Below are 57,671 nucleotides of genomic sequence, written 5' to 3'. Positions count from 1 at the left end.
GGACCTTATGAAGGCCGTCCGTGAGCCTGCCGCGTGCCTCCTCGTCGGGAATCCGGTTGATCTCGATGGACATCCACGATTCGATCGAGGAGGCCCCGGGGATCAGGTGGGAGATGTCGGGAAGCGCGGCCGTGTCTCCGCTCGAGGAGCCGGCACTGGAGGGGACGCGCTGGAGACCGTTCAGGGCGTGAGACGCTTCTTCGCGTGCCGCCACGAAGGTGGGATGAACCACTAAGCGGATGGCGCAGCCCTGCCGGACCAGTTCCGCGGTGACCGAATCGACCAGGAAGGGCATGTCATCGGTGACAATGGCAACGACGCTCGCTTCGCCCTGGTCGAAGACATCGACCACCGGCTCTCCGGCGGCGCGCACCTCGGCATTCCGGCGGTGGGTGAGCGCGCGGTCACGCAGCGCTGAACCGCTGTAGGCTTCGGCGTCCTCCCCTGCGAGGTGTTCATAGTAGTGCTCAATGAAGTCCTCAAGCGACGTGTCTGAACTGGACTGATCCGTGACGCTGGATCCAGACGACATGAAAAACGCCTCCGTAACGAGATGAAAGACCGCTCCCTTGCGGCCCCTTACCTTGGAAGCCTAACGGGCATCCACGAAAACTTCACTTCGTTGGAGCTCCATCCAATACGGCGGCGTTGGCGTTGTTCAACCGTCACATCGACAAGTCCCGCAATCGCTTTCCGCAGGGCCGAAGACGGGGCGGTTTCGGCGAGCACCGAGCCTGCCAGCAGCGCCTCGTCCGCGGCCGGAAAATCGGCAGGGAGGAAGGCCGAAATGGCCGTGCCGGGCCCGAACCGCTCCCAGGCTTCGCTCAGCTGGTCCTCCGGCGAGCGCCCGACGGAACCGGCGCGGACCTTGTTGAGCACCACCCTCGGTTCGGCCGAGGGCACCGCCTCGGCGAGGACGGCCAGCGAGCGCACGAGGCGCGGGACGCCGACGGCGTCGGCGGCACCTACCGCGAGAACGGAGTCGGCCAGCTCAAGGCAGCGCAGTGCCGCCCCGTTGCGGCGGGGAGCGGCGGTGTCGAAGCTGAGCTCCTCGTCCGCTTCGAGGCAGAACCCGCAGTCGACGATGGTCACGGCGGCGCACGCACGGGCGCACTCGAGGACCCGGGCGAGGGATGCGGGACGCACCTCGGGCCACCGGTCCGGCCGGGTCAGGCCGGTGAGGACGCTCAGCCTGCCGCCGCCCACGGCGACGGTTGAGGCCACCCGGCGGAGCCCGTCCGGGTCGAGCGCCCCCTGATCGGCGAGCCGGCAGGCCTGGGCAAGTCCGGCGGCCTCATCGAGCAGCCCCAGGAACGCTGCCGCGCTGGCCCCGTAGGTGTCGGCATCCACCAGCAGGACGGTGGACCCGGCCGCGGCCAGTTCCGCCGCCATATTCACGGCCACGGTGGTGCGCCCCGGGGCCCCTGTCGGCCCCCATACCGCGGTGACGGTGCCGCCGCCGGGCTCGTCCGAGGGCGGCGGCGCGGCGTTCCCGGGGGGCGGCAGGGCGGCGGCCGGGTCGGCGTAGGCGCTGGTGCCCGTATGGCCCCCCGGACTCCGTTCGGCCCCGGACAGGCTTTCGACGGCCGCCGCGACGAGTTCGGCCAGCGGGCCCGGCTCGATGCCGGGAGGGGCCCGGAGCACCCCGGGTGCCCCGTCCCCGGCGGCCGGTTCGTCCTCTCCTGCGAGCACCACGACGGCGATCCCGGTGTCGCGCAGCCGCTCCAGGAGTGACACCGTCAGCTCTCCCGTTCCGGGTGAGAGGATGGCCGCGCGGGCCAGTCCGGCCTGGCCGGCTGCCAGCAGTTCGGGCACCCCCTCACAGCGGCGCACCACGGTCACCGGACCGTGGAGCTTTTCCAGGCCGGGAACGTACTCCCCAGCTGCCGGTCCGACGGTGACGACGGGGATGACCGGCCCGCTCACGGACCACCCCTCGGGTTCAGCACCACGGCGATCTTCGCACCGTTCGACAGGGCGTTCAGCAGGGCCGGCATTGTCTCGTCGGCCACCAGTACGTAGACCCGGGATGGGGAGTCCGTTCCCAGGGCCGATTCGCTGACCGCTATTTCGGAGACCTCGGCGCCCTCAAGCAGGAGCCGGGGCTGCTCGAACCGGGTGCCCTGCCCGGTGGCGGCCTCCGGCAGGGCGACCCAGACATCAACCCGCACCCCGGGTTCCGTGCCGGCTGGGAGGGGATCCTCGATGGGAAGCCCGACCGGTTTCCGGTCCAGCTCGTCCGGTCGGCCGACGGCGGCGGCGGGAACCAGTTCGCCCGGGCGGACGAGCCGGGTCACCACCGCGTTCTTCGGAAGGCCGGAGGTGGCCCGAAGGTACTTCTCCTCAGAGCCGCCCAACCGGACGGCGACGGTGGTGAGGTCACCGGACTCAAGGCGGGCGCCGACGGGCAGCTCGGTACGGGCGGCAAGGACATCGGTGGTCCGGTCGAGGCTGCCGACCAGGGCCGTGACCCCTGCGGTGGAGGCCAGCACGAGCAGGAGGCCAATGATGAGCCGTGGGTCCCGCCAGGACGGCCTGCCGATCCGAGGCGCGGTGGGGTTCCGGTCCGTCCGGCTGGCGTTACCGCTCATGGAGCTTCCTCCGCACGCTTCGGAGCACTCTTCGGCACCGGCGGATGGGCACCGGCGCTCCTGCCATTGTTGTGCAGGCGGCACACAAAATAAACAGAAGGTTTCCGGCGCGCCCGAATCTGTGGACAACCGGCACCTCCGGGGCCGCAGAGTGACAGAATTGAGGCAGGTCCAGCCGGGTGCCCAGGGTTGGAACGAAAGCGTTCGTGGAGGCAAGGCCACGGCTGAGGAAGAGGTGTTCGTGTGGCTGAGAAGCGGTTCCTGACCCTCGCCGACGTTGCGGAGGTGCTCAATATCAGCTCCTCCCAGACCTACGCCCTGGTTCGGTCCGGGGAGCTTCCTGCCATCCAGGTGGGCGGACGCGGTCAGTGGCGCGTTGAGGCACGGGTCCTCGAGGACTACATCGCCGATGCCTATCGCAGGTCAGCAGCCTCCCTGCGCGGAAGCGCCGACCCGGTCAACAACGTCTGAGCGTCCACGGTGTCAGGGGTGGGAGGCCACCGCGGCCACCGCGGCGAAGGGCAGCGCCACCACAGCCCGGACATTGGCCGCCCTGCGGTGCTCACCCGGGGGAACCAGGGCCACCTCGAGGAAATCGGCTCCGACCCGATCCAGCGTGCCCTCGGAAACCGTTGCCGGTGACCCTGCATAGACGCTGACCTGCGCCCGGTCGCGGGCCAGCGCACGGTAGGCCGAGGCGAGGCCCAGGCGGGCGTGGATCCCCGCCGGGCGCGGGGCGACGGCACGCCCAAGGCCTTCGATGCTCAGGATCGCGGCAAAGGGCACCAGGACGGACCGCTGCCCCTCCGCGAGCACGAGCCACTCGGCGCCGACGTAGGCCAGCCTGCCGGAAAACCCCTGCCCATTCCCGGTCCGGACCTTCAGCCCCTGCGCGACGGAGCCCGCCAGCCGGTCCGCGAAGGCCACCCGTGCCTGCTCCATCCTGAGAAGGTCTGCCGCCGCCGCTTCGTCCGACGCCGCCCGCGCAGCCGCCAGCTGGGCCTCGAGATCACCGAACAGGGCTTCCCACCGCATGGTCCAACGGTAGGCAGGCGGGTGGAGGGGGTCAACGAATTCGAGTAGCCGCAAACGTATACAAACTCCATCAAACGCGTTCAAATTGATGCAAATGCGAGGGAGTGCACCATGGAAAGGCATTCGGAGGTTCTCTACCCGGCGGTCCTCCTCGGCCTCGGGGCGGTCCTCGTCCTCTCGGGGCTGGGGCTTACCTCCGGTGGCTTGCGGGCACCAGAGGCCGGTATCGGCGCTGCCATAGCCGTCGCCGGCCTGGGCGTCCTGCTCTGGTGGACCGGAGCCCTGGCGCTCGCGCTCAGCGCGGAGTTCCTCGAACGCAGGGGCCGCGCCGCCACCGCCCGCAGGATGGCGGCCCTCACGCCGGGCTTCATGCGCCGACTGGCCGCCGTGCTGCTCGGGGCGAACATCCTGGCCGCGCCGTGCGCAGCCTCGGCGCCGTCTGGGGCCCCGATAACACCCGCGGTCCCGGTACCCGCCGTCGCTGTGCCAGCGGTCGCGGCGCCTGCGCTCGCGGCGCCTCCGGGATCGCTGCCCGCGGTCGCGGCGCTGACAGTTCCAGCCGACCGCGGCGAGGACGCTCAGTCCGGCCAGTCCAGCCCCTCCGGCCGGGAGCCGCCGGTCAGCCCGGACTGGAAACCGCTGCCGCTCCCCTGCGATCCGGGTCTGCTGGCCCGGGCGCCGCGCCAGCAGGGCCCCGCACTGGACGGAGCCCGCGCCGTTGGGGATCGCGCAGGGGTGGTTGTCCGCAGGGGTGACTCGCTGTGGTCGATTGCCGCGGCACGGCTCGGTCCCCTCGCCTCGGACGCCGAGGTCGCGGCGAGCTGGCCGCACTGGTACGCAAGGAACGCCTCAAGAATCGGCCCGGATCCGGACCTGCTGACACCTGGCCAGACACTGGCTGCTCCGGACCCCCCTTGAGCGTCCCAACCGGCAGCAGAACCACCCATCCCCACGCAGTGAAAGGACCATCATGGCCACCCTGACCCAGCAACGCCTCCAGCAGCACCCGGCCCGTGCCGCCGCGCCGTGGGCCCTCCCGTCCTGCACGGACCCACCGGAGCAGCCGCCGGAGGCACTGCTGCCGGACGCGGAGCAGCGCGTCGGCGGCATCGCGCGGGCCGTGGCGCAGGGAGCCGTCGAGGTCCTCGGGGGCAGCCGCCCCGCCTCTCAGATGTCCCGATGGCTCGATCCGGCCAGCTACGAGAAGCTGCACCTGCGCGCCTGCCTCATGCAGAAGGTCGCGGCCTCCGAAGCCACCGGCTCCTGCCCGGGCGGCGCTCTGCTTGACCGGCGGGCCTACCGCTGCGTGACGGTCCGCAGCGCGCGGCTCTGCCGCGTCTCGGAAACCGCCTTCGAGGCCGCACTGGTCGTCCTGGACCGCAGGCGGGCCCGCGCCGTCGCCCTGCGGGTCGAACACCGCCGCGGGGACTGGAAGGTCACCGCCCTGGAGATCGGCTGAGCTGCTTCTTGGTTACTTCTTCGGCCGCTTGGAGCCGTTCCGCTCGGCCCGTGCCTTCGTTTCGGCGACGGCCGTCTTGAGCCGCTCCACGTGCGTCTCGACCTCGCCCTGCGCGTTGGGCGCGGAGAAGTTCAGGCTGGCCGGGCGCTGCGGTGCCTCAAGGCCCGCCGCCCGGATCGAGGGAACCTGGACGAGTCCGCGGCCGTCCTGGACGCCCAGGCCGTTCGACGCCGGCGCCGCGGGGGCGACCTCGACCTCAAGGTTGAACAGGTAGCCGATGGTCTCCTCGCGGATGGCCTCCATCATGGCCTGGAAGAGGATGAAGCCCTCACGCTGGTACTCCACGAGGGGGTCGCGCTGGGCCATCGCCCGCAGCCCGATGCCCTCCTTGAGGTAGTCCATCTCGTAGAGGTGCTCCTGCCACTTCCGGCCGATCACCGACAGGACCACGCGGCGCTCGAGTTCGCGCATGGTCTGCTCGCCGAGGGCATCCTCCCGCGCCTGGTAGGCGAGCGTGGCGTCGGAAAGGATCTCCGAGTGGAGGAAGTCGCGGGTGATCTTCGACTTCCCGCCGGCTTCCTCGATGACCTCGTCGATGGTGAGGGTGATCGGGTACAGCGTCTTGAGGTTGGTCCAGAGCAGCTCGTAGTCCCAGTCGTCGCCGTGGCCCTGGGCGGTGGCCTCGTCGACCATGGCCGTCACCACGTCCTCGAGGAAGTAGCCGACCTTTTCCTTCAGGTCGCCGCCTTCGAGGATGCGCCTGCGGTCGCCGTAGATGGCCTCGCGCTGGCGGTTCAGGACGTCGTCGTACTTCAGGACGTTCTTGCGCTGTTCGGCGTTGCGCCCCTCGACCTGGCCCTGGGCGTTCTCGATGGCCTTGGAGACGAGCCGCGACTCGAGGGCGACATCGTCGGGCATGCTCGAGCTGTTCATGATCCGCTCTGCGCCGCCGGAGTTGAACAGGCGCATGAGGTCGTCGGTCAGCGAGAGGTAGAACCGCGAGCGGCCCGGGTCGCCCTGGCGGCCGGAGCGGCCGCGCAGCTGGTTGTCGATGCGGCGCGATTCATGGCGCTCGGTGCCCAGCACGTACAGCCCGCCGAGTTCGCGGACCTCGTCCTGCTCGGCCTCCACGGCCTTCTTGGCGGCCTCGAGGGCCGCGGGCCACTGGGCCTCGTACTCCTCGGGGTTCTTCGCCGGGTCGAGTCCGCGCTTCTCGAGTGCGGCGACGGCGTTGAACTCGGCGTTGCCGCCGAGCATGATGTCGGTTCCGCGGCCTGCCATGTTGGTGGCCACCGTGACGGCGCCCTTGCGTCCGGCCTGGGCGACAATGGCGGCTTCGCGGGCGTGGTTCTTGGCGTTGAGGACCTCGTGGCGGACCCCGGCCTTGGCCAGCTGCTTGGAGAGGTATTCGCTCTTCTCGACGCTGGTGGTGCCGACCAGGACCGGCTGGCCGGTCTCGTGGCGTTCGACGATGTCCTTCACGACGGCGTCGAACTTCGCCACCTCGTTCTTGTAAATCAGGTCGGCGAGGTCCTTGCGGGCCATCTCCTTGTTGGTGGGGATGGGCACCACGCCGAGCTTGTAGGTCGACATGAACTCCGCGGCCTCGGTCTCGGCGGTGCCGGTCATGCCGGAGAGCTTCTCGTAGAGCCGGAAGTAGTTCTGCAGCGTGACGGTGGCCAGCGTCTGGTTCTCCGCCTTGATTTCGACGCCTTCCTTGGCCTCGATCGCCTGGTGCATGCCTTCGTTGTACCGGCGGCCGGCGAGGATGCGTCCGGTGTGCTCGTCGACGATCATGACCTCGCCGTTGAGCACGACGTAGTCCTTGTCGCGCTTGAACAGTTCCTTGGCCTTGATGGCGTTGTTGAGGAAGCCGATCAGCGGGGTGTTCGCGGATTCGTAGAGGTTGGAGATGCCGAGGTAGTCCTCGACCTTCTCGATGCCGGACTCGAGCACGCCGACGGTGCGCTTCTTCTCGTCGACCTCGTAGTCGGTGTCGACGGAGAGCTTCTTCACGACTTTCGCGAACTCGTTGTACCAGCGGTTGACGTCGCCGGAGGCCTGGCCGGAGATGATCAGCGGGGTCCGGGCCTCGTCGATGAGGATGGAGTCGACCTCGTCGACGATGGCGAAGTTGTGCCCGCGCTGGACGAGCTCGGACGCGCTCCAGGCCATATTGTCGCGCAGGTAGTCGAAGCCGAATTCGTTGTTCGTACCGTAGGTGATGTCCGCGGCGTACTGTTCGCGGCGCGTCGCAGGGTCCTGCTTGGACAGGATGCACCCGCTGGTCATGCCCAGGAACCTGAACACGCGACCCATGAGGTCCGACTGGTATTCGGCGAGGTAGTCGTTGACCGTGACGATGTGGACGCCCTTGCCGCTGAGGGCGTTGAGGTAGGCCGGGGCCGTTGCCACGAGGGTCTTGCCCTCGCCGGTCTTCATCTCGGCGATATTGCCGAGGTGCAGCGCGGCCCCGCCCATAAGCTGGACGTCGAAGTGGCGCAGGCCCAGGGTGCGGCGGGAGGCCTCCCTCACCGCGGCGAAGGCCTCGGGCAGGAGGTCGTCAAGGCTCTCGCCGTCCGCGTGGCGCTTTTTCAGCTTGTCGGTCTCCCCACGCAGCTCAGCGTCGGACATTGCACGGAAGTCGTCCTCGATGATGTTGATCGCATCGGCGTAGTTCCGGAGTTTCTTCAGTGTCTTCTTATCGCCGGTGCGGAGAACTCGTTCAAGAAGTGATGGCACTGGTATCTGCTCCCAATCTAAGGCTGCCGAAAGATGGCGTGATCAGTCTACGGGAAGACGCCTGGTCTCCCGCTTTAGTTCCCGAACGGCTCAACGCCGCCCCAGCGCCGCGGAAAGCGGCGCCGCGAGGTCTCCCACGGGTTCGACGACGACCTGCTGCAGGCCGAGCCATCCGGCCATGGTACCCAGTTCAGCTGCGAGTTCGTCGGCGGTGCCCGCGGGCGCGCCCGGTTCGGCATAGCTTCCGCGCACCAGCAGACGCCCGGTTGTCCGGTCGGCCTTGAGGTCCACCCGGGCCGCCATCGACTCTCCGAGCAGGAAGGGCAGGACGTAATACCCGTAACGACGTGCCGCCGCCGGAGTGTAGATTTCCAGCCGGTAGTGGAAGCCAAAGAGTTCCTCGAGCCGCGGGCGGTCAAAGACGAGGGAGTCGAAGGGGCTCAGCAGCGCCCGCCCGGCGGCGCGGCGCGGAATTGTGGCGTCGCGGTGGAGGTAGGCCGGCCGGGCCCAGGAGCCCACCTGGGCGCCGGTGAGGACCCCCCTCGCCTCGAGGATCCGCACCGCCTCCGCGGTGTCGCGGACGGGGGTGCGGAAGTAGTCGGCGAAACTGCGCACCGTTCCGATGCCCAGCGCGGCGGCGGCGCGTTCGGTCAGGACGAGGATGGCCTCGCGCGGGTCGGCCTCCTGGGCTGCGAGGTCGGAGGTGGGCAGCACCCGGGCCGAGGGGGCGTACCGGCGTTCGAAGGAGGAGGTCCGGCCGGCCGAGCTGATTTCCCCGCGGGCGAAGAGGTCCTCGAGGACCCGTTTGACGGCGCTCCAGTTCCATCCCCAGTTGTCGGTGCTGCGCTGCTCCGAGTGGCCGAGGCGTTCCTGCACCTGTCCGGCGGTCAGCGCCCGGCTTGAGGCAAGGAGCGTGAGGATCCGTTCCTCAAGGGATAAGCGGAGCACCGGATCCATCCCCGACGCTCCGCTCCAGGTGCGCCGCTGCCAGGGGCGCAGGTGCGGGAACAGGGCAGGGTCGATGAAGCTGGCCTCGTGCGCCCAGTACTCGGTCAGCCGGCGCGGATGCCTGGCGGCGAACCTGTCGAGGACCGCGGGGTCGTAGGCCCCCAGCCGCGAGAAGACGGGAAGGTAGTGGGAGCGCACCAGGACGTTGACCGAGTCGATCTGGAGCAGCTGGAGCTTATCGAGGATCCGGCCCACGGACCGCGCAGTGGGCGGGGCCGTGGGCCGGGTCTTGGCGAGTCCCTGGGCCAGCAGGGCCGCCCTGCGGGCCTGGGACAGGGTAAGGCGAACTGTCATGGCCCTGCCGGGGGCAGGGGGTGGGCCGACGACGGGGCCCCGGACGCGCCCTCATCGGCGCGGGTCCGGGGCCCGGAAGTGGGATGGGGTGTCACTGGTTGCAGCGGCTTCCTTCGCCCGGTACGCCAGGAGCTCCTCCTGGGGGTCCTGCGTCCCTTCGGCGCACTTCGAATCGAGGGTGATGACGCCGTAGGTCCAGCCCTGGCGCCGGTAGACGACAGAGGGGGCACCGGTGGCCGAATCGACGAAGAGGTAGAAGTCGTGGCCGACCAGTTCCATGTTGTCGACGGCGTCGTCGAGGGTGATCGGCTCTCCGGAGAAGACCTTCCGCCGGATGAGGACCGGTGAGTCCCCTGCCGGGACGTCGTCGGGCGACTCGTAAGGGTCGGTCGAGTCTGCTGGCGCCGTCGTTCCGTTGGAGGAATCGTCAGCGAGAGCGGCATAGATCGGCTGGGAGGTGCTGACCGGTTCGAGCCCGGCGGTGGCAGCGCCGACCGCGACGGGGGTGTGCCGTCCGTGGTGGACCTTGCGGCGGTCCCGCGCCCTGCGGAGGCGTTCGAGGAGCTTGTTGTAGGCGAGGTCGAAAGCGGCGAACTTGTCCGCTGCCGAGGCCTCGGCCCGGATGACCGGCCCGCGAGCCACCACCGTCAGTTCGACGGTGAGGGCCGTGTCGGCGTCCCTGGCACTTGTTTCCTTGGTGATCTTGGCATCCACCCGCTGGACCTTATCGCCGAGCTGTTCGATCTTGTCGATCTTCTCTGCGGCGTACTCGCGGAACCGGTCCGATACTGCAAGGTTCCGGCCGTTAATCACAAATTCCATGGTGCCCTCCAAATCGCTTAGGTGACACAACAGCGGCCGGTCAGGCTGCCCCGGGCCGCTGCCGATGGGTGCTTGTCTGCTTTCTAACACCCATACCTCACGGTAGATCACGGCACCCCGTAATTCATCCCTCCCCGCGCCGATTTCTCCGGAATTCGCTGTAAGCCAACTCGGTGCCGGAGGGCGGCGGCGTGGCCGCCAGGACGACGGCGCCGGCCACCGCGGCGCCCTCGGCCCGAAGCGCCCGGACGGCCTCCGCGAGGGTCGCTCCGGTGGTCAGGACGTCGTCCACGACGAGGCACTGCACGCCCTGGAGTCGGCCGCGGTACCGCCGCCGGACCCGCATCGAACCGGCGACGTTTTCCTGCCGGCCGCGCCGCCCGAGCCCCTTCTGCCCACCCCGCCGCGCCGCGGCAAACCAGGGGATGCCGGCGGACCGGCCGCCCGCACGCATCCCCGGATGCCGGTGCCCAACGGGCCGTGCAAGGCGGGACCCGGCAGGGAGCTCTCCGCGCCGGCGGAGCCCGTCCAGCAGCAGGCCCAACGGGTCGTAGCCGCGCCGGCGCAGGGACCGGCCGCGGGTGGGGACGGGCACCAGCAGGCAGGGACCTGCCGGCAGGCCCGCACGGGCGGCGAGCAGGGCACCGCCGAGGGCCGCCGCGAGGGGGCGGGCCAGGTCGGTGTGGCCGGCGTTCTTGAACGCCAGCAGGGCCCGGGCCACCACTCCCCCGTAGATTCCCGCGGCGACCACCGGCAGGGGTTCAAACCCGCCTCCGGCGTCGCCCGCGCCCGGTGGAGCACCGGTGCGGGTTTCCAGTGCGGCGGGATCGCGCAGCGGGAGGGACCCGGCGCCGGCCTCGGCGCGGAAGGGACGCACCGTGGCGCGCCGAAACGCCCGACGGCACGGCCGGCACAGGGAGGTATCCTGGCGGCCGCATCCCACGCAGGAGGTCGGCAGGATCAGTGCCCAAAAGCCCCGAAGGGCACGGCCGGCCGCGGCCGGGACGCCTCCGCTACTGCCGCCGGGCGCCCCGCCGGCGTCCGGGAGTGCGCGGACCGGGTGGGCCATGCCTTCAGGATGCCGTGGAGGCTGGGGATCCCGGGGCGCCCGGGGTGCGATGTGGATAAGACCGGGCGGGCGCGGAGCATCCAGCCGGGCGGGCGGCGCCGCCCGCCCCGCCCGGCGTCGCGCGGTCCGGCGCGCAACGACGGGTGCGGCCGTCCCGGCATCACCCGGGGAAGGCCGGGTCCCGCACCCCTTCGACGCTTCGGATCCAGCTCTGTCCCACCCTGGCGAAGAGGGCCTCGGCGGTCTGGATGTAGAAGTCCTCCTGCGGATCGCTTCCGGCGCTGATGTTCAGCACGCCCTTGTGCGGCTTGAGGGCCTCGGTCTCCCCGCTGAGCTGGACGATCAGGGGCGTCACCTCGGCCGTCGCCGAGACCGGGGAGGCGACGATGGTGCTCTCCCCCGCCCACTTGGCGGTGCCGATGTTCGCGCCCGCGTTGAGGGCGATGGGGTCCCCCAGGCTCTGCGGGATGCCCTGGGCGCTGCGCGTGATGCCGGCGAGCAGCACCTCGGAGGTCCCAGCCTCATCGACGACGAGCAGGGCGCGGGCGCCGTCCCGGGAGACCCGGAGCTCCCTGACCGTCCGGTCGGCAAGCCACGACGCGGAGACGACGACGGCGTTGCGCGTCATCCCGCCAGGAGGCACCGCAACCACCTCGGTGCCGCGGCCGCTCGGGCCCCCCTCGACGCTGCGTGCGGTCCACACCCAGTTGCTGGTGTCGAAGCTGGGGGCGGTGAGGCCGGTGCCCTCGACGGCGGTGCGGACCTCGCTGCCCGGGGCGGTGGCCAGCAGCGCCGTGGACCGGCCGTTGAGGAACGCGAAGTTGCTCCCCTCGAGGGACCGCGCCGGGTCCTTGGGATTGTAGGCGGCCACCGAGGGCAGCCCCTCGACCGGGAGCACACTGAGGTTCTTGACGATGCGCACCTCGTTGTCCGCGATGACCACCTGCTCATTGCCCACCGGGGGGTTGAAATCGGGAATCACGAGGGCCGGGTCGGGGCTGCCTAGGTCGATCGGCTGGCCTGCGCTCATCTCCACGGAGGTGACGTCGTTGAGCGTGGTGAGATTCACCCGCAGCTGCTGCTCCATCTGCTGGAGGCGGAGGTCCGTTGCGTCCTGGAGGACATCGGCCGAAAGTTCGACGGAGGCCACCCCGGAGGCGATCGGCACCGATTCCTGTGCGAGGGTGACCCCCTCGGGGAAGGCGCTCGTGACAGCACCCTGGAGGTAGGGGGCGGGGCCGGCGAGCAGGGCCTGCACCACCCGGGCGGCGATGCCGGGGCGGCGGACGAACCAGCGGACGTCGGGCACCCAGTACCGGTACCCACTGCTGTAGAAGTAGAGGTGGTGCGCGGTGGCCAGCAGGGAGGCATTGCTTTCGGTGACCATGATCCCGTTGGGGATTTCACTGATGCGCCACTGCCCGTTGATCTTCACCATTTCGGCGCGGACGCTTTCGGTGGTCGGGGTGGGCGGGTCGGTGCGGATGCCCCGGGCGTCAATGATTCCGGTGATTTCGAGCTGCACCTGCAGTGCGCCCTCGGCTTCCCGCTGGATGATCCTCGGATCGGCCCGGAAGATTACGATCCGTTCCTCGGGCTGCCACGTCCGTGCCAGCTCCGGGGTCAGGAATTCCCGGGCCACCTTGTACCCGTCGGCCGCCCCGGTGCCCGCCGTAATGAACTCCTGAAGCAGCACCTCGGGAGGCGCACCCGGCTGCGGGCCTTCGGGCGAGAAGACCTGGGACACGGTGTCCTCATCGACCGCCGGCGCGGGAATGGTGGCCACCGGACCGCTCCGGGGAATGGAGGAGCAGCCGGACAGGATCAGGAGCAGGGCAACGACCGCGGCGATGAAGGAGCCCCACGTTCCGGCGGGCCTACTGGATTTCACTTTTCTCCTTCAGCTGCGGGTCGGGGGTGCCGTCCCCGGCCGCGGGCGGGACGTCGGCGGGCACAGTGCCCGAAGGGCCGGCGGCGGACGGCGCATCGGCGGGCGCGGCGCCCGAAGAGTCAGCAGGCGCGGGGGCGGCGGGCGCGGCGCCCGAAGAGTCAGCAGGCGCGGGGGCGGCGGGCGCGGCGCCCGAAGAGTCAGCAGGCGCGGGGGCGGCGGGCGCGGCGGGCGCGGCGCCGGAGGGCCCTGCGGCGAGCGACAGTGGCAGCCGGCCCCGCGGCGGCAGGGGCAGCGGGGAGACCAACAGACTCCCGCCGCGCTGCTTGGGCAGGGTGAGCCGGAAGCAGGATCCGTTCCCCGCCTCGCCCCAGGCCTGGAGCCAGGCCGAGTGCAGGCGTGCGTCCTCGACGGCGATGGACAGCCCCAGCCCGCTTCCGCCCGTGGTGCGGGCGCGGGCGGGATCCGCGCGCCAGAAGCGGTCGAAGACCCTTGAGGCCTCATCCTCGGTCATGCCGATGCCGTAGTCGCGCACCGCGACCGCGACTGCGTCGGGGTTTGAGGCGATATAGATGTGGACGGGTTTTCCCTTGCCGTGCTCGAGCGCATTGACCACCAGGTTGCGCAGGATCCGCCCAATCCGCCGGGGGTCGGCGTCGACGATGCAGCTGCTCTCGGACGAGACGATGCGCAGGTCCGAGCCGAAGTTGTCGGCCAGCGGCTGGGCCCCGTCGACGACGTGCTTCACCACCTGGAAGAGGTCGGTGGGCTCGGACTCGAGCACCGCCGCGCCGGCGTCGAAGCGGGAGATTTCGAGAAGGTCCGCCAGCAGCGACTGGAACCGTTCCACCTGGTCGTAGAGGATCTCCGCGGAGCGCTTGTTCACGGGGTCGAAGTCTGTCCGTGCGTCGTGAAGCACCTCGGCGGCCATACGGACCGTCGTCAGCGGGGTCCGCAGCTCGTGGGAGACGTCGGAGACGAACCGCTGCTGCATCTGCGACAGCTGCGCCAGCTGGGTGATCTGGTCCTGGAGGCTTGTGGCCATGTGGTTGAAGGACGCCCCGAGCCGGGCCACCTCGTCCTCGCCGCGGACCTCCATCCGCTCCTGCAGCTCGCCGGCGGCCAGCTTCTCCGAGACAAGGGCGGCATGGCTGACGGGCCGGACGACGCTGCGCGTCACGAACCAGGCGATCGCCCCGATGATCCCCAGCAGCACCGTTCCGGCGAGCCACAGCACGCGGTGGATGTAGTCGAGGGTCAGCTGCATCGAGGAGAGGTCGTAGATGATGTAGACGGCGTAGGTGGTGCTGTCCGGAGGCAGGGTGACCTTGGTGGCGAAGGCGACCCCCGGCGCCTGCAGGCCGCCGGTCGCTTCGGAGCGCGGAATCGTGATCGGGGCCCAGTACTGGTCCTCGCCCTCCGCGACGGCGGCGCTGAGCTCGGGCGGGATGAGGGCCGACTCCGTCATCGCCTTGTGGCTGGCCAGAGCCGGAACCCAGTAGCCCTGCTGGCCGGGCAGCGGGCTGAGCAGCCACTGCCGTGGGGCGTCGGCGCCGGGGGCCCCGAGCCGGTCGAGGGTGTCACGGGCCAGCCGGTCCGTTGAGTCACGGTCGGCGGCCGTGGTGTCCCGAAAGATTTCCTTGATGTCGCGCAGGCCGTTGCTCGCCTCGCTCTGGAACTGCCCGAACCGCTCCTTGTACAGGCCATTGGCGATCTGGTTGGACAGGAAACCCCCCACCGCCACGAGGGCGAGGGAGGTCAGCAGCAGCGTCGCGACGACCGTGCGGAACTGCAGGGAACGGCGCCAGCGGCCGGCGATAAAGGACGCCGCCCGGCGGGCCTGCCGCAGCCCCCGTCCGGCGCCCTGGATCGCCGATTCGACGGCTCGGGCTGCCCGGGTGTTCACCTCAGCCTTGACCTGCCTTATATCCGACGCCGCGGACCGTCAGGATAATCTCGGGTGCCTCGGGGTCGCGTTCGATCTTCGAGCGCAGCCGCTGCACATGGACGTTGACCAGCCGGGTGTCAGCGGCGTGGCGGTAGCCCCAGACCTGCTCAAGGAGCAGTTCTCGGGTGAAGACCTGCCACGGCTTGCGCGCCAGGGCCACGAGCAGGTCAAATTCGAGCGGAGTCAGCGAGACCTTCTCATTGCCGCGGGTCACCGAGTGTCCGGCCACGTCGATGGAGACCTCGCCGATCCTCAGCGTCTCCGGCGCCCGCGTGTCTCCCGGCCGCAGCCTGGCGCGCACGCGCGCTACCAGTTCGGCCGGCTTGAAGGGCTTGGGCACGTAGTCATCGGCGCCGGATTCGAGGCCGCGTACGACGTCGGAGGTGTCGGACTTGGCTGTCAGCATCACGATGGGGACATCGGATTCGGCCCGGATCTGCCGGCACACCTCGATGCCGTCGAGGCCCGGCAGCATGAGGTCGAGCAGCACGAGGTCCGGCTGGGCCGACCGGAACACCCCGAGCGCCGCGGCGCCGTCTGCGCAGAACACCGGGTCGAACCCGTCATTGCGCAGCACAATGCCGATCATCTCGGAAAGGGCTTCGTCGTCGTCAATCACCAGGATGCGTGCCTTCATGCCTCAATAGTCTCCCATCCGGTCTCCAATGTCCCATTGGGCACTTCCTCCGCGTGCCGCAGCAGATCGCGCGGCATCGGCGGGAGGTGCTGTGGAGGTGCGGCGGGACGTTTCGCGCTCCGCCGGGCCCCCGGAAACACCAGTGTGTCCGCCTACTGCCCTCGGAAGGCACCGGTGATTATAGTTCAACGTGAACAGGCCGTACCGGCGCCCGCTTCGAGAAGGACAGCATGAGCAACGATCCATCCGACGGGTCCCGCCGGGACCCCGCCTGGCACCCTCCCACGGGGCCGGCGCCCGAGCAGTACCCGGGCTACCCTCCGCCCTCCGGCGCGGCGCCGGACCAACCGTTCCGCCCGCCGGGCCAGCAGGACCCGGGGGTTGCCGGACCCGGCCCCGGGGGCTCCGGCCAGAACAGCTGGGGCCAGAGCTGGGGCGGCGGGTACGGGCCGGACGCGGCCGCCCCCAACCCGCAGGCTCCTCAGGGCTGGGGTTCCCTCCCGCCGCAGGCCTACGCCGCTCCCCCCAAACCGGGGGTGATTCCGCTGCGCCCGCTGGGCCTCGGCGAGATCCTCGACGGCGCCTTCCAGGCCTGCCGCCGGAACCCGCTGGCCACCTTCGGCACGGCCATCCTCTTCCAGACCATCGTGGCTCTGGTGACCGTCCTGATGTCGGCCGGGGTGCTCAGCAGCCTCGACCAGCTGGCGATGGGCACCGTCTCCCCCGACCAGCTGGGCGGCACCGTGGCCTCGGTGGTCTCCTTCGCCTCGGTGGTGACCATCATCTCGGGCGGGGCGCTGCTCATCCTCCAGGGTGTTCTTGTGATTCCGGTGGCCCGTGCGGTGCTGAACCAGAAGACCGGCTTCGCCCAGCTGTGGAAGCTCTCGGCCCGCCGCATCCTCCCCCTGCTGGGGCTGGGGCTGATGCTCACCCTCGCGGTGGTCGTGGGCCTCGGCCTGTTCGTGCTGATCGCCATCGGGCTGGCCGCGGCGCTTGAGGACGCCTCACTGTTCATCATCATCCCGCTGATCTTCGCCGTCTTCGCGGTCCTCACCTGGTTCAGCATCAAACTGGTCCTCGCACCGGCGGCCCTCATGCTCGAAGGGACCGGACCGATGGCATCGGCGCGCCGGTCCTGGGTGCTGACCGGGCGCAACTGGTGGCGGACCTTCGGCATCGTCCTGCTGACGAGCCTCATGGTCTCGATCATCACCTCGGTGGTGGCCGCACCCATCAGCTTTATCGTGACCGCGCTGTTCAGTTTCTCCGACGCCCCGGCGGCCGGGTCGGCGGATGCGCTCGATTCCCTCCCGGTGCTGTTCCTGACCCAGGTCATCTCCGCCTTCTTCGCCGCCATCGGCTACGCCTTCCAGTCCGGCGTGACCTCCCTGCTGTACATCGACCTGCGTATCCGCAGGGAAGGCTTCGACGTGGTTCTCCTCGCCGAGACCGAACGGGCCGCTGGCCAGGGCGGCCCCGGGTACCGGCCGGGACCGCTGGAGGGCCTCCGGTGACTTTCTCCGCCCCGGCGCCCCGCCCCCGGGCGTTCCTCCGGTGATGGGGGAAACGCCGGTCGGCCCCGACGAGGCCCGGGAGCTGCTTCAGGACGAACTGGCCAAACCGGCCTATCAGGAAGCCCAACCCTCCCTGCTTGAACGCGCGGTCCAGGCCGCCCTCGACTGGATTCTGGAGGCACTGTCGGGCATCCGGTCGGTGGGGGCCGGACCGGGCACGCTCCTGCTGGCCGCAGGAGCCGTGCTCATCATCGTCGTGGCCGTCCTGCTGATCCGGCCCCGCCTCAACGCCCGGGCGGACCGCACCCAGCGGGCGGTGTTCTCCACCGGAGCCGCCCTTCCGGCCGCGGAGCACCGCCGCCGGGCGGCGGCCGCCGCCGGAGCGGGCCGGTGGAGTGAGGCCCTGGCCGAACGCCTGCGCGCGGTCGTCCGGGATGCCGAGGAACGCGGACTCCTCGAGGAGCGGCTCAGCCGCACCGCCACCGAGGCGGCCGCCGGCCTCGCACCGGCCTTCCCGGGCTCCGCCGGGGAGATCCGCTGGCTGGCCGAGAGGTTCAATGAGGTCCAGTACGGCCGGGGTGCCGCCTCGGAGGCCGACGAGGCCGACGCGGCGCGGGCCGAAGCGCTCGACGCCGCCCTGGCTGCTGGTGTTCCGGCGGGCGGAGGCGTCCCGGCGGGCGAGGGCGTCCCCGGGGCCGCCCGGTGAGCCGGCACGCCGCTCCCCGGCGGGCCTCGACGCCGCCGCCGTCCGCCCTGCCCGCAGACCCAACGGCTGCCGGCCCGCCACCAGCGGGCACGTCCGCCGCTCAGGCCGTGGCGGCCCGCGGGATCACCGGAGACGGCGGGAGCGTCGCCGCGACCGGCCGCCGGCGGCTGCGGCGGGCGCTGCCGGGGCTGCTGCTGGCCCTCGTCATCGCCGCCGTCGTGGTGCTCGGGCTGCTCACCCGCACCGACGCCGATACCACTCCGCTCTCGCCGGGCAATGCGACGCCGACGGGCGCCCGCGCCGTGGCCGAGGTCCTCGGCGAGCAGGGGGTGGAAGTGGTCCACGCGCGCACCCTGGCCGAGGTGGAAGCTGCCCGGGCCCGCCTCGGCGGCGCCACCCTTTTCTTTGCCGACCCCAACGGGTGGCTCAATGAGGAACAGCTGTCGTCACTGAACCGCTCGTTCCCCAGCAGAATCCTCGCCGCCCCCTCCGAGCCCCAGCTGGAAGTGCTGGCCCCGGAGATCCTGCCCGCAGGACCCGCCGAGGACGCGCGCGGAACGGTGCGCGCCGGCTGCGACGAGGAGGAGGCCCGGACCGCCGGGGAGATTACCGGCGGCGGTCAGCTGTACTCGGCTCCCGTCGAATGCTTCCGTTCCCCCTCCGCCGAGGGCGGTATGGGCGCCTCGTATGCCGCCGTCGGCGGGACAGTCGTCCTGGGCAACCCGGGAATCCTCACCAACGGCACCATTGAGGAGGCCGGCAACGCCTCACTCGCGTTGTCCACCCTGGGCACGGGAGAATCCCTCATCTGGTACCAGCCGACCACCGCGGACCTCGCCGGCGCCACCGGCCCACCTGCCAACCCGCTGGAGCTGCTTCCGGACTGGGTCAACACCCTGATGCTCTGGCTGCTCGGGTGCGCCTTCCTGGCCATGCTGTGGCGGGGCCGCCGGCTGGGCCCGCTCGCCGTCGAACCCCTCCCGGTCGTCGTCAGCGCCGCCGAGACCGCGGAGGGCCGGGCCCGCCTCTACCAGGGCTCCCGGGCCGTGCGGCACGCCGCGGCGAACCTGCTCGCGGCCGCCCTCAGCCGCGCCGCGGTCCGGCTGCGCCTGCCCCCGTCCAGCGCCCGGGCCGCCGTCGTGCAGGCCGTGGCCGACAAGACCGGCCGCCGCCCCGAGGACGTCCACTCGCTCCTTGACGGCCCGCCTCCGTCCACGGAGAAGGACCTCGCGCGCTGGGCGCAACAACTTCTGGACCTCGAAAAGGAGATCAACAACTCATGAACCGACAGAGTGGATGGCAGCAGGACGGCACCGGGGCGCACGCGGCGCACCAGGGGGTGGACACCGTGACGGAACAGGCTCCCGCGGGGCGGCCGGTCGATGATTCCCCCCGACGCGCACTCCTCGACGTGCGCGCCGAGGTCGGCAAGGCGGTCGTGGGGCAGGACGCGGCGGTGACCGGGCTGCTCATCGCCCTGCTCGCCAACGGGCACGTGCTCCTCGAGGGGGTGCCCGGGGTCGCCAAGACGCTGCTGATCCGCACCCTGTCGGCGGCGCTCAGCCTCGACACCAAACGGGTCCAGTTCACCCCGGACCTGATGCCCGGCGACATCACCGGTTCGCTCATCTACGAATCGCGCACCTCCGAGTTCACCTTCCGGGAAGGCCCGGTCTTCACCAACATCCTGCTCGCCGACGAGATCAACCGGACCCCGCCGAAGACCCAGGCCTCCCTGCTGGAGGCGATGGAGGAGCGCCAGGTCTCGGTGGACGGAGTCTCCCGCGCCCTCCCCGACCCGTTCATCGTGGCGGCCACCCAGAACCCGGTTGAGTACGAGGGCACCTACCCGCTGCCGGAGGCCCAGCTCGACCGCTTCCTGCTCAAGCTCGTGCTGCCGCTGCCCGGACGTGACGACGAGATCGAGGTGATCCGCCGGCACAGCGAGGGCTTCGACCCGCGGAACCTCGGCGGCGCCGGGGTCCGCGCCGTTGCCGGGGCCTCCGACCTCGCCGCGGCGCGCCGCGCGGTCGGCAGGGTGGCCATCGCCCCGGAGGTGATCGCCTACATCGTCGACCTGGTCCGCGCCACCCGGGCGGCGCCGTCGTTCCAGCTGGGCGTCTCCCCGCGCGGGGCGACGGCGCTGCTGACGACGGCGCGGGCCTGGGCGTGGCTGTCCGGCCGCAACTTCGTCACCCCGGACGACGTGAAGACCCTCGCCATGCCCGCCCTGCGGCACCGCGTCGCTATGCGGCCGGAGGCCCAGATGGACGGCGTCGGCGTCGATGAGGTCCTCGGCGGGATCCTCGCCGTCGTTCCGGTTCCCCGGTGAACCGCTGCCGCACCGCACCGCACCGCGCGGCCGGCGTAGGCTCCGGAGAGGAGGCCCGCGGTGGCGGTTAGCGGACGCCTGGTGCTGCTGGCCCTGCTCGGCGCGCTGCCCATCGTGCTGTTCCCCGGCGCGCTGCCCGCGCTGATCTGGGCCGCGCTGCTGGCCGCTGGTGTCGCCGCCGACCTGCTGCTTGCCGCCTCTCCCCGCCGGGTCGGGGTGCGCAGGGCCCTTCCCGCCACCGTGCGCCTGGGCGAAGGCTGCGTCGGCGCGCTCCTGCTGTCCAACGACACCGGCCGCACCCTCCGGGCGACCGTCCGCGACCCCTGGCAGCCCTCCGCCGGGGCCGCCAACCCCGAACAGCGCCTGCGCGTGGCCGCCGGCCGGGTGCACCGCATGGAGGTGTCCCTGCAGCCGGCCCGCCGGGGGATCCTCACCACGGGCTCGGTCACTCTCCGCAGCCACGGCCCGCTCGGCCTCGCGGCGCGCCAGCTGACCCTCCCCGCGCCGGCGGAACTGCGCGTGCTCCCGCCGTTCCTCTCCAAACGCCACCTTCCCTCGAAGCTGCGCCGACTCAGGGAGCTCGACGGGCGGGCCGCCGTACAGATCCGGGGCGCCGGGACGGAGTTCGATTCGCTGCGCGACTATGTGCGCGGCGACGACGTGCGCTCCATCGACTGGCGGGCCAGTGCGCGGCGGCGGGACACCGTGGTGCGCACCTGGCGGCCGGAACGGGACCGCCGCGTGGTGATCGTCCTTGACACCTCGCGGACCTCCGCCGCGCGGATCGCCGACGAGCCGCGCCTCGACACCGGCATCGAAGCGGCACTGCTGCTGGCGGTGCTCGCCCAGCACGGCGGCGACAAGGTGGACTTCCTCGCCTTCGACCGCCGCCTCCGGGCGCGGGTCGACTCCGGGGCCAAGGCGAACCTCCTCAACGCCTTGGTGCGGGCGATGGCGCCCCTGGAACCGGAACTGATTGAGGCGGACTTCTCGCGGATCCCGGCGCAGATCCGTTCGGTCTCCCCCCACCGGTCGCTGGTGGTGCTGCTGACCTCCCTCGACTCCGGCGCCGTCGAGGAAGGCCTGCTGCCGGTGCTTCCCGGACTCACCGCGCAGCACCTGGTGGTGATCGCCTCCGTTCGCGATCCGCGGCTCGAGGAGCTGCGGGCCGTGCGGGGCACGGCCGCCGACGCGTACCGGGCCGCCGCGGCGGAGCGGGCGCTGCTGGACCGGGAGGCGGTCACGGCGCAGCTGAAGCAGCTGGGGGCCGAGGTGGTCGACGAGCATCCGCTGGAGCTTCCTCCCCGGCTCGCCGACACCTACATCCGGCTCAAGGCGGCGGGCCGGCTGTGACCCCCGGGACCGCCGCCGGCAGTTCCCGCGGGCGGGGCACCGCCCGCGGACTCGAAAGCAAGCAGGGAGGAACATCGCGGTGAAATCGATCTACCAGGAGGTTCTGGGCCGGGACTTCGAGCGGCTCCAGCCGGAACTGCGCGAGTACTTCGGGCTCCACGCCGGCAGCGGAAAGGCCGGGGTGGGAACCGGCCGGTTCGACGTCGCCGGCTGCCCCGCCCGGTTCGCCCGACCGGCGTTCCGGCTCACGGCCCTCGACAACGCCTTCTTCCCCGAATACGAGACGTCGGTGCCGTTCACCATCGCCAACTACCCCCATACCGACCCGTTCGGCCGGCCGGCGCTCACCGCGCGGCGCGAGATCCGGTTCAGCACGGCGGACCGGGTGTTCGAGGACACCACGTCGCTGCAGGACGGACGGCTGACCGACTACCTGGGCTCGCGGCGGCGCATGGCGACGGCACTGACCTGCTCGGTCACGGACACCGGGCACATGCGCATGGTGTCCACCGCAACGCGCATCTTCGCGGGCATCCGGATCGCCCTGCCCGACGCCCTCGGCGCCAGCGCCACCATGGAGCAGTGGTGGGACGGACAGCGATTCCGCATCACAACCCGGGTGGTGCACCGCCAGCTCGGCACGCTGCTCGTGTACGCCGGGAGTTTCGACTACGAGCTTCGCCCGTTCGACGGCGTGCTGCCCGGGCCCGCGCAGCCGCGGCGGTGGGAGGAGCGGACCTAGGCCTCCGCGGCGAGCTGGGTCAGGGCCTCCGCGGCCCCGATCAGCCGCACCAGGCCCTGCCGGGCTGCGGCGGGGGTGAGCCCGGCCAGCCCCTCCAGGGAGGTCACGGTCAGGGCGCCCAGCGCCGTATCAGGGAGGCCGACCCGCCGCCAGGGGTCCACAACGGCGGCCACCAGAGCCGAGACCTGCGGCACCGTGGCGCCCGGGACCAGGATCCCGGCCACCAGCCGGCGCCCCGACTCCACCGCCTCGGCCAGCCGCTCCCACTGGGCGTCTGTCACTGCACCGAAGGGCAGCCCGAGCGCGTCGGCGGGGCTTGAGAGGGCGGCGTCGAGCACATCGTCGCCGCCGGGGACGCGGAGTACCAGCCGGTCGGCGCCGGCGGCCCGAACGGCCCGGTGCAGCCCCGCCCAGGCGTCGGTGGCCTCCTGGCGCGGCACCGCACGCAGCGTCCGGTAGCCGCTGGCGGTCGGGATCCGACCGGCGAGCACGGCGTCGGCCTCGGGCTCATCGAGCTGCACCTCGACGACGGCGCCGCGGGCCACCGCCGCGGTCCGCCGGACCAGGTCGGCGGCCCCCGCCGCCAGTGAGGCGTAGATCTCCCGCCGAGCGCCGGCGTCGAGCAGGGCCCGCTCCCCGGAGTGGAGATGCACGTTGGCCGCCACCGAGAGGGGTCCGCGCAGGTGCACCTTCACCCGTGCGGCGGGTGCCTCCTCGGCTCCGGCGATGTCGCCCAGCGCATTGAGGTCCGACGACAGCGCCGACTCCGCCCTGCGCTGGTCCTTCCCCGGGCGCGCCACAAGACGCCAGCCGTGGGGCTGAAGGTCGAAGGGGAGCTCAACGAGCATCCCGAGGGTGCGGCCGACGGCGTCGCTGCCGGGCCCGCGCTGCGGCAGGGCGGCAAGGAACGGCAGGTGCGGGCCGCCGAGTTCGCCGCGCACCGCCCGGTGCGCCTCCAGCGGGTCGGTGCCGGGCCAGTCGCCGGAGGCCGTGGCGGCGGCCTGCACGGCCCCGGTGTCGACCGCGCCGGCGGGAGTTCCGGTCCCGGGCGCGGAGGAGGGGTCAGGCGCCACCGGTGCCCTCCGGTGCGCGTCCGGACGCTTCCCCGTTGCGGGTCTCCGAAATCGCCTGGTGGTGGCGGATCACCTCGGAAATGATGAAGTTGAGGAACTTCTCGGCGAAGGCCGGGTCGAGGTGCGCCTCGGCGGCCAGGGCGCGCAGGCGCGCGATCTGGGCCGCCTCGCGGGCCGGGTCGCCGGCGGGGAGCCGGTGCTCAGCCTTGAGGTGGCCCACCCGCTGGGTGGCCTTGAAGCGTTCGGCCAGCAGGTACACGAGCGTCGCGTCGATATTGTCGATGCTGCTGCGCACCGACAGGAGTTCGGCCATCACCTCGGGCCGAACGGATCCCGCGAGGGAACTCGCCTCGGGGTCGAAACCACGTGTCTCTTCGCTCATGGAACCAGTCAATCAGACTTCCGGGGGCACCCTTAACTGTGTCTGCGGTGCCGCGGGAGGTTCAGCCGGCCGCGCTGGCCGGTTCGGGGCGGAGCGCGGACCGGGCCGAATCGATGGTCGCCTGGCCCAGCACGCGGCTGCCCTGGTACAGCACGACGGTCTGCCCGGGGGCCACCCCGCGCATCGGTTCGACCAGGCGCACAACGAGCTCGGTGCGTCCATCGGCACCGGCTTCGACGCGGGCACGGGCGTCGACGGGATCGCCATGCGCGCGCACCTGGGCCATGCAGTCGAATTCCTCACCGGTGTCGACCTCGGCGATGGGCCTTCCGGCCCAGGAGACCTTGATGCCGCGCATCTCATCGATGGCGAGCAGCTGCTCCGGGCCGACCACCACCGTGTTCTCCTTGGGCCGGATCTCCAGGACGAAGCGGGGCTTGCCGTCGGGCGCGGGCCGGCCAAGCTTCAGTCCCTTGCGCTGGCCCACAGTGAACGCGTTGGCGCCGGGGTGGGTGCCGAGCTTCGTTCCGTCGACGTCGAGGATGTCGCCCTCGGTGAGGTCGATGCGCTCCTCGAGCCAGCCGCGGGTGTCGCCGTCGGGGATGAAGCAGATGTCGTGGCTGTCCGGCTTGTTGGCCACCGACAGCCCGCGGCGCTCCGCTTCGGCGCGCACCTCGGCCTTCGACGGGGTCTCCGCAAGGGGGAACATCGAGTGCTTGAGCTGCTCGTGGGTCAGCACGCCCAGCACGTAGGACTGGTCCTTCGCCCAGTCCGCGGCGCGGTGGAGTTCCCGGTTGCCGTCGGCATCCTCGATGACCTTGGCGTAATGCCCCGTGCACACGGCGTCGAAGCCCAGCGCCAGGGCCTTTTCGAGCAGGGCGGCGAACTTGATCCGCTCGTTGCAGCGCATGCAGGGATTGGGGGTGCGCCCGGCCGCGTACTCGGCGATGAAGTCGTCGACCACGTCCTCCTTGAAGCGCTCCGAGAAGTCCCAGACGTAGTAGGGGATGCCGAGGATGTCGCAGGCGCGCCAGGCGTCCCGGGAGTCCTCGATGGTGCAGCAGCCCCGGCTGCCGGTGCGCAGGGTCCCGGGCATCCGGGACAGCGCAAGGTGCACCCCGACGACGTCGTGCCCGGCCTCCACGGCACGGGCCGCGGCGACGGCCGAATCGACCCCGCCGCTCATAGCTGCAAGTACCTTCATAGGGAAAAACCTGTTCCTGCCGTTTGGATTGATGATGCATGGCCGGCCATGCCCGCCTTACGCGCACGGTCGTAGGCGTCGGGGAGGGCCGCGAGAAGGGCGTCGATATCCTCCGCGGTGGAGGTGTGGCCCAGGGTGAAGCGTTGGGCGCCGCGGGCTTCGTTTTCGCTCAGACCCATCGCGAGGAGTACGTGGGAGGGCCGGGGCACGCCCGCGGTGCACGCCGCGCCGGTTGAGGATTCGATCCCTGCCAGATCGAGCAGGAACAGCAGCGAGTCCCCCTCGCAGCCCGGGAAGGTGAAGTGGGCGTTTCCGGGCAGCCGCGCTCCGGCGGGCGCCGGGTGCGCAACCCCGCGCAGGACGGCCTCGGGGACCACCCGCTGGACGCCCTCGATCAGACGGTCCCGCAGGGCGGAGAGCCGCGCCGCTTCCTCGGTCAGGTGCCCCACCGCCACGTCGGCGGCGGCGGCGAACGCCGCGATCCCGGGCGCGTCGAGCGTGCCCGAGCGGATATCGCGTTCCTGGCCTCCTCCGTGCTGGACCGGGGTGAGCTTCACCGCCCGGCCCACGAACAGCGCGCCCACCCCGACCGGCCCGCCGATCTTGTGAGCGCTGACGGCCATGGTGGCCAGCCCGGAACCGGCGAAGGAGACCGGAATGGAGCCGAAGGCCTGGACAGCGTCGGAGTGCACCGGCACGCCGGAGGCTGCGGCCAGAGCGGTGATCTCGGCGATGGGCTGGACGGTGCCCACCTCGTTGTTGGCCCACATGACCGTGACCAGGGCCGTTGCGTCGGCGTGGGCCTCGAGCTCGGCGCGCAGCGCTTCGACCGAGACGACGCCGGCGCCGTCGACGGGCAGCCACGTCACCTGCGCCCCCTCGTGCCGCTCAAGCCATTCGATGGTGTCCTGCACGGCGTGGTGCTCGACGGGCGAGGCGATGATGCGGGTGCGGCGGGGGTCCTCCGCCGTGCGGGCCCAGTAGAGGCCCTTGACGGCCAGGTTGTCCGCTTCGGTTCCGCCCGAGGTGAAGATCACTTCGGAGGGGTGGGCGCCGGCGGCCCGGGCGAGGCTTTCGCGGGCGTCCTCCACACCTCGGCGGGCACGCCGGCCGGAGCCGTGCAGCGAGGAGGGGTTGCCGCTGCGGCTGAGTTCGAAGGTCAATGCGGCGAGCGCTGGCGCCGATAGAGGCGTAGTCGCCGCGTGATCGAGGTACACGGGCATACATCGATTCTAGCGGCGGAGCCGGTATCCGCCGATTCGACGGCGGGCGCCGAGGGCGGCGCCGGCCTCCCCCCGGCGCTGCGGACGGCGGGCACCGCCCCCGCCCGGGAGGCAGGCGGGTCTGGTAGAAATAGCTCGTGGACGAAACAGCTGTGGCCCCGGAGCCACCGGGCATCTTCGTGCCGGCCTTCCGGCACCCCGTCCACGCCTTCGGGTCCCGGATCCTAGACTTCGACCGGCAGGTGGCCCTGATGGCCATCATCAACCGGACCCCCGATTCGTTCTATGACTCGGGCCGGACCTTCGCCCTTGAGGCCGCCACGAAGGCCTCCCTGGCCGCGGTGGCCGAGGGAGCCGACTGGATCGACATCGGCGGTGCGCCCTTTGCGCCAGGAGAACCCATCCCGGAGGCCGAGGAGGCCGAACGCATCGTTCCTGTGATCGCCGCCGTGCGCGACGCGGGCGACGTCATCATTTCCGCCGACACCTTCCACCCCTCGGTGGCGGCCGCGGCCCTGGCGGCCGGCGCCAACGTCGTCAACGACACCACGGGCCTGCGGAACCCGGACCTCGCCAGGGTGGTGGCGGACGCGGGAGCCCACCTGATCATCACGCACAGCCTCGCCGAGCCGCGTACGGCGTACCCCCGGCCCCGCTACGCCGACGTGGCCCGGGAGGTCGCCGACTTCCTGCTGCGCCGGGTCGACCTCGCGGTCTCCCTGGGTGTCCCCGAGGAGCGCATGCTGCTCGACCCCGGGCATGACCTCAACAAGAACACCCTGCACTCCCTGGAGATCACCCGGCGCTTCGCCGAGATCGCCGGGCTCGGCTTCCCGACCCTCGCCGCCGTCTCGAACAAGGACTTCATCGGCGAGACCCTCGACCTCCCGAAGGAGTCGCGGACCGCGGGCTCCCTGGCGGCGGCGGTGATCTGCATCCTCGGCGGGGCAAGAATAGTGAGGATGCACGACGTGGCCGCGGCCCGTTCGGCCCTGCGCCTGACCGAGGCCGTCCTGGGCTTCCGGCCTCCGGCCTACCTCCGGCACAACATGGGCGAACGGAACGGCTCCGACGGGCGATGATCACCTCCCTGCTCCCCGGCGCGCCCGGTCCGCTCACGGAGGCGGACCTGCTGGCGGAATACGCGTATCCGCCCTCTCCGGGACCCTTCGTTCGGTTCAACTTCATCGCCTCGGCCGACGGTGCCGCGTCGGTCACCGGCCGGTCCGGCGGGCTGGGCAACGACGGGGACCGGCTGATCTTCGCCCTCCTGCGGCGGTTAGCCGACGTGATTCTGGTGGGCGCCGGCACCGTCCGCGCCGAGGGCTACGAAGGGGGGCTCATCGATCCGGACGCCCGGGCCGCGCGCCGCGCGTCGGGCCGGGCGGGCCATCCCGCCGTCGCCGTCATCTCCGGCTCGCTCGATCTCGACCCCGCCTCGGGCTTTTTCGCCGCGCCGCCGGCGCGTCCCCTGATCTTCACCACCACTGCTGCCGGCCCCGGCCGGCGCCGCGCTTTGGAGCGGGTTGCCGACGTCGTCGACTGTGGTGATTCGGCGGTGGACCCTGCGCAGGTGGTGCGGCACCTGGCCGGGCGTGGGCTGGGGCGTGTGCTGTGCGAGGGCGGACCCGCGGTCCTGGCCTCCTTCACGGCCGCGGGCCTTGTCGACGAGCTGTGCCTTTCCCTGAGCCCGCTCCTCGTCGGCGGGGAGGGGCCGCGCATCTCCAACGGCACGGGCCCGCCGCAGCCCGCGCCGCTGCGGCTCGTGTCGCTGCTGCATGAGGAATCGGCGCTCTATGCGCGGTACGTTCGACGCTGAGCTTCCCTCCGGTGCCCGCGCGGCACCGCGGGCAGCACCGGGCGGGGCCCCGCCCGGCCCGGGTGTACTAGGCTCCAAAGTTTCCCCAATGAAAGGCGTGAGATGCCCGAGCGGTCGGACCCGTCCTACTACGACATCCTGGGCATAGCTCCGGGTGCTACGCCCAAGCAGGTCAAGGACGCCTACCGCCGTGCCGCGCGGAAGGCCCACCCCGACCTTGGGGGCAGCGAAGAACTGTTCCATTCGGTGGCCGTCGCCTACGAGACCCTCTCCGATCCGGCGCGGCGCGAACAGTACGACAAACGCGGGCGCTTCGGCGGACGGCGCGATGAGGCCTCCGGGTCCCGCACCTTCGGCGCGGGCACGCGTCCGGCCAGCAACTCCGGCTCCGGGGCCCGGGACGACGGCGTCTTCTCCCGCCCGCCCGTGTACCTCCCGCCCTTCTCCCCGGACCAGCCCCCCGTGCTGCCCCTGGTGCTCGCAGGCCGGCAGTCGCACGGCGCCGCGCGCCAGCCCGGGCTGATCGCGCGGCTCGGCGCGGAGGCGCGGTCCCGGCTTGACGGAGAGCTGCGCACCGCGGCCCTGGTGGAGGCAGCCGTGCTTGAGGGATACCCAGCGGCACGGCTCGTCAACGGCCTCGTGTTCCCCAACCGGGCCCGGACGGCGGCCGGCCACATCGTGCTGGCGGGATACCGGCTCGCCGTGATCGATTCGTTCACCGCATCGCCCGGGAACTTCAGCTGGGACGGACGTTCCCTGCGCCACCAGGGGCGCCCGGTGCCGCTGCGCATGCCCGCGACGGTGCGGGAGGTCCAGGAGCTCTTCCCGGAATGCAACGTCACCGGGTGGGTGCTGATCCACGGGGCCCGCGACAACCCGTTCGACCCCGTCATCGACACCCCGCCGGGGTTTGACCGCTCGGCGCCCGCGCTGGTGCAGGTAGTCAACGCCGGAACCGCGGCCCGCACGCTCAAGACGTTCCTGGCCGCCGGGCCCCAGCCCAATACGGTGCAGCTTCCGGTGCTGGGGCGGCTGCTTGCGGCGGCCGGGAGCTAGGATGGAGCGGTGTTCCGTATCCTCTTCCACTCCCCCGAAATTCCGGGCAACACCGGCAACGCGATCCGCCTCGCGGCGGTAGCCGGAGCCGAACTCCACCTGGTGGAGCCTCTCGGGTTCAGCCTCGAGGATTCGAAGCTGCGCCGGGCGGGCCTGGACTACCACGATCTGGCGGTCCTGCGGGTCCATGCCGACCTCGAATCCGCCTGGCGGGCGCTCGCCCCCGAGCGGGTCTACGCGTTCACTGCCGAGGGGGACGTGTCGTACACCGACATCAGCTACCGGCCCTCGGATGTGCTCCTGTTCGGCCCGGAATCGGTGGGCCTGCCCGAGGAGGTCAAGCAGGACCCCCACGTCACCGCAAGGGTCCGCCTGCCGATGGTCCCCTCGCGGCGCTCGCTCAACCTGGCCAATACCGCCTCGATCGCCCTCTACGAGGCCTGGCGCCAGCATGGCTTCGCCGGCGCCGACCGCTGACCGCTGACCGCTGACCCACCCTAGGAGCCCGCAGATGACCCCACGCCACGCCTCAGCCCTCCCGGACCAGGGAGCCGAGGACTTCGAACTGCTGGCTCCCGCCCTGTGGAACCCGGTCGCCAACGCGGTGGTCGCCGCCGCCGACGTGCATCTCGGTGAGCGGGTGCTCGACGCCTGGGCCGGCACCGGCGCCGGCACCATCCCCGCGGCCCAGCTCTGCGGCCCGGACGGGTCCGTCGACGCCGTCGACCCGTCGGCGGCGATGCTCGATCTGGCACGGGCCAAGGCCGAGGCGCTGAACCTCGAGAACATCCGTTTCAGCGTCGGCGACCCCGCGCTCTGGACAGCCGGCCCCTACGACGCCGTCCTCTGCAGTTACGGGCTCTTCCTCGTCCCGGATATGGCCGCGACCACCACCTGGATGGCCTCCCTCCTGCGTCCCGGCGGGCGCCTTGCCCTGAGCACCTGGAACGAGGGCGCCCTCGAGGGGTTTGAGGCGATCCTCCTCGAGGCCTGTGCCGCGGAGCGGGCCCCGGCGCTTCCCCAGGCCCGCCCGGACTTCACCGCCAACTGGGAGAAGCTGGCGTCCGAGGAGAAGCTGGCGGACTGGCTTGCCGCCCACGGATTCGGGGAGGCGGAGGTCCAGGCGGTGTCGCTGTCGGTTCCCCTCGAACCCGGAATGGCCTGGTCGCTGGTGCTCGGCAGCGGCTACCGCACGGTGCTTCCCGAAGCACCGGACCTGCGCGGTCGGATCCGCGACCGGTTCGCCGCCCTGCTTGGCGAGGACTTCGTGCTGAATGCCGATTCCCTCGTCGCCACGGCCGGCGTCGGGGAACCCGGGCAGCCCCCGGCCTGACACGCCACCCGACCCGCCGTTCGGGCCACGCCGGACCCCCGGATCGGCCCATCCGGAACCGGCTCGGCTCCGAATCCCTTGCAGTAACGCTCCGGGCCGCAGTGGACGGCGGCCCGGAGCGCCACCCGCGCCGACGGCGCGGGCGCAGCCGACAGGGTTTCCGGAGCACATTAAGGGCGGTGAAGTGGGTGAATCGGGTCTCGGAACGGCGGCATGCGGCACTCCTCCCCTCTTCAGGGGATGTTCGGCACCGGCCGGTTGGCGCTCTATGCTTGGACCCTATGGACACGCCACGAGTAAGCCGGGCCACATCCGGGAGAACCCCCGCGGGTGGGCTGGCCGATGATGCTGCCGCCAGCTCCGCTGGCGAGCCCACGCTGACCGACCTCCTGCTGCGGATTGCCCGGCAGGACCAGGAGGCGTTCGCCGCGTTCTACGCCCAGACCTCCCGGCGGGTCTACGGGCTGGCCCGGCGGGTCCTGATCGACCCGGAATTGAGCGAGGACGCGACCCAGGAGGTCTACCTCCAGGTGTGGAACAGCGCCGGCCGGTTCGATCCGGCCGCCGGCAGTCCGATGGCCTGGCTGATGACCCTGGCCCACCGGCGGGCCGTCGACAAGGTCCGGTCCGAGCAGAGTTCGACCGACCGGGAAGCACGGTATGGCGCGGCCACCCAGACCATCGACCACGACGACGTCGTTGACACGGTGACCCAGCGGCTCGAGGCCGAGACCGTGGTGAAGTGCCTCGACACCCTTACAGACACCCAACAGGAATCTGTCAGGCTCGCCTACTACGGTGGACTGACATACCGCGAAGTCGCAGAGAAGCTCGGGGTTGCGGTACCCACCATCAAGTCGAGGATCCGGGACGGCTTGCTGCGCCTCAAGGCATGCCTGGGGGTGAGCTGATTGCAGGACAAGGACATGAACAAACAATTCGCAGAAGACCTTCAGCAGGACCTCCATCGCGGGCATGTGCTCGAGTGGGCCGAGATGTATGCCCTGGACGCCGTGAGCGACGACGAGCGCGCCGCGATCGAGGAGTTCCTGGCCCACGACGACGGCCTCCGGCAGGCCTTCACCGATCGGGTCCGCTCGAACCGCGAGACGATCACCACGGCGTATGCCATCCAGGAGGAGGAGCCTCCGGCCGGGCTGCTCGAGAAAATCCTGAGCCAGATTCCCGTCTCCGCACCGGCCGGCACTGACGGCGTCAGCGGCGGCACGGAGGCACCGGCGGGTGGCCCGGCCGGCGCTGCTGCTGCGGGCACGGCCGCCACCGCTCTGGGCGGCGCGTCAGCGGCCGGCGACGAGCTCGCCCGCAGGCGCCGGACGAAGGGGATGTGGGCCTCCCCCGCCACCCGCTGGCTGACCGCAGCGGCTGCAGCGGTGCTGGTCGCTGTCGGGGGTGTCACCGTTGCGCAGAACCTCGGGCAGACCTCCATTGAGCAGGAGGTCCTCCAGGCCTCCGACGTCGTCACCGGCTCCTACGTGATTCCCGCCGGTGGCACCGCGGGCCTGGCCCTGTCCGAGGAGGAGGACGCCGCGGTGGTGACGCTGAAGGGCGTCCCGGCGCCGCCCGAAGGCTCCGTCTACCAGATGTGGCGGCTGCCCGCGGACGGGTCGGCACCCGTCTCGGTCAGCACGATGGACGCCGAGGATGTCGCCGGCACGAAGGTCACCGAGGTCGAGGGGATCAGTTCCTTCAGGGGCATCGCCATCACCGTCGAGCCCGACGGCGGGTCACCGGTTCCCACCACGCCCGTCATCGCGGAGATCCCCTTCCGCACCTGAGCGGCGGGCCGGGGCGGCCGACCCTGACAGAGCAAACAGAGGGGCCCGGTGGACACCGGGCCCCTCTGCCTGTGCTGTTCTGCCTGTGCTGTTCTGCCTGTGTCGTTTTGCCTGTGCCGGGCTAGAAGCCGGCGATGGTCTGCTCGGTGTTCACGCCCACGACGTGGAACCCCTCGGCGCTGCGCCCGCCGGGCAGGCCCCCGCGGACGCCATTTCCCAGGAGCATGCTGCGCACCGCGGCGTCCATCTTCTCGACATCGGGATGCTGGCTGATGTGGGTGCGGATGGCGGAAAGTTTCACATCCTCGAAGCCGGTGATGTCAACGAAGTGGTTCTCCCTCTCCTCGGGCCCGCCGTAGAACCACAGCCAGGGCACCCGGTAGGCCTCAAGGCCGGCCGCCGCCAGCTCGGGGAAGGCGAACGGGTTCTCCACCGCCGGGTACACCGCCCGCGTGACGGCCTCTCCGCAGGCAAGGTGGTCGGGGTGGCTTTTCTGCAGCCGGTCCCAGTTCCGTTCCGGGTGGGAGGAGACAACGATATCGGGGCGCACCTCACGGATGCGGGCCACGATGCCGCGGATCACGGCCTCGGTGGGGCTCAGGTAGCCGTCCCGTTCACCGAGGAAGCTCACATCCTCGACGCCGACGATGCGCGCCGCCCGTCGCTGTTCATCGTGCCGGGTTTCGACAATGGTGTTCCGGTGCTCCTCGGAGAAGCCTCCGGCGTCACCGTCGGTCAGGATGCAGTAGCTCACCTCGATCCCGGCCGCAGTCCAGGCGGCCACGGTTCCGGCAGCGCCGAAGTCGAGGTCGTCGGGGTGGGCGGCGAAGCACAGGACGCGGCGGATGGTGTTGCGTTCGGGCTCCACCTCAGGCCCTGCGCTTCCGGATCTCCTCGGCCGCCTGCGGCAGGACAGTGAACAGGTCGCCCACCACGCCGAAGTCGGCGATCTCGAAGACGGGTGAATCGGGATCCTTGTTGATCGCCACGATCACCTGGGAGGTCTGCATCCCGGCCTTCTGCTGCACGGCCCCGGAGATGCCCGCCGAGATGTAGAGCTGGGGGGACACCGTCTTGCCGGTCTGGCCGATCTGCGCCGAGTGCTCGATCCAACCGGCGTCGGTCGCCGCCCGGGAGGCCCCGACGGCACCGCCGAGGAGGTCGGCGAGTTCCTCGATCGGGGCGAAGTTGCCGTCCACGCCGCGTCCTCCGGCGACGATGACGCGGGCCTCAACAAGGTCCGGCCGGCCGGTGGCGGGCTTGTCGACCCGGCCGGTGATGACCGCGGCGGCGGCCGGGACCGGAACCTCGACCGGGACGGTTTCCGGGCGGGCCGGCTGCCCGGCCTCGGCGGCTTCGATGCTGTTGGGCTTCACCGCGAGGATCGGGATGCCGGTGGTGACCCGGCACTGTGAGGTGTAGGACCCGGCGAAGACGGATTTCGTCGCGGTCAGGTCATCGGCCACCGCGACGACATCGGTGATGACCCCGGATTCCAGCCGGACTCCTGCGCGGGCGGCGATTTCCTTCGCCTCGTAGGCGTTGCCCAGCAGCACCACCGACGCACCGGAGGCCCGCACCGCCTCGGCCAGGAAGCCGGCCTTGCCCGCGACGAGGGACTTCCCCACCGACGGATCGGCGGGAAGGTAGCAGCTGGACACCCCGTAGGAACCCAGTCCGTCGAGCAGGGGGTCACCGGCGTCGCCGGCCACCGCTGCGACGGGATCGCCGAGGGTCCGTGCCAGGGTGAGTAGTTCCCGGTCATTTTTGGCGAGCACCGCGCCGGGGTCGTGGAGGAAGACAAGTACCGTAGGCATGCTGCGGTCTCCTTTTCGAAGGATGGAGTGGGCGGCGGGCTAGAGGAGCTTTTGTCCCGCAAGGAAGTCGACGAGCCGCAGGCCCGCGTCGCCGTCGTCCGTGATCACGACGCCCTGGCTGCGGGGAGGCCGCGGCTCCGCGGCCTCAACGGCCGTCCAGGAGCCGGCGAACCCGACCTGGTCGGCGGCCAGGCCGATGTCGGAGAGGGACATCGTGCGCAGCGGCTTCTTCTTCGCCGCCATGATGCCCTTGAAATTGGGGTAGCGCGGCTCATTGATCTGGTCCGTGACCGACACCAGGGCGGGCAGCTGAGAGGCGATGGTCTCGGAATAGGCGTCGCCGTCGCGGCGGGCCGTGAGCGTCCACCCCGCTTCCGCGGCCTCAAGCTCCAGGGCCGCGGCGAAGGTCACCTGGGGCAGGTCGAGGCGTTCGGCCAGCTGGGCCGGGACCAGGGAGGTCTCCCCGTCCGTGGAGGCCATGCCCGTGAGGACAAGGTCGAAGGGGCCGAGGTGGGAGAGCAGGGCGGCAAGCGCGCGGGACGTTGCAGAGGCGTCCGATCCGGCCAGTGCGTCGTCGGTGAGGTGGACCCCCTCGGCCGCACCCATCTGCAGGGCCTTCTTCACAGCGCTGACGGCCGGACCCGGGCCCATCGTGACGGCCGTGACGCGGTGCCCGGCCGCATCCCCGCCGTGCTGCTCCACGAGCTGGAGGGCCGCTTCGATGGCGTACTCGTCGAGTTCGGAGAGGATGCTCTCGGAGCGTTCGGTGGTGTTGCGGGGGCCGTTGAGGTGGCGGTCGAACTGCGCGTCGGGCACGTGCTTGACCAGTACGGCGATATTCAGTCCCGGAGTCGGGGCCTCGTCCATGAGAAACCTTCCTGAGGTGGCAGTCTGTCCCGCGCTCTAGCTAACCATAAAGTTGTCGGCACCTTCTCCGGCGGGGCGCCCCTGCCGGGGCGCCCCGGCCATCAGGCCGCGGGGGCCTCGGCGAGGGTCACGTCGATGGTGACGGTGTCACCGCCGCGCCGCACCTCGACGGGAACGGTCTCCCCGACCGGCTGCATGCGCACCGCTGCCGTGAGCGACTGGGGGTCGCCGATGGGTGAATCCCCCACCTTGGTGATGATGTCGCCCTCGCGGATCTCGGCGTCGTCGGCCGGCGATCCGGCTTCCACCCCGGCAACCTGGGCGCCGACGGAGAAGGTCGACCCGGAGGAGGCGTTCTCCCCGGCCGCAGGCTCAACGGTCACGCCGAGGAACCCGTGGGTGGCTTTGCCGGTCTCGATGATGTCGTTGGCCACCCGCTCGGCGTAGGAGATCGGGATGGAGAAACCGACGCCGATGTTCCCGGCGCTTTCGTCGCTTCCGCTTGAGGCGATGGCGACGTTGACGCCGATCACCCGCCCCTGCGCATCGACGAGGGCGCCGCCGGAGTTGCCCTGGTTGATGGCGGCGTCGGTCTGGATGACGTTGAGGTAGATGGAGCCCTGGGACTGCGGCTGGGGCTCCTGCGACCCGTCGGGCGGCAGGAAGTTGAAGCCGTCGCCCTCCTGCTGCTCGGGGGCATCCGACTGCTCCTCCGGTACCGCCGAGGACGCCACGCTGATGGTGCGGTTGAGCGTCGAGATGATCCCGTCGGTGACCGTGCCGCTGAGGCCCAGGGGCGCGCCGATGGCGATCGCGGTGTCGCCGACGTTCAGCTCCGCCGAGTTTCCGAGCGCCGCGGGTGTCAGGTCGGGTGCATCGATCTTGATGACGGCGAGGTCGGACAGCGGGTCGGTTCCGACGATTTCGGCCCGGAAGACCTGGCCGTCGTTGGTCTTGACCTCGACGGCGGCGTCGGCGACCTGCCCTCCGAGGGTGACTACGTGGGTGTTCGTGAGGATGTGCCCCTCCTCGTCGAGGATGATCCCCGAGCCCGATCCGCCCGAACCGTTTCCGCTGACGGCGATGGTGACGACGCTGGGCGATGCCTTCACGGCGGCGGCGGTGATTTCGTTGACGCTGTCGGAGTTATTGACGATCACGGACTCGCTGCGCCCGCCGCCCGAGCCCGACCCGGCGGTGCCCCCGCCGTCGAACAGCCCGTCGGCCCCTGCCGCGATGCCGCCGCCGAGCAGGCCTGCCGCCAGGACACCGGCGAGGAAGGCGGGAACGCCGATGCGCTTCTTCTCCCGGACCCGCACGGACGCGTGCTGGTCCGAGGCCTGGAGCCACGGCTGGGACGGCGGCTGGGTAGGAGGCACCGGCTGGCCGAAGGCTCCCTGCCGGAAGGAGTTCTGTCCGTAGGAGTTCTGCCCGTAAGAGTTTTGTCCGTAGGAGTTCTGCCCGAAGGAGTCCTGTCCGTAGGAACTCTGGGGGGAAGTCTCGGAGGCACCCTGGCGGTAGGGCGCCGGCCCGCCGGTGGGAAGGTCCGCCGTGTCGCCGCCGGTGCGGCCCCCGGGGGCTCGACCGGAGTCCGCGATCTGTGCCTGCTCTGCCGTTGGGGGGTTGGCCGGTCGGGGCGGGATCGGGCGGTCAGGACCGGCAGGTCCCCCAAACTGGTCAGCCATTCGAATTCCTTTCATCGCGGTTGTCTCCACTATGGCAAGGAAGACTGAACCTTGAGGGAACGTTTGCTGGACGTCTGCTGGGAAGCAGCCGGAAAGCGAAGGGTCCCACTGCCTATTATTCCCCCTCCGGGCGGCTGCTTCATCTCCGCGGCCGGGCGCGGGCCCGGACCTCCCCCGGGAACCGTGATCGGTGCGCCGAGTTTCGCTTGGGGCTTAGGTCCGCGCCCGCCGTGCCGGTGGACGGCCCCTACCACCGGCCATAGAATCAAAATTCAGGGAGCCCCGGCGTCCGTCGCCTTTCTTCCCGACGGGCGTGGCCGGGGAACATGCTGAAGGGTACTTAATGCAACGGATGACCAGGCGGACCGGCGCCGCCGCGGGACTCAGCGCCCTGATCGCGCTGACACTGGCGCCGGGTGCGGCCTACGCAGCCGACCCCATCGACATTCCGGACGGGGAGACGGTGGTCGACCAGGCAGGAGTCCTCACCCCGGCCGACATCAGCGACGTCGAGGCCGCGATCACGGGCCTCCAGGACGAATACGGCTACACCGTCCAGGTCGTGTACGTCGACACCTTCACCAGCCCCTCCGACTCCCTGGCCTGGGCCGTCGAGACCGCGCAGGCCAGCAACCTCGGGGCGGACGACGCGCTGCTCGCGGTCGCCGTCGATTCGGGCGAGGGACGCTTCATCGCCAGCAACGGCACGGAGGTCGAGGCCCGGACCGGGGAGATCTTCAACCAGCAGATCGACCCGCAGCTCGACGGGCAGAACTACGCCGAGGCGGGCATCGCCGCCGTTGAGGGGACCGAAGCGGTCCTGACTGACACGGGCGGCCCCGGGCCAGGGGCGGCAGGCGACGGCGGCGGGGGCGGCGCGGGGTTCCTCATCGGACTCCTGGCACTGGCCGGTGCCGGCAGCTACTTCTTTATGCGTTCGCGCCGGCGGCAGCAGGCCGCGCCCAAGGAGATCACCTACGGTCCCGGGCAGGCGCCCGACGGCGCCGTCGTCGACCCGCTGGCCTCCCTCAGCGTCGAGGACCTGCGCAAACGCGCCGGAAGCCTGCTCGTCGCCGCCGACGACGCCATCAAGTCGAGCGAACAGGAACTCGGCTTCGCCGAGGCCTCCTACGGCGAGGCTGCGGTCAAGCCCTTCGCCGCCGACATCGCCGCCGCCAAGGTGCACATGAGCGAGTCGTTCAAGCTGCAGCAGCAGCTCGATGATCACATCCCCGACACCGAGGAGCAGCAGCGCGCCTGGCTGGGAGACATCATCCGCCGCTGCGAGGCGGTCAATGAGTCCCTGCAGGCGCACAAGACCGACTTCGACTCGCTGCGCGAGCTCGAGCGGAACGCCCCACAGGCCCTCGACGCGGCGCGCCAGGCCGCCAACGCGGCCGGCACCCGCTTCGTCGCCGCGGAGGAGCGCCTGACCGCCCTGCGGCGCCGGTATGCCGGCACGGCCACCTCCCAGGTGCAGGACAACGTCGACCAGGCCCGCGAGCGGCTCGCCTTCGTGGAGAGTGCCGCCGCCGAGGCCCGGACCCGGATGGACGCCGGCGAAACCGGCCCCGCCGTCGTCGCCGTGCGTGCCGCCGAAGAGTCCGTCAGCCAGGCCAACCTGCTGCTCGACGCCATCGACAAGCGGGCCGCCGAACTCGAAGCGGCCCAGGAGGAACTCGACCGGGCCGTCACAGACACCGTGCAGGACCTCGCCCAGGCGACCGCCATGGTCCGCACCGGGCGACACGACGACCTCGTCGGGCCGGTCGCTGCGGCCGAATCGGCGCTCCAGACCGTACGCTCGCAGCGCCAGGCCGGTCCGATCGACCCCATCGCCCTGCTGGAACGGGTCGAGGGCGCCCACCGCCAGCTCGACGGGGCGATCGGCGGAGTGCGTGACCAGAGCGAGCAGGCCCGGCGGGCCCGCGAATCCCTGCAGCACACCCTCCTGGCGGCGCACTCGCGCATCTCGGGGACCGAGGACTACATCCGGGCACGCCGCGGCGGTGTCGGCAGCGAGGCCCGCACGCGGCTCGCCGAAGCCGGACGCAACCTCGACTACGCCGTCAGCATTCAAAACTCCGATCCTGTCACCGCCCTGTCCCATGCCGAGCAGGCCGTGATGCTCGCCGAACAGGCCGCGCAGCTCGCCGAACAGGACGTCTCGGGCTTTGGGGGGCGCGGATACGGCGGCTACGGCGGGTACGGGGCCCGCCGCGGCGGAGGCGACGGGATGGGCGGAGCCCTGCTCGGCGGCATCCTGCTCGGCGGTCTCCTCAACGGCGGCGGTGGATTCTTCGGCGGCGGAGGCGACGGCGGAGGCGATGTCTTCGGCGGCGGCGGGTTCGGCGGTTTCGACGGCGGAGGCGGAGGCTTCGGCGGCTTCGACGGAGGTGGAGGCGACTTCTAATCCCGCGGCGGCAGCTCCGGCGCCGCCGCACCAGTACTCACGAGAAACATTCACAGATCGAGAGGAAACCTCATGGTAAAGCAGTCAATTTTCGGCCGGATCGCTCAGCTGGCAAAGGCAAACATCAACTCCGTGCTCGACCAGGCGGAGGATCCGCAGAAGATGCTGGACCAGATGGTCCGCGACTACACCAACAGCATCGCCGAGGCCGAAAGCGCCGTCGCCCAGACCATCGGGAACCTCCGGATGATCCAGGACGACTACAACGAAGACATGGAGAATGCCCGAAGCTGGGGCAACAAGGCGCTGGCGGCGTCAAAGCGGGCGGACGAGTACCGCAGCTCCGGTGACGCGGTCGACGCCGAGAAGTTCGACAACCTCGCCAAGGTCGCCATCCAGCGGCAGATCGCCGCGGAGAACGAGGCCAAGGGTGCAGAGCCGACGATCGCCTCCCAGACGGAAATCGTCGACAAGCTGAAGACCGGCCTGAATCAGATGAAGGGCAAGCTGGGCGAACTCACGTCCAAGCGGGACCAGCTCATCGCCCGCGCCCGGACCGCCCAGGCACAGCAGCAGGTCCACGACGCCGTCAAGAGCATCGACTTCCTCGACCCCACGAGCGAGGTGGGGCGTTTCGAGGAGAAGATCCGGCGCGAGGAGGCCAAGGTCCGTGGACAGCAGGAGCTTGCCAGTTCGAGCCTCGATTCGCAGTTCGAGAGCCTCGAGGATCTCGGGGAGCAGTCGGAGATCGAGGCACGGCTCGCGGCGCTGAAGTCGGGAGCCCCGGCCCAGCCGCAGTCGGCCATCAGCCAGGGCACCGAGACGACCGCCCCGTAGCCGCTAGGCGGAAGCGCCGAACCCGCATACAGAGAGAGCCGCAGCGTCAGCGCTGCGGCTCTCCCTGCGTTAAGACGCCCGCGTGCAGGGCAGGCGCGGCGGGCCTGCCTGGGTGGGGCCCGGTGTGCCGGCGTCGGCCTGCCCGGCCCGGCCGCGTGGCTCCCCTGGCCGGATCCGCTGCCTGCGGGACTCGTCGGGCAGGTACATTGGGGACCATGGCCGTTACCCTGGTGTGGCTCCGCGATGACCTCCGACTCGCCGACAATCCCGCGCTCCACGAGGCGGCGTCCCGCGGCGGGGAGGTCGTCGTCGTGTACATCCTCGATGAGGAGACCCCCGGCATCCGCCCTCTGGGCGGTGCCTCACGGTGGTGGCTGCACCACTCCCTGACCGCGCTCGCCGAATCCCTCGAATCCGTCGGGGTCCCCCTGGTGCTCCGCCGCGGTCCCGCCGGAACCGTCCTGCCGGCCCTGATCGGGGAAACCGGCGCCGAAGCGGTGCTGTGGAACCGGCGTTACGGGCTCGCCGAACGTGAACTTGACGCCTCCCTGAAGGCGGAGTGCACGGCGTCGGGCCTTCTCGCCGAGAGCTTCCAGGCCAACCTGCTCTTCGAGCCCTGGCAGGTGCGCACCGGCGCGGGAGAGCCCTTCCGGGTGTTCTCCCCCTTCTGGCGCGCCTGCCTGCGGGAGCCCGAGCCGCGGCAGCCGCTGCCCGCGCCTGAGCGCCTCACCGGCCCTGCGGTGCGCTCTGACGCCCTCGGGGAGTGGGGGCTTCTTCCCACCCCGGACTGGGCGCAGGGCCTGCGCGAGACCTGGGTGCCCGGGGAGGCAGGGGCCACCGCCCGGCTGGCGGACTTCTTCGACTCCCTCGTCGAGGGCTACGCCACCAACCGGGACCTGCCGGCCGTCGACGGCACCAGCCGGCTCTCGCCGTACCTGCGCCATGGCGAAATCAGCCCCTTCACCGTCTGGCATGCGGCCCAGGCACGCCGTTCCGGCCCGCTCGCCGAGGACATCCGCTCCTACCTCTCGGAGATCGGCTGGCGCGAGTTCTGCTGGCAGCTCCTCTACTTCAACCCGGAGCTCGCGACGGTGAACTACCGGCCGGAGTTCAACGCTTTCGCCTGGGAGAGCGATACCGGCGCCGAGCTGAACGCCTGGCAGCGCGGGCGCACCGGCTACCCCATGATCGACGCCGGAATGCGGCAGATGTGGCAGATCGGCTGGATGCACAACCGGGTGCGGATGGCGACGGGTTCCTTCCTGATCAAGAACCTCATGATCGACTGGCGGGTCGGCGAACAGTTCTTTTGGGACGCGCTCGTCGACGCCGACGCTGCGAGCAACGCCGCGAACTGGCAGTGGGTGGCCGGGTCGGGTGCTGACGCTAGCCCCTACTTCCGGATCTTCAACCCCGTCACCCAGGCGAAGAAGTTCGACCCCGACGGCGGCTACGTGCTGCGCTACGTACCCGAGCTGGCCGACGCCGAGAACCTCCATGAACCCTGGAAGGGCGCCGCGCCGGGGTATCCGGCGCCCGTGGTCGACCTGGCCGAATCCCGGCAGCGCGCCCTGGCAGCCTTCAAGGCCCTCGGCGCGGGCTGAACCGGCTCAGGAGACGAGGGAAACCCGCGAGCCCGGGGGAACCTCGCCTCCCACCGGCTGGACCGCGACGCGTCCCACGCTGAGGACCAGGTTTACCCGGGCGGCGCCCTCGGCGAACTGGACGCCGTACTGCTGGTAGACGTTGGCGCCGTCGTACTTCCGGTCGAACGAGGTCCCCTGCACGGTGGAGGGGTGGCCTTTCCGGCCCCGCAGGTAGAACCCCGACCCGGTGTAGCCGGTTCCCCGGCCGCTGCCGCCGCCGCCGTTGTAGCCGTTGCTGTCCGCCACCGCCCCGCTGATGCTGTGATCGCCGCCGGCGATGAAGTACCCGTGCCCGTAGTTGTCCTGGGCCGTGCATCCGACCAGGGAAATGCGGTGGCCGTCGAGGTGGAAGCCGTTGCCCTGGCCGAACCCGTCGGCACTCCGCCCGCTGAACCAGCTCTTGCAATTGGCCAGCTGGGTGTTTGCGTTCGGCAGCTGGAAACCGTGTCCCGCCGCCAGGCCGCTCTCGCAGTTCGCGATGCAGGCGTCCGGACTGTCGATGACGTACCCGGAGGCACCCCTGGTCACCCGGCGTCCCGCCTCAATCACCCGGATCGTATCGAGTACGCCGGCGCGCAGCCGGCTGTCGCCGGGCCCGTTGACCAGGTACACCCCGTGATGGCCCGTCCGGTAGATGTAGAGGTTCGATAGCAGGTGGGAGGCGTCCCATTCCGTTCCCCTGCCCTGCTCGTAGAAGATGCCCGAGCAGGAGCTGTCGGACCCGCCGTGGATGCCCAGCCCGCGCACACCCGTGTACTGGGTGTCCGGCGAGTTGAGTTCGAACACGCCCTGCTCCTCGCCGCCGTCCAGGTCCGCCGTCGCCTGCAGGGTGGTGACCATGCGGCCCTGGCCCTGGACCTCGCAGTGGGCGCGGAGGCGGATCGGCGCGCTGATGCTGAACGAACGCCCTACCAGGCCCACCGAGCCGCCCTGGCTGCCGAAGGCGGGCGACCGGTCGTTGGAGAGCGCCTCGAGGGCTGCGTTGATCTCCTCCTGGTCGTCGACGCCGTCGCAGACGTAGTCCGCCGCGTCCTTCACCGCTGGCGGCGCATCGTCGGCCGCCACGAGGAGGCTTGCCGCGAACCGTCCCGCAGGCCGGACGGCCCGTTCGAGCTCGGCCACCCGGGCGGCGAGATCACGGGCAGAAAGGTCACGGGCGGCGAGGTCACGGGCAGGAGTGCCGCCCGGGGCCTGGACCGGAGCCTGGAAGCCGGCAGCGGCGGCGGACGGAACCGCCGCGGCGAGGAGCGCCAGGAACCTCCGGCGCTCCCAGGGAAACACCGTCGGTCTCCGTCGGTCAACTGGCATGGTCTGCTCCTCCCACCCGGGGCTCCCCCGTCCTCCTGCCCACGGGGCAGGCTCAGCAGGGCCGGATACCCATGCTATGCCGGGCCCCAGGACTCAGACAGGCCCGAATCCCCTACTCCGGCCCGATTCGGCCGGCCCGATTCGGCCGACCCAATTCGGCCGACCCAATTCGGCCGGTCCGATTCCGCGGGTCCGGTTAACGCGGAAGGTCCCTGTCAGAAACCTGACAGGGACCTTCTCTTCGTTGCGGGGACAGGATTTGAACCTGTGACCTCTGGGTTATGAGCCCAGCGAGCTACCGAACTGCTCCACCCCGCGGCGCGGTCTCAACTCTACCGGCCGCGGGATGGGGAGGCAAATCGGGCTGCCGCCCGCCTAGCCGTTGTCCCCTTCGGCAGGCGCCTCGGATGCCTCGCCCTCGGCCGGAGCCTCGCCCTCAGCGGGCGCTTCGCCGTCGGCCGGCGGGACGACCGTGCCGGTGATCTCGCCTTCGGCGTCCAGCGCGCGCTGCAGCGCCGCGTTCAGCTTGTCCTGGGCTGCTCCGTAGGCGGCGAAGTCGCCCTCGGCCAGCGCAGTCCGGCCTTCCTCAATGGCCTCGTTTGCCTCAGCAAGCGCATCGCGAAGGGCCTGCTGGGCGGTCGGGTCCTCGGTGGGAGCCGACGGCGTCCCGGGGGTCGTGGGCGTCTCCCCCGCGTTCTCGGAGTCCCCTGCGCTTGCGCCGGAATCACCGCCGAACACCTGGTCGAGGGCCTCATCGAGGGTCGGGGCGAAGCCGACCTTCTCACCGAAGCTGGCCAGCACCCGCTGGAGCGTCGGATAGGACGATGCCCCCGAGGACTGCACGTAGACCGGCTGCACGTACAGCAGGCCACCGCCCACGGGCAGGCTCAGCAGGTTCCCGTTGATCACCTCGGAGGCGCCCTGCCGCAGCAGGTTCAAGGCGTTGGAGACCGTCGGGTCGGAGTTGAAGCGGTTCTGCGCCTGCCCGGGGCCGGGCACCGAGGTGGAGCGCGGCAGCTCGAGCAGCCGCAGCTTGCCGTAGTCCTCCGACTTCACCCCGGCCTCGCTGCCAGCGTCACCGACGGCCGAGAGGAACCCGTAGAGCACGTTGCGCGCTTCCCCGCCAGGCTCGACGAAGGGAATGAACGGGGTGGTGAGGGAGAAGGCCGCTTCATCCTGGCCCGGCACCTTCAGGGAGAGGTAGAACGGAGGCTGCTTCACGTCGGCGCTCTCACCCTCGGTCGGATCGTCGGGAACGCTCCACGCGTCGCTGTTGGCGAAGAACACATCGACATTGGTGACGTGGTAGCGGGCCAGCAGTTCACGCTGCACCTTGAACTGGTCCTCGGGGTAGCGGACGTGGGACATCAGCTCGGCCGACATCTCGGTGTAGGGCTTGATCGTGGTGGGGAAGATCTTGCTCCAGGCCTTCAGGACGGGGTCCTGATCGTCCCAGGCGTACAGCTCCACCGAGCCGTCGTACGCGTCGACGGTCGCCTTCACGGCGTTGCGGATGTAGTTGACCTGGTCGGCCGGCAGCGGGGTGGACAGGTTGTCCGCCGTCTGGGAGTCGATCGTCGCCGATTCGAGCTCCTGCTGCGTGGAGTACGGGAAGAACTCGTTCGTGGTGTACCCGTCGACGATCCACTTGACCCGTCCATCGACGATGGCCGGGTAGGAGTTGCCGTCGACGGTGAGGTACGGCGCGAGCTTCTCGACCCGCTCCCGCGGGGTGCGGTCGTAGAGGATCTGCGATTCGCTGTTGACCGCATCCGAGAGCATCAGGTCGGTCGACTGGAACTTGATCGCGTACACGAGCTTGTTGAAGAAGTTGCCCACGCTCGGGCCGCCCTCGCCCGCGAACGTGTTCTTGGACTCCTCGTCGGAATCATCGCTCTGCGGGCGGTCGATCTCGCGCGGCTCGGCGCCTTCGGGGGCACCGACGATCGAGTATTCCGGGGACGCCTCGCCGAAGTAGATCCGCGGTTCATAGGTTTCATCGCTGCCGAGCACCCCGGCGGAGGGGATGCCGGAGAGCGTGAAGGAGGGCTTGCCGTCGGCTTCGACGACCGAGCCGCGGGCAGCGACGACGCCGTAGCCGTGGGTGTAGAGCACGTGCTCGTTGACCCAGCCGGCCGGGACGCCCTCGGGGTTGAGCTCGCGGGCGGCGATCACCGTGTCCTGGACCTCGCCGTCGACCGTGTAGCGGTCAACGTTCAGGGTGGGCGGGAACTGGTAGTACTGCCGGAACTGCTCAAGCTGGCTGAAGGCGTCGGACACGAGGTTCGGGTCGAGCAGGCGGATGTTCGCCGTCGTCTCCGCGTCCTCGCGCAGTGCCCCGGGCTCGGCGGTCGTGGTGGCGTTGTAGGGAATGGCCTCGACCTTGTCGAGCCCGTAGGCAACCCGGGTCAGGTCGATGTTGCGTTGGATGTACTCCCGTTCGAGGGTCAGCTCCGACGGGGTGACCTGGAACCGCTGGACCACCCAGGGGTAGACGCCGCCGGCGAGGATCGCGGTGATGATGAGCATCGCCGTTCCGATGATGGGCAGCCGCCAGCGGCCGATGACCGCGGCGACGATGAACAGGACCGCCACCAGGATGGCGGCGACGGCGAGGATGGCCTTGGTGGGGATCACCGCATTGACGTCGGTGTACAGGGCGCCGGTCCAGCGTCCGCCGGTGTTCTGCAGGGTGGCGTACCGGTCGAGCCAGTAGTTCACTCCCTGCAGGAGGAGGAACAGGGCCGCGATAACGGCGATCTGGACCCGGGCCGCCTTCGTGGTGAACAGGCCCTTCTCCTCGAGCCGGATCCCGCCGTAGAGGTAGTGGGTGAGCACCGCGGCGATCGCGCTGATGATGGCGACGCTGGTGAGGAAACCGATGAGGAAGCCGAAGAACGGCAGGGAGAACATGTAGAAGGAGAAGTCCAGGCCGAATTCCGGGTCGGTCTCACCGAAGGGCACCTGGTTGATGAACAGCAGGACCTGCTGCCACTGGGAGGCGGCGGCCGTTCCGGCAAAGGCGCCCAGCACGACCGGGATGCCGAGCATTAGCAGCTTGCGGATCGGCTCAAGCTGCGCCTGATACCGGTTGAGGTTGTCCTGCATCACGCTGTCCGGCGCGTAGATGGGCCGGCTGCCGTAGGCGATGCGCAGACTCGCATAGACGGCGCCGGCCATGATGACGAAGGCGGCGACGAACAGGGCGATCCGGGATACGTTTTCGGTGAGGAACACGCCGAGGTAGCCCAGCTGGTTGTACCAGAGGATGTCGGCGTAGACCTGCGAGAGGTACACGAAGGCGATGACGATGATCGCGAGCACGATGACCGTGGGAATCAGGGGGCTGCGTCGTCGGGCGGGTGCTGTCGCGGTTGAACTCGAAGGGCTCGGTCTGCTGCCGAAGGGCCGGTCTGGTCCGGATGTCACATTTACCTCATCGTTGGCGGCTGTGGGTCACGACGACGAGCACAAAACGGTCTGCTGCGGGCCCGCGGGCCGGAAACATGGCGCAGTCTCTGCCTTCGTGGTTCCATTCTGCCCTGTTCGCGCACGGGCGGTACAACTCAGGGCCCGATTACGCCGCTTCGCCGGGAATCGTTCCGCAATCGTGTCCTGGCAGAGGCCCCCGGGGTGCCCGGGAATCCGGTCAGCTGCAGGCCGGCAGGCCGGCGCCGTCCCCGCCCGAACCCAGCACCTCGACGGCGTTGACGGCCTCTTCCAGGGTGCTGACCTTGACCACCTTCAGCCCGTCCGGGACGTGGCCGACGACCTCCGCGCAGTTCTCGGCAGGGGCGAGGAAGAACTCCGCGCCGCTCTCGTGCGCGCCGACCAGTTTCTGCTGGATGCCGCCGATTTTGCCGATCGCCCCGGTTGAGTCGATGGTCCCTGTGCCCGCGAAGTGGCGCCCGCCGGTGAGGTCACCCTCGGTGAGCATGTCGATGATGCCGAGGGCGAACATGGAGCCGGCGGAGGGGCCTCCGACATTGTCGAGGGCGATGGTGACGTCGAAGGGGAAGTCGAACTCCGAGGTCAGCAGGACCCCCAGCTGGTAGTCCCCTTCGGGAGACTGCTTCGGGGTCACCGACACCTCCTCCGCCGATCCGGCACGGAGCACTTCGAGGTCGACGCCTGCACCCGCGGCGTCCGTCAGGGCGCTGCGGAGGGTGTCGATGTTCCGCACCGGGGCGCCGTCGATGGACGTGATGGTGTCCCCGGGCTCGAGGACTCCCGCGGAGGCCGACCCCTCTGCCAGGTCCACCACGGTCAGTGACTCCTCGTAGGGGATCTCCAGGTGCCCCAGCGCCGCCGCGATGGCGGACTCCTGGGAGGAGATCATGGACACGGAGTTGCGTTCCTCGATATCCGACCGGGTGGTGCCCGGAGCATAGACGAGTTCCTCCGGGCGCACGGTCTGGTCCGGGTCGATCCACGCCCGGAAGGCATCGAAGATGCTGACGTCACCGTTGGGTCCGCCGCTGACGTACACCGTCGTGAGGTCAAGCTCCCCCTCAGGGTCGAAGGTCTCCCGGCCGGAGATTTCGATGAGCGGCTGGGACCGGGCTTCCCCGATGGTGTTGAACGTCGGCCCGGGCGCCTCGAGGACGTACGGCGCAGGCAGCAGCACCGCCGCGGCGCCGAGCCCCAGGGCGAGCGCACCGGAGGTCACCATGGCCCGGATGCGGGGGTCACGGGGGCGATCCGGCTCCACGGGTTCGTAGGTTCCGGCGCGGACGGGCTGTGACACGATGGGGTTTCCTTTTCCCTGGCGCGGGCCGTTCGGCCCGGCCAGCGGGGCACGCGAGTACGAAGTGATCTGCTCTACAACCCTAAACGGTTCGTGTGCCGGCACCGTCCCGGGCCGGGTCTTTGCCCTCAGCGAACTCCCGCAGGGGTTCTAGGACAAGCCCGCTCCCCTGCCGGTAACGTTGGCTCAACAGCTGCGCGGACCGGTGCCTCGGCACGCAGGACCGGCAGGCCTTTTCAGCGACTTCCAGGACCGGTGGTATTAGTGACCAACCCATCCAACCCCTCCAACGGCGACGACTCCCCCAAGGATCCGCTGTCGGAAATGATCGCAAGGCTGCTCGGCGGCGACGCCGAGGGGTTCGATCCCCGGGAGATTGCCAAGGCGGCGGGCCTGCCGTCGGACCCCCAGGCGATGGCGATGATGATGCAGCAGGTTCAGGCCATGTTCTCGGCCCCCAGCAGCGGTCCGGTGAACTGGCAGCTCGCGCACGAGCATGCCCGGCGGGTGGCCGCTGCTGACAACGACCCGTCGGTCACCTCCCTGCAGCGCCGTGCCGTCGATGAGGCCCTGCGCGTGGCCGAAATGTGGATCGACCCCTTCACTGCATTCCCGCCCACCGGTCAGCTCGGCCGGGCGTGGTCGAAGGCCGAGTGGATCGAAGCGACGATGGGCACGTGGCGCAGGTTGACCGAGCCGGTGGCGGTTAGTATCGCCAAGGCGCTCTCGGACACGCTCTCGGAGCAGCTGCCCGATGAGATGAAGTCGATCCTCGGCATGGCAGGCGGCGGTGCCTCGATGTTCCAGAACATGGGCGGGGCGATGTTCGGGATGCAGCTCGGCCAGGCCGTCGGCGCTCTCTCCAAGGAGGTGCTGGGCTCGACCGACATCGGCATCCCCCTCGCCGACGGCCAGATGGCCCTGCTTCCCGCCAATGTGCGCTCTTTCGGTGAGGGCCTGGACATTCCCGAACAGGAGGTCACCCTCTTCCTGGCGGTCCGGGAGGCCGCCCATGTGCGCCTCTTCACGCAGGTGCCGTGGCTGGCGGGCCACCTCATGGGCACCATCGAGCGGTATGCCCGCGGAATACACATCGACATGACCAAGATCGAGGATGCCGCCCGCGAGATCGACCCCACGAATCCGGAATCGATGCAGGCGGCCCTGTCCCAGGGCGTGTTCATGCCCGAGCGGACGGCGGAGCAGGAGGCTGCGCTGTCCCGGCTCGAGACGGTGCTGGCCCTGGTCGAGGGGTGGGTCGACGAGATCACCGCCGCGGCCGCGGTCAACCTGCCTTCGGCGGCCGCGCTGCGGGAGACCGTGCGGCGGCGCCGTGCCAGCGGCGGCCCGGCCGAGCACGCCTTCGCCTCCCTGGTCGGACTCGAACTGCGCCCGCGCCGGCTGCGCGACGCCGCCGCACTGTGGGCCCACCTCACCGAGGAGCGCGGGCTTGAGGGCCGCGATGCCATCTGGGAGCACCCCGACCTGCTGCCCACCGCCGAGGACCTCGATGATCCGACGGGCTTCACCGCCCGCCGCCAGCTCATCGAGTCGGCCGGGTCCGACGTCGACGCCGCCCTGGAGCGCCTGCTTGCCGGCGACTTCGAAAAGCCGGACGGCCCGGAGGACGGGGCCGACGGCGGGGTCGGCCCGCAGGACGGTCCCGATGGCGGGGACGCCCCGGAGGACGGGGCCGACGGCGGGGACGGCCCGCAGGACGGGGCCGACGGCGGGGGCGAGCCCGGGGTTGAGGACCGCGGCCCGGACGGACGCACTCCGTAACGACCCACGCACCCGATAACGACGGAAGCACCCGATAACGACAAACGCGCCGGTAAAGTCCGGTGCGTTTGTCGTTAAGTGGCCTCTGGCGGGGGTTTCCTGCGGAGCGCCTGCTAGCGGCCGGCCAGCCCGTGGTCGGCGGCGAAGGCCGCCCCGGCGAGGAAGGCCTTGGCCTTCTCGGTGTCCGGGTAGGACTCGAGCAGGCTCCAGAAGACGCGGTTGTGGGACGGCTCGATCAGGTGCGCCATCTCGTGGAGGATGACGTAGTCGATGACCCAGTCGGGCATGCCCCGAAGCTTGTGCGAGAGCCGGATGGACCGGTGCGCCGGGGTGGCCGAGCCCCAGCGCGAGTTCTGGTTGGTGACCCATCCGATGGTTCCGGGGATACCCCGGCCTCCGAGGTAGCGCCCGGCGAGGTCGGCTGCGCGCTGTGCCAGGGCGCGGTCGGCGGCCGCGGGGTCGGAGGCCTGTCCAGCGCTCCGACCCTGGAGCTTTCGGACCATCCGGGCCACCCATTCTTTTTCCTGCGCCTGGGTGAAGGTGGCGGGAATCGAGACGATCATCGTCCCGTTGCGCACATCCGCGCTCACGGTGCGCCGCCGCCGCGCCGATCGGCGCACCACGACCGGCATTGGATCCCCCGCGGCAGGTCCGCCGGCCTGCGGGGAGGGCTCAGTCATTTCGGCTGATGATGTCGATGACCGCTTCGCCGTAGCGCTCGAGCTTGGCGGAGCCGACCCCGGCCAGCTCGCCGAGCTCCTCGAGGGTCTGCGGCTTGGCCTCGGCGATCGCGATGAGGGTGGCGTCGGTGAATACGACGAACGCCGGGACGTCCTTATCGCGTGCCTCCTCCAGCCGCCACCCCCGCAGCGCCTCGAACGTCTCCTCACGATAGGTGGCCGGACAGTCTCCGCAGCGGCCCATCTTCCGCTCGGAGCCCGTGCCGAGCGCCTTCCCGCAGACGCGGCACACCGCGGGTGCGGCGGCCTTGCGCACCTTGCGCGCCGCCGGCTGACGGAACGGACGCCCGCCGGTCCCGGCCGGTCGCAGGGCGTCGAGGAACCTCGACGGCTTGCGGGTGGCCCGGCCCCCCGGCGAGCGGGAGGTCGACCAGGACAGCGCGAGGTGGGCCCGCGCGCGGGTGATGCCCACGTAGAGCAGCCGGCGTTCCTCGTCGATCGCCTCCTGGGTGTCGGCGAAGGAGATCGGCATCAGTCCCTCGCTCAGGCCCACGAGGAACACCGCATCCCACTCAAGGCCCTTGGCGGAGTGGAGGGACGCGAGGGTGACGCCCTGCACGGTCGGGGCGTGCTGGGCGGCCGCCCGTTCCTCAAGTTCCGCAACGAACATCCGAAGGGAGAACGACTCGCGGGTCCGGGACAGCTCGTCGGCCAGGCCCACGAGCGCGGCCAGGGATTCCCACTTCTCCCGCACGGCACCGGAGGTCTGCGGGGCCGTGGAGGTGTACCCGAGGGAGGAAAGGACGTCGCGCACCTGCTGCGGGACGTCGTCCTCGCCCTCGGCGCGGGCCGCCGCCCGGAGCTGAAGCAGTGCATCCCGGACCTCGCGGCGGGCGAAGAAGCGTTCCCCGCCGCGCAGCTGGTAGCCGATGCCGGCGCTGGCGAGCGCCTGCTCGTACGCCTCGGACTGCCCGTTGGTCCGGAAGAGAATGGCGATCTCGCTCGCCGGGACGCCCGAGGCCAGCAGTTCGCCGATGCGCCGTGCCACCTCGGCGGCCTCGGCCTCGTCGTCGGTGCACTCGGTGAAGGCCGCTTCGGGCCCTGCCGGGCGCTGCGCGACCAGTTCGAGCGGAGCCGACCAGGAGGTGGCCCCGGCCCGCCGGTCCACCTCGCTGCTGCGCGCAGCGAGGAGCGTGTTGGCCAGCCGGACGACCTGGGGGGTGGACCTGTAGTCCCGGACGAGCCGCACCACCTGGGCTCCCTCGTAGCGGCTGGTGAAGTCCAGCAGGTGCCGCGAGGTCGCCCCGGTGAAGGAGTAGATGGTCTGGCTGGCGTCGCCGACCACGCACAGCTCCCGCCGGTCTCCGAGCCACAGGTCGAGGAGGCGCTGCTGCAGGGGCGAGACATCCTGGTACTCGTCGACGACGAAGTGCCGGTACTGGCTGCGGACGGTCGCCGCCACCTTCTCGTCCTCCTGCAGGATCCCCACCGTGGTCAGCAGGACGTCCTCGAAGTCGATCAGGTTCCGGTCGATCTTGAGGTCCTCGTAGGCCGAAAAGATCCGGGCGACGGTCGTGAGGTCCATGCCCGCGGGTTCCGCCCGGCCGGCGGCGGCCGCGACGTAGCTGTCGGGCATCAGCATCGACACCTTCGCCCACTCGATCTCTGCGGCGACATCCCTGATGGCCGCACGGTCGGTGGAGAGGCGCAGGCGCCGGGCGGCCTCGGCGATGAGCTGGGCTTTGTGATCGACAAGCGCGGGCAGGGGTCCGCCGACCGCCGAGGGCCAGAAGTACTGGAGCTGCCTCAGCGCGGCGGCGTGGAAGGTGCGCGCCTGTACGCCGCCTGCTCCGAGGTCGCGCAGCCGGGTGCGCATCTCGGCAGCGGCCCGGGCGGTGAAGGTGACGGCGAGGACCTGCTGGGGCTTGTACACCCCGGTGTGGACGCCGTACGCGATGCGGTGCGTGATGGCGCGGGTCTTGCCCGTTCCGGCGCCGGCCAGGACGCACAGGGGGCCCGCCAGCGTCGTGGCCACGGCGCGCTGTTCGTCGTCGAGGCCCTCGAGAATGCGTTCTTCAATCGGCTGATCGCTCACTGGAGGAGGGCTCCGTCCGGTTCGGCCTCGAGCGGTCCGCCGTACCAGCGCTCGATCAGGGCGCGGGCGATGGAAATCTCCCCCGCCACGGTGATTCGGCCGTCGCGGAGTTCGTCGTGCAGTTCGCGGCGGGTGAACCACCTGAGCGTCTCGATTTCAACGCCGTCCGGCCGCAGGTCCGTTCCTGCCGCCACAGCGGTGTAGCCGAGCATGAGGGAGGCGGGAAACGGCCACGGCTGGGAGCCAAGGTACTGCGGGGAATGCACCTCAACCCCGGACTCCTCGGCCACCTCGCGGAGAACAGCCGCCTCAAGCGACTCGCCGGGCTCGACGAAGCCGGCGAGGGTGGAAAACCGGTTGGCAGGCCAGGCCACCGCCGAGCCAAGCAGGATCCGGTCCTCGGCGTCGATCACCGAAACGATGATGGCGGGATCGGTGCGCGGATAGTGAAGCGACTCATCAACCGGGCAGCGGCGCACCCAGCCGCCGTACTCGGGCACGGTGGGGCTGCCGCAGCGCGGACAGTGGGTGTGGGTGGCATGCCAGTGCGCCAGTGCCGCGGCCTCGACGAACAGGCCGACGTCGCGGGCGTCGAGGAAGGCGGCAACCTCGCGCAGCCCGTGCCACTCCGCGCCCGGGGCGAGCGCTTCGTCGAGGTCATCGAGCATCACCAGCACCACGTGGGCGCCGGCGGCCCGCGCCCCGGGCAGGACCCGGCCCAGATAAACCGGGTTCTCCGGGCGCGGCACCTCGTCCGTCCCGAACAGCCGCAGCGCACCGCCGGCCAGCGGGGTGCGGCCCTGGGCCAGGACCAGCACCTGGGTGTCGGCGGACGCCCACAGCCCGGCGAACAGGTTGGGGGTGAGCCGAAAATCTGCTCCGCGGTCGGCGTGGGAGCGGGAAAGCGGAAGGGTAACGAGCGGCGGCTGGAGGAGAGTGCGCAGGGGTTCGCTCATCCTTCTACGGTACTAACTCGGTCCCCCAAAAGACATTTGGGGGCCGGGGCGGTGGAGGAGAAGTCGCGGAATTTCGAGGCATTCGACGACTCGCCGCCGCTGAATTGTCCCGAGGTGCATCGATGCACCTACCGTTGACAGTGTGAAACGGACTCCCATGGAACTAGCTGCCATCGCCAGCGCCGCTGTGCCTGGGCTCGCACCCACCGGTGTCACCGGCGCCCCGGACGACAGCGCGGATTTTGACGCCGCCCTGCTCGTGGACGCCGCCGGCAAGCAGTGGAGGGTCCGTTCCCCCCGTCACCCGGAGGCCAGCATGCGCCTCGAAACCGAGCTACAGGCCCTGAGGGCGTTCACGCCGGCCGTCCGGGCCGAGCTTCCCTTCCTCATCCCGCACATCGCCGGGAGCGTCCGCCAGGGCAACCTGAGCACCTTCGTCTATTCACACCTTGAGGGCAGCACCAGGGACCTCGAGACCCTCGCGGCCGGCGGCCGCGGCATGGCAGCCGAGATCGGCCGGGCGCTGGCAGCCATCCACGAACTGCCCAAGGCGCTCGTGCAGCAGGCCAACCTTCCAAGCTATGAAGCGAACGAGTTTCGAACACGCAAGCTCAACGAGCTCGACCAGGCGGCGACGACGGGCCGGATCCCCTCGGTCCTGCTGCGCCGGTGGGAGCACGCACTCGAAGACGTGACCCTGTGGCGCTTCAGCCCCACGGTGGTCCACGGGGACCTGCACGAGGACCACCTCCTGATTTCGGGCAGCCGGATCTCGGCCGTGACCGGGTGGACCGACCTGCGGATCGGTGATCCTGCTGACGATTTCGCCTGGCTCGCGGCCGTCGCGGATGCGGCGTTCGTGGATTCGGTCTACGCCGCCTACGCCAAGGCACGCGGCGCAGCCGACCAGCACCTCGCCCGGCGCGCGGCGCTGGCCGCCGAGTTCGCCCTGGCCCAGTGGATGGTGCGCGGCCTGGCAATGGAGGACCCCCAGATGATCGCCGAGGCGCACGACATGATGGCCTCCCTCGAGACCGATGTTGTGGCCTTCGACCTCGCCTCCCCGGGCGACGGCCACAGTCCCGGACGCGATGGTGACCCCTCCAACACCCCGGGGACCACGGGCCCCGGCACCGCAGGCACCGCAGGCACCGACATCACGGGAGCAGCGACGGTGGTCACCGCCACAGCCGGACCCACGACGGCGGGCAGCACGTCGGTTGCCGGCAGCACGACGACCGGCACCACGTCGATCGGCACGGCGGCGGGCAGCACCCAGGCAACCCGCACGACGGCGGGTGGTCAACGCCCGGAGGCCTCGGCCGGTACCGCCGGAGGACCGAAGCCGGCGGTGGCGACCCCGACCGTGGTGACGCCACCGGTGATCGCCCCGACAATGATCGCCCCCTCAGTCATCGCGCCCCTGGCGGTTCCGTCGGTGGACCCGATGCCGTCACCGGACCTCCCGGCTCCAGAGCTCGGACAGCAGGGAAAGACTTCCGCCCAGGGTGCCGCACAGCCCTCGCCGGAAGAGCCGGCCGAGCCTGCCGCCGGTCCTGCGGCACCGTCTGTCCCCGCCCCTTCGACCCTGCCTGTGGTCCAGCGGGCCGACAGCCGGGCCGGTGCCGCTACCCACCGGGTGCAGGCCGATGGCGCGAAGGAAAACCTCCCAGCGGTGACGCTGCTCCGCCCCGCGGGCACGCCCTCACCACCGGCCGTCGGGTCGACCGACCACCTTGCCACCTCGGCAATGCCGATCATCTCCTCCAACCGCTAGGAGCCACGCGCCGGAAGGCAACCCTCGTGGCTGCCCCACCCCCGGCGTAATCAGCCCGGTGTAATCAGCCCGGCGTAATCAGCCCGGGGTCATCAGCCCGGGGTCATCAACCCGGCGTCATCAGCCCGGTGTAAGCAGCCCCGGGTGATCGACCGGACCGGTGAGCGCTCCGGTGAGCGCTCCGGTGAGCGCTCCGACAGCCGCGCCCCGCAGGCGGCCCTACCCGCCGAGCTCGACAGCGGCGGCGATGATCCTTTCGAGTTCGGCTTCCCCGGCGAGGTCGTGCGGGCGGATCAGGGCGTTGTCCGCCACATAGAAGAAGGCTGCCCGGACCGATTCCAGCGGCACCTCCTTGAGGCGGGCCCAGGCCAGCCGGTAGAGGGCGAGCTGGACCGATTTTGCGGCCCGTTTCGCCTCGCTGGGCGGCCGGCCGGTCTTCCAGTCGATGAGGTCCCACCCACCGTCGGCGTCCTGGAACACCGCATCGATGCGCCCACGCACAATGACTCCGCCGACCTTCGTCTCAATAGGGACCTCGATCCCAGCCGGGGTGCGGGCGGCCCAGGACGAGTTTCGAAAGGTCTCGGCCATCTCGTCAAGGCCGAGTGCCTCATCGACATGAGCGTCGGCGGCTCCCGGGTACTCCCCCAGGTCGAGCATGCCGCTGGTGCCGTAGTACTCCTCGATCCAGGCATGGAAGGCCGTTCCCTTGCGGGCGGCGGAACCGGGCTGGCGCGGCACCGGCCGGCGCAGCTGCGCCAACACGGCGGCGGGGTCTTCGCCCAGTTCGACGAGCGTCGACGCGGAGATGTGGGCCGGCAGGGTCACCGGGAGTTTCTCCTCGTCCTGGGCGCGCCGGGCGAGGGCGAGCTCGACCTCCCGGCTCCACCGGCCGGCCGGGGGGGCCCACGCGTCCCGCGCGGCCGGCCCGGCGGCGGCGAAGGCCTGCGCCGCTCCCGCGACGGCACCGGCCGCCTCACTCAGGGCCGGACGCCGGGGACCGAGCGGATCGATGGGCCACGTTGCGCGCTGCGGTACGGCAGCGGCAGGGTTCTCGTCGCCCTCGTCCTTTGCGGCCAGCCAGTGCAGGACGGCGAAACCGTCCTCCCCCTGTTCGGCCAGGGTGAGCAGGTCGAGCAGGTAGCCAGAGGCGGGCGTAGGCCGCGTGCGTCCGCCGCCCCAGGCCGAGGAGGTGCAGACCAGGACGTGCTTGGCCCGGGTGAAGGCCACATAGGCGAGCCGGCGTTCCTCCCGTTCGGCATGGGCCCGTGCCTCGTCGGCATACCGCTTCTCGCTTTCCAGCCACTCCTTCGAATCGGGCTGCTCCCAGTCCCACTGGGGCAGTTCGGGAGCGTCGCCACGCAGGGTCCAGGGAATGGCCGAATCGCCGCTGCTCCATCGGGACGCCGTCCCGCTGGGGAAGGATCCCTCATTCAGCCCCGGAACGAGAACCACATCCCATTCAAGGCCCTTGGAGGCGTGAACGGTGAGCAGCTGGACCGCCTCGCGGCTTGCTTCAAGCTGGGTGACCGGGAGGCCGTCCTCCTCGGCGTCGGCCGCCTCAAGCCACGCGAGGAAGGCCGGAAGGTCGACCCTTTCGGCCGTCGAGGTGAATCCGGCCACCGCCTCGGAGAAGGCATCGAGGTTCCGGCGGGCGTCGTGGATGCCGACGCCGGGCTTGGCCGCCACCTCGATATCGAGCAGGATGCTCCGCTCCACCTCGCCGATGATCGTGCCGAGGTCGTCCCCCACGTAATCGCGGAGCCGCCTCAGCTCATCACGCAGGCGCCCGAGCCGATCCCTTCCCTCACTTGTCAGGCTGCGGCCTGCCCCGGACTCCCAGCCTTCGGGCGGGAGGTGGTCAACGGCCTCGACCAGGCTGCCGCTCTCGGCCGCGTCGGGGGCGATGACGGCGTCGTCGTCATCGCCCTGCACTTCCCCGGCACGTGCGGAACGCCCGGCCGCCGCTTCCCGTGCCCGGGCCAGCTGCCGGGACCAGTCGCCGAGCGCCATCAGGTCAGCGGGCCCGATGCGCCAGCGGGCTCCGGCCAGGAGCCGGAGCATCGAGTCGGAGCGGTCAGGGTCGCCAAGGACCCGCAGCACGGCGAGCATCTCCACGATCTCGGGGGTCCGCAGCAGCCCGCCGAGGCCGACGATCTGCACCGGGATGCCGTTGCGCTCAAGCTCACGGCGGATCGGCTCGAACTGTTTCCGGCCACGGCACAGCACGGCGATGGTTGGGCGCAGCCGGTCACCCGAATCGTCGCGCTCGAAGGTGCGCCGGGAGTGGAACATCACCTCGGCCGCCACGGCCTCCGCCTCGGTGACCGTGCGGCGCGCGCCGGGACCGGCCGACCCTGAGGCCTCCGCCGCCCGGTCGCCGGCCGGGGCATCCGCGAGGAACCTTCCGATCCGGACCTCCCCCAGCGGTGCGCCGGGCCGGGGGCTCAGGCCGGGAACCGTCAGCGACGGGGCGGAGCGGAGCCAGGGGGCGGGCATGTTGAGCGCGGCGGAGACGGTGTTGGCGGCGGCCAGGATCGCCGTTGAGTTCCGCCAGGCGACCGAGAGGTTCGAAACCGGCGACGGCGCCAGGGCCCCGCCCGGCGCCCCGACCGGGAAGGCCGTGCGGAAGGTGCCGAGCTGGCCTGCCGAGGCTCCCCGGAATCCGTAGATTGACTGGTGCGGATCACCGACAGCTGTGACGGCCCTGCCGTCGGCGAACAGGCGGGAGAACAGGACCATCTGGGCGTGGGAGGTGTCCTGGAACTCATCGAGCAGGACGACCTCGTACTTCTGCCGTTCCATTGCGGTCGCCTCGGGAATCTCCTGGGCGATCCGGGCCGCGAGGGCCACCAGGTCGCCGAAGTCGAGCTGCCGCCGGGCCAGTTTCGCCGCCGCATACTGGTCGACCAGCTCGGTGACGCTCACCCGTGTCCTCAGCTTGTCCAGCAGGTTCGCGACCGCCTGGGTCGGTTTGCGCGCCGAGGTCAGCGAATACTGAAGCCCTTCGACGGCCTCGATGTGCTCCCGCAGAA

At 70.7% G+C, this 57,671-nt stretch carries 47 protein-coding genes and 1 tRNA gene (2 of these 48 only partly in view); 21 read left to right on the top strand and 27 right to left on the bottom strand.

Annotated features, from left to right (window positions below):
• The 3 genes in view from GVV86_RS08980 to GVV86_RS08970 are tightly spaced (at most 47 nt apart) and all read right to left on the bottom strand, a layout consistent with a single transcriptional unit that may run on beyond the window.
• Positions 1-532, bottom strand: the start of a protein-coding gene (locus tag GVV86_RS08980) for an NAD-glutamate dehydrogenase (RefSeq protein WP_159802568.1). 4,286 nt of this gene lie to the left of the window's left edge; the window shows 532 of its 4,818 coding nt (coding positions 1-532); its start codon is at positions 530-532; the stop codon falls past the left edge of the window.
• Positions 533-579: 47 nt separating this feature from the next.
• A complete protein-coding gene (locus GVV86_RS08975; RefSeq protein WP_159802567.1) occupies positions 580-1,926 on the bottom strand; it encodes a CpaE/TadZ family protein in 1,347 nt (448 codons plus the stop codon).
• Positions 1,923-2,591, bottom strand: a complete 669-nt coding sequence (locus GVV86_RS08970; RefSeq protein WP_159802566.1) for a CpaB family protein — start codon at positions 2,589-2,591, stop codon at positions 1,923-1,925. The genes GVV86_RS08975 and GVV86_RS08970 overlap by 4 nt, the downstream gene beginning before the upstream one ends.
• 243 nt (positions 2,592-2,834) lie before the next feature.
• Here GVV86_RS08970 and GVV86_RS08965 point away from each other — a divergent pair, with 243 nt between their 5' ends.
• Entirely contained in the window at positions 2,835-3,062 is a 228-nt protein-coding gene (locus GVV86_RS08965; protein WP_159802565.1) for a helix-turn-helix domain-containing protein, read from the top strand.
• A gap of 12 nt (positions 3,063-3,074) precedes the next feature.
• On the opposite strand, the gene GVV86_RS08960 is transcribed toward GVV86_RS08965, so the two are convergent.
• Positions 3,075-3,626, bottom strand: coding sequence for a hypothetical protein (locus tag GVV86_RS08960; protein ID WP_159802564.1), 552 nt, complete (start codon positions 3,624-3,626; stop codon positions 3,075-3,077).
• 111 nt (positions 3,627-3,737) lie between these two features.
• Here GVV86_RS08960 and GVV86_RS08955 point away from each other — a divergent pair, with 111 nt between their 5' ends.
• Together GVV86_RS08955 and GVV86_RS08950 are read left to right on the top strand one after the other, a co-directional pair.
• The gene (locus GVV86_RS08955; RefSeq protein ID WP_159802563.1) at positions 3,738-4,544 is read left to right on the top strand and encodes a LysM peptidoglycan-binding domain-containing protein; all 807 of its coding nucleotides are present in this window, start codon (positions 3,738-3,740) and stop codon (positions 4,542-4,544) included.
• A gap of 52 nt (positions 4,545-4,596) precedes the next feature.
• A complete protein-coding gene (locus GVV86_RS08950) occupies positions 4,597-5,085 on the top strand; it encodes an Rv3235 family protein (protein WP_159802562.1) in 489 nt (162 codons plus the stop codon).
• Between the two features lie 12 nt (positions 5,086-5,097).
• On the opposite strand, the gene secA is transcribed toward GVV86_RS08950, so the two are convergent.
• From secA to mtrA, 7 genes are all read right to left on the bottom strand, one after another.
• On the bottom strand, positions 5,098-7,827 hold the full coding sequence (gene secA / locus GVV86_RS08945; RefSeq protein ID WP_159802561.1) for a preprotein translocase subunit SecA: 2,730 nt from the start codon (positions 7,825-7,827) through the stop codon (positions 5,098-5,100).
• A gap of 90 nt (positions 7,828-7,917) precedes the next feature.
• Positions 7,918-9,129, bottom strand: coding sequence for a winged helix-turn-helix domain-containing protein (locus tag GVV86_RS08940; protein WP_159802560.1), 1,212 nt, complete (start codon positions 9,127-9,129; stop codon positions 7,918-7,920).
• 51 nt (positions 9,130-9,180) lie between these two features.
• Positions 9,181-9,951 (bottom strand): ribosome hibernation-promoting factor, HPF/YfiA family, encoded by a 771-nt coding sequence (hpf, locus tag GVV86_RS08935; protein ID WP_159802559.1) that lies wholly within the window; start codon positions 9,949-9,951, stop codon positions 9,181-9,183.
• A 124-nt stretch (positions 9,952-10,075) separates the two neighbouring features.
• A complete protein-coding gene (locus tag GVV86_RS08930; protein ID WP_210252876.1) occupies positions 10,076-10,828 on the bottom strand; it encodes a ComF family protein in 753 nt (250 codons plus the stop codon).
• Between the two features lie 352 nt (positions 10,829-11,180).
• Complete coding sequence (locus tag GVV86_RS08925) at positions 11,181-12,911, bottom strand: LpqB family beta-propeller domain-containing protein (protein ID WP_159802557.1); 1,731 nt, start codon at positions 12,909-12,911, stop codon at positions 11,181-11,183.
• Complete coding sequence (gene mtrB / locus GVV86_RS08920) at positions 12,898-14,814, bottom strand: MtrAB system histidine kinase MtrB (RefSeq protein ID WP_201291409.1); 1,917 nt, start codon at positions 14,812-14,814, stop codon at positions 12,898-12,900. The genes GVV86_RS08925 and mtrB overlap by 14 nt, the downstream gene beginning before the upstream one ends.
• A 1-nt stretch (position 14,815) precedes the next feature.
• A complete protein-coding gene (mtrA, locus tag GVV86_RS08915) occupies positions 14,816-15,493 on the bottom strand; it encodes an MtrAB system response regulator MtrA (protein ID WP_159618035.1) in 678 nt (225 codons plus the stop codon).
• 230 nt (positions 15,494-15,723) lie between these two features.
• On the opposite strand from mtrA, the gene GVV86_RS08910 reads away from it, so the two are divergent.
• From GVV86_RS08910 to GVV86_RS08885, 6 genes are all read left to right on the top strand, one after another.
• A complete protein-coding gene (locus tag GVV86_RS08910) occupies positions 15,724-17,007 on the top strand; it encodes a DUF7847 domain-containing protein (protein ID WP_159802556.1) in 1,284 nt (427 codons plus the stop codon).
• Between the two features lie 43 nt (positions 17,008-17,050).
• A complete protein-coding gene (locus GVV86_RS08905) occupies positions 17,051-17,713 on the top strand; it encodes a DUF4129 domain-containing protein (RefSeq protein WP_159802555.1) in 663 nt (220 codons plus the stop codon).
• A complete protein-coding gene (locus GVV86_RS08900; RefSeq protein ID WP_159802554.1) occupies positions 17,710-18,996 on the top strand; it encodes a DUF4350 domain-containing protein in 1,287 nt (428 codons plus the stop codon). The genes GVV86_RS08905 and GVV86_RS08900 overlap by 4 nt, the downstream gene beginning before the upstream one ends.
• Positions 18,993-20,045 carry an AAA family ATPase gene (locus GVV86_RS08895; protein WP_159802553.1) on the top strand — a complete coding sequence of 351 codons (1,053 nt, stop codon included), beginning with the start codon at positions 18,993-18,995 and terminating at the stop codon, positions 20,043-20,045. The genes GVV86_RS08900 and GVV86_RS08895 overlap by 4 nt, the downstream gene beginning before the upstream one ends.
• A gap of 60 nt (positions 20,046-20,105) precedes the next feature.
• Positions 20,106-21,398: a DUF58 domain-containing protein gene (locus GVV86_RS08890; RefSeq protein ID WP_159802552.1), complete on the top strand. Its 1,293-nt coding sequence runs from the start codon at positions 20,106-20,108 to the stop codon at positions 21,396-21,398.
• Positions 21,399-21,477: 79 nt separating this feature from the next.
• Positions 21,478-22,140: a DUF4166 domain-containing protein gene (locus tag GVV86_RS08885; RefSeq protein ID WP_159618022.1), complete on the top strand. Its 663-nt coding sequence runs from the start codon at positions 21,478-21,480 to the stop codon at positions 22,138-22,140.
• Here GVV86_RS08885 and GVV86_RS08880 read toward each other — a convergent pair.
• The 4 genes from GVV86_RS08880 to GVV86_RS08865 form a co-directional block, all read right to left on the bottom strand.
• The gene (locus GVV86_RS08880; protein WP_246669926.1) at positions 22,137-23,213 is read right to left on the bottom strand and encodes a uroporphyrinogen decarboxylase/cobalamine-independent methonine synthase family protein; all 1,077 of its coding nucleotides are present in this window, start codon (positions 23,211-23,213) and stop codon (positions 22,137-22,139) included. The genes GVV86_RS08885 and GVV86_RS08880 overlap by 4 nt on opposite strands.
• Positions 23,203-23,595, bottom strand: a complete 393-nt coding sequence (locus GVV86_RS08875) for a chorismate mutase (RefSeq protein ID WP_159618020.1) — start codon at positions 23,593-23,595, stop codon at positions 23,203-23,205. Before GVV86_RS08875 ends, GVV86_RS08880 begins: the two co-directional genes overlap by 11 nt.
• 61 nt (positions 23,596-23,656) lie before the next feature.
• On the bottom strand, positions 23,657-24,799 hold the full coding sequence (gene mnmA, locus GVV86_RS08870) for a tRNA 2-thiouridine(34) synthase MnmA (RefSeq protein WP_159618018.1): 1,143 nt from the start codon (positions 24,797-24,799) through the stop codon (positions 23,657-23,659).
• Positions 24,796-26,022 (bottom strand): cysteine desulfurase family protein, encoded by a 1,227-nt coding sequence (locus GVV86_RS08865; RefSeq protein WP_159802551.1) that lies wholly within the window; start codon positions 26,020-26,022, stop codon positions 24,796-24,798. The genes mnmA and GVV86_RS08865 overlap by 4 nt, the downstream gene beginning before the upstream one ends.
• A gap of 137 nt (positions 26,023-26,159) precedes the next feature.
• Here GVV86_RS08865 and folP point away from each other — a divergent pair, with 137 nt between their 5' ends.
• The 7 genes from folP (at position 26,160) to GVV86_RS08830 (ending at position 32,026) form a co-directional block, all read left to right on the top strand.
• Entirely contained in the window at positions 26,160-27,104 is a 945-nt protein-coding gene (gene folP / locus GVV86_RS08860; RefSeq protein ID WP_246669925.1) for a dihydropteroate synthase, read from the top strand.
• Entirely contained in the window at positions 27,101-27,841 is a 741-nt protein-coding gene (locus GVV86_RS08855) for a pyrimidine reductase family protein (RefSeq protein ID WP_159802550.1), read from the top strand. The genes folP and GVV86_RS08855 overlap by 4 nt, the downstream gene beginning before the upstream one ends.
• A gap of 102 nt (positions 27,842-27,943) precedes the next feature.
• Entirely contained in the window at positions 27,944-28,897 is a 954-nt protein-coding gene (locus GVV86_RS08850; RefSeq protein ID WP_159802549.1) for a J domain-containing protein, read from the top strand.
• 9 nt (positions 28,898-28,906) lie between these two features.
• A complete protein-coding gene (locus tag GVV86_RS08845) occupies positions 28,907-29,374 on the top strand; it encodes a tRNA (cytidine(34)-2'-O)-methyltransferase (RefSeq protein WP_159802548.1) in 468 nt (155 codons plus the stop codon).
• A gap of 34 nt (positions 29,375-29,408) precedes the next feature.
• A complete protein-coding gene (locus GVV86_RS08840; protein WP_159802547.1) occupies positions 29,409-30,230 on the top strand; it encodes a class I SAM-dependent methyltransferase in 822 nt (273 codons plus the stop codon).
• Positions 30,231-30,511: 281 nt separating this feature from the next.
• The gene (gene sigK, locus GVV86_RS08835; protein WP_159802546.1) at positions 30,512-31,141 is read left to right on the top strand and encodes an ECF RNA polymerase sigma factor SigK; all 630 of its coding nucleotides are present in this window, start codon (positions 30,512-30,514) and stop codon (positions 31,139-31,141) included.
• Positions 31,142-31,156: 15 nt separating this feature from the next.
• Positions 31,157-32,026, top strand: coding sequence for an anti-sigma factor domain-containing protein (locus GVV86_RS08830; RefSeq protein WP_159802545.1), 870 nt, complete (start codon positions 31,157-31,159; stop codon positions 32,024-32,026).
• A gap of 121 nt (positions 32,027-32,147) precedes the next feature.
• Here GVV86_RS08830 and GVV86_RS08825 read toward each other — a convergent pair whose 3' ends face one another.
• The 4 genes from GVV86_RS08825 to GVV86_RS08810 form a co-directional block, all read right to left on the bottom strand.
• The gene (locus GVV86_RS08825) at positions 32,148-32,894 is read right to left on the bottom strand and encodes a PIG-L deacetylase family protein (RefSeq protein WP_159618002.1); all 747 of its coding nucleotides are present in this window, start codon (positions 32,892-32,894) and stop codon (positions 32,148-32,150) included.
• Position 32,895: 1 nt separating this feature from the next.
• Positions 32,896-33,843 carry an electron transfer flavoprotein subunit alpha/FixB family protein gene (locus tag GVV86_RS08820; protein WP_159802544.1) on the bottom strand — a complete coding sequence of 316 codons (948 nt, stop codon included), beginning with the start codon at positions 33,841-33,843 and terminating at the stop codon, positions 32,896-32,898.
• A 39-nt stretch (positions 33,844-33,882) separates the two neighbouring features.
• Positions 33,883-34,710, bottom strand: coding sequence for an electron transfer flavoprotein subunit beta/FixA family protein (locus GVV86_RS08815; protein ID WP_201291408.1), 828 nt, complete (start codon positions 34,708-34,710; stop codon positions 33,883-33,885).
• 101 nt (positions 34,711-34,811) lie between these two features.
• Positions 34,812-36,395: a S1C family serine protease gene (locus GVV86_RS08810; RefSeq protein ID WP_159802543.1), complete on the bottom strand. Its 1,584-nt coding sequence runs from the start codon at positions 36,393-36,395 to the stop codon at positions 34,812-34,814.
• A 352-nt stretch (positions 36,396-36,747) separates the two neighbouring features.
• Here GVV86_RS08810 and GVV86_RS08805 point away from each other — a divergent pair, with 352 nt between their 5' ends.
• The 3 genes from GVV86_RS08805 (at position 36,748) to GVV86_RS08795 (ending at position 41,249) form a co-directional block, all read left to right on the top strand.
• Positions 36,748-38,808: a TPM domain-containing protein gene (locus tag GVV86_RS08805; protein ID WP_343206288.1), complete on the top strand. Its 2,061-nt coding sequence runs from the start codon at positions 36,748-36,750 to the stop codon at positions 38,806-38,808.
• Between the two features lie 72 nt (positions 38,809-38,880).
• Complete coding sequence (locus GVV86_RS08800) at positions 38,881-39,645, top strand: PspA/IM30 family protein (protein WP_159617998.1); 765 nt, start codon at positions 38,881-38,883, stop codon at positions 39,643-39,645.
• Positions 39,646-39,860: 215 nt separating this feature from the next.
• Complete coding sequence (locus GVV86_RS08795) at positions 39,861-41,249, top strand: cryptochrome/photolyase family protein (protein ID WP_159802541.1); 1,389 nt, start codon at positions 39,861-39,863, stop codon at positions 41,247-41,249.
• 6 nt (positions 41,250-41,255) lie between these two features.
• Here GVV86_RS08795 and GVV86_RS08790 read toward each other — a convergent pair whose 3' ends face one another.
• The 4 genes from GVV86_RS08790 to GVV86_RS08775 form a co-directional block, all read right to left on the bottom strand.
• Positions 41,256-42,599, bottom strand: a complete 1,344-nt coding sequence (locus tag GVV86_RS08790) for a right-handed parallel beta-helix repeat-containing protein (protein ID WP_159802540.1) — start codon at positions 42,597-42,599, stop codon at positions 41,256-41,258.
• A 244-nt stretch (positions 42,600-42,843) separates the two neighbouring features.
• Positions 42,844-42,917: transfer RNA gene (locus GVV86_RS08785), tRNA-Met, on the bottom strand.
• Positions 42,918-42,974: 57 nt separating this feature from the next.
• The gene (locus GVV86_RS08780; protein WP_425483356.1) at positions 42,975-46,028 is read right to left on the bottom strand and encodes a UPF0182 family membrane protein; all 3,054 of its coding nucleotides are present in this window, start codon (positions 46,026-46,028) and stop codon (positions 42,975-42,977) included.
• A gap of 220 nt (positions 46,029-46,248) precedes the next feature.
• Complete coding sequence (locus tag GVV86_RS08775; RefSeq protein ID WP_246669924.1) at positions 46,249-47,346, bottom strand: YlbL family protein; 1,098 nt, start codon at positions 47,344-47,346, stop codon at positions 46,249-46,251.
• A gap of 324 nt (positions 47,347-47,670) precedes the next feature.
• Here GVV86_RS08775 and GVV86_RS08770 point away from each other — a divergent pair, with 324 nt between their 5' ends.
• Entirely contained in the window at positions 47,671-49,128 is a 1,458-nt protein-coding gene (locus GVV86_RS08770; RefSeq protein WP_159802633.1) for a zinc-dependent metalloprotease, read from the top strand.
• Between the two features lie 113 nt (positions 49,129-49,241).
• On the opposite strand, the gene GVV86_RS08765 is transcribed toward GVV86_RS08770, so the two are convergent.
• From GVV86_RS08765 to nudC, 3 genes are read right to left on the bottom strand one after another with little or no spacing between them, the layout of a single operon-like run.
• Positions 49,242-49,808 (bottom strand): M48 metallopeptidase family protein, encoded by a 567-nt coding sequence (locus tag GVV86_RS08765; protein ID WP_159802539.1) that lies wholly within the window; start codon positions 49,806-49,808, stop codon positions 49,242-49,244.
• Positions 49,801-51,903, bottom strand: a complete 2,103-nt coding sequence (locus tag GVV86_RS08760) for an ATP-dependent DNA helicase UvrD2 (RefSeq protein WP_159802538.1) — start codon at positions 51,901-51,903, stop codon at positions 49,801-49,803. Before GVV86_RS08760 ends, GVV86_RS08765 begins: the two co-directional genes overlap by 8 nt.
• Positions 51,900-52,859, bottom strand: a complete 960-nt coding sequence (gene nudC, locus GVV86_RS08755) for an NAD(+) diphosphatase (protein ID WP_159802537.1) — start codon at positions 52,857-52,859, stop codon at positions 51,900-51,902. The genes GVV86_RS08760 and nudC overlap by 4 nt, the downstream gene beginning before the upstream one ends.
• Positions 52,860-53,016: 157 nt before the next feature.
• Between nudC and GVV86_RS18960 the strand changes: the two genes are divergently transcribed.
• On the top strand, positions 53,017-54,636 hold the full coding sequence (locus GVV86_RS18960) for a phosphotransferase (RefSeq protein ID WP_425513926.1): 1,620 nt from the start codon (positions 53,017-53,019) through the stop codon (positions 54,634-54,636).
• A gap of 219 nt (positions 54,637-54,855) precedes the next feature.
• Here GVV86_RS18960 and GVV86_RS08745 read toward each other — a convergent pair whose 3' ends face one another.
• Positions 54,856-57,671: the 3' portion of an ATP-dependent helicase gene (locus tag GVV86_RS08745; protein ID WP_159802632.1), read on the bottom strand. The gene runs 580 nt beyond the window's last position; only the last 2,816 of its 3,396 coding nucleotides appear in the window; its start codon lies beyond the right edge, outside the window; its stop codon occupies positions 54,856-54,858.

Origin of the sequence: Arthrobacter zhaoguopingii (assembly GCF_009828595.1) — a bacterium.
Lineage (GTDB): Bacteria > Actinomycetota > Actinomycetes > Actinomycetales > Micrococcaceae > Arthrobacter_D > Arthrobacter_D zhaoguopingii.
Note: the sequence above shows the minus strand (reverse complement) of the source record. Positions and strands in the feature narration are given on the sequence as shown.

Excerpts from the sequence above, each read along its gene's own strand:
- GVV86_RS08970 (WP_159802566.1), bottom strand. The coding sequence starts at position 2,591 with ATGAGCGGTAACGCCAGCCGGACGGACCGGAACCCCACCGCGCCTCGG.
- GVV86_RS08960 (WP_159802564.1), bottom strand. The coding sequence starts at position 3,626 with ATGCGGTGGGAAGCCCTGTTCGGTGATCTCGAGGCCCAGCTGGCGGCT.
- GVV86_RS08955 (WP_159802563.1), top strand. The coding sequence starts at position 3,738 with ATGGAAAGGCATTCGGAGGTTCTCTACCCGGCGGTCCTCCTCGGCCTC.
- GVV86_RS08950 (WP_159802562.1), top strand. The coding sequence starts at position 4,597 with ATGGCCACCCTGACCCAGCAACGCCTCCAGCAGCACCCGGCCCGTGCC.
- GVV86_RS08940 (WP_159802560.1), bottom strand. The coding sequence starts at position 9,129 with ATGACAGTTCGCCTTACCCTGTCCCAGGCCCGCAGGGCGGCCCTGCTG.
- hpf (WP_159802559.1), bottom strand. The coding sequence starts at position 9,951 with ATGGAATTTGTGATTAACGGCCGGAACCTTGCAGTATCGGACCGGTTC.
- mtrA (WP_159618035.1), bottom strand. The coding sequence starts at position 15,493 with ATGAAGGCACGCATCCTGGTGATTGACGACGACGAAGCCCTTTCCGAG.
- GVV86_RS08910 (WP_159802556.1), top strand. The coding sequence starts at position 15,724 with ATGAGCAACGATCCATCCGACGGGTCCCGCCGGGACCCCGCCTGGCAC.
- GVV86_RS08905 (WP_159802555.1), top strand. The coding sequence starts at position 17,051 with ATGGGGGAAACGCCGGTCGGCCCCGACGAGGCCCGGGAGCTGCTTCAG.
- GVV86_RS08895 (WP_159802553.1), top strand. The coding sequence starts at position 18,993 with ATGAACCGACAGAGTGGATGGCAGCAGGACGGCACCGGGGCGCACGCG.
- GVV86_RS08875 (WP_159618020.1), bottom strand. The coding sequence starts at position 23,595 with ATGAGCGAAGAGACACGTGGTTTCGACCCCGAGGCGAGTTCCCTCGCG.
- mnmA (WP_159618018.1), bottom strand. The coding sequence starts at position 24,799 with ATGAAGGTACTTGCAGCTATGAGCGGCGGGGTCGATTCGGCCGTCGCC.
- GVV86_RS08865 (WP_159802551.1), bottom strand. The coding sequence starts at position 26,022 with ATGCCCGTGTACCTCGATCACGCGGCGACTACGCCTCTATCGGCGCCA.
- GVV86_RS08855 (WP_159802550.1), top strand. The coding sequence starts at position 27,101 with ATGATCACCTCCCTGCTCCCCGGCGCGCCCGGTCCGCTCACGGAGGCG.
- GVV86_RS08850 (WP_159802549.1), top strand. The coding sequence starts at position 27,944 with ATGCCCGAGCGGTCGGACCCGTCCTACTACGACATCCTGGGCATAGCT.
- GVV86_RS08840 (WP_159802547.1), top strand. The coding sequence starts at position 29,409 with ATGACCCCACGCCACGCCTCAGCCCTCCCGGACCAGGGAGCCGAGGAC.
- sigK (WP_159802546.1), top strand. The coding sequence starts at position 30,512 with ATGGACACGCCACGAGTAAGCCGGGCCACATCCGGGAGAACCCCCGCG.
- GVV86_RS08830 (WP_159802545.1), top strand. The coding sequence starts at position 31,157 with ATGAACAAACAATTCGCAGAAGACCTTCAGCAGGACCTCCATCGCGGG.
- GVV86_RS08820 (WP_159802544.1), bottom strand. The coding sequence starts at position 33,843 with ATGCCTACGGTACTTGTCTTCCTCCACGACCCCGGCGCGGTGCTCGCC.
- GVV86_RS08815 (WP_201291408.1), bottom strand. The coding sequence starts at position 34,710 with ATGGACGAGGCCCCGACTCCGGGACTGAATATCGCCGTACTGGTCAAG.
- GVV86_RS08810 (WP_159802543.1), bottom strand. The coding sequence starts at position 36,395 with ATGGCTGACCAGTTTGGGGGACCTGCCGGTCCTGACCGCCCGATCCCG.
- GVV86_RS08805 (WP_343206288.1), top strand. The coding sequence starts at position 36,748 with ATGACCAGGCGGACCGGCGCCGCCGCGGGACTCAGCGCCCTGATCGCG.
- GVV86_RS08800 (WP_159617998.1), top strand. The coding sequence starts at position 38,881 with ATGGTAAAGCAGTCAATTTTCGGCCGGATCGCTCAGCTGGCAAAGGCA.
- GVV86_RS08795 (WP_159802541.1), top strand. The coding sequence starts at position 39,861 with ATGGCCGTTACCCTGGTGTGGCTCCGCGATGACCTCCGACTCGCCGAC.
- GVV86_RS08790 (WP_159802540.1), bottom strand. The coding sequence starts at position 42,599 with ATGCCAGTTGACCGACGGAGACCGACGGTGTTTCCCTGGGAGCGCCGG.
- GVV86_RS08770 (WP_159802633.1), top strand. The coding sequence starts at position 47,671 with ATGATCGCAAGGCTGCTCGGCGGCGACGCCGAGGGGTTCGATCCCCGG.
- GVV86_RS08765 (WP_159802539.1), bottom strand. The coding sequence starts at position 49,808 with ATGACTGAGCCCTCCCCGCAGGCCGGCGGACCTGCCGCGGGGGATCCA.
- nudC (WP_159802537.1), bottom strand. The coding sequence starts at position 52,859 with ATGAGCGAACCCCTGCGCACTCTCCTCCAGCCGCCGCTCGTTACCCTT.
- GVV86_RS18960 (WP_425513926.1), top strand. The coding sequence starts at position 53,017 with ATGGAACTAGCTGCCATCGCCAGCGCCGCTGTGCCTGGGCTCGCACCC.